The organism is Microbulbifer discodermiae, assembly GCF_040742695.1.
Lineage (GTDB): Bacteria > Pseudomonadota > Gammaproteobacteria > Pseudomonadales > Cellvibrionaceae > Microbulbifer.
The window spans coordinates 1-43,897 of record NZ_JBFLAB010000034.1; the positions used below are offsets into that span (position 1 = coordinate 1).

General features: G+C 58.1%; 42 protein-coding genes and 1 riboswitch. Of the genes, 20 read left to right on the plus strand and 22 right to left on the minus strand.

Features of this window, described 5'->3' with window-relative positions:
- Positions 1–189: 189 nt before the first annotated feature.
- A complete protein-coding gene (locus tag AB1S50_RS12575; RefSeq protein WP_367151109.1) occupies positions 190–1,059 on the plus strand; it encodes a lipase family protein in 870 nt (289 codons plus the stop codon).
- Between the two features lie 89 nt (positions 1,060–1,148).
- Here the strand turns inward: AB1S50_RS12575 and ahpF are convergent, their stop codons facing one another.
- Both ahpF and ahpC read right to left on the minus strand, forming a co-directional pair.
- On the minus strand, positions 1,149–2,756 hold the full coding sequence (gene ahpF, locus AB1S50_RS12580; RefSeq protein ID WP_367151110.1) for an alkyl hydroperoxide reductase subunit F: 1,608 nt from the start codon (positions 2,754–2,756) through the stop codon (positions 1,149–1,151).
- Between the two features lie 349 nt (positions 2,757–3,105).
- Positions 3,106–3,675, minus strand: coding sequence for an alkyl hydroperoxide reductase subunit C (ahpC, locus tag AB1S50_RS12585; protein ID WP_455363752.1), 570 nt, complete (start codon positions 3,673–3,675; stop codon positions 3,106–3,108).
- A gap of 191 nt (positions 3,676–3,866) precedes the next feature.
- Here ahpC and AB1S50_RS12590 point away from each other — a divergent pair, with 191 nt between their 5' ends.
- A complete protein-coding gene (locus AB1S50_RS12590; protein ID WP_367151112.1) occupies positions 3,867–4,502 on the plus strand; it encodes a CPBP family intramembrane glutamic endopeptidase in 636 nt (211 codons plus the stop codon).
- 413 nt (positions 4,503–4,915) lie between these two features.
- Here the strand turns inward: AB1S50_RS12590 and AB1S50_RS12595 are convergent, their stop codons facing one another.
- The 3 genes from AB1S50_RS12595 to AB1S50_RS12605 form a co-directional block, all read right to left on the minus strand.
- Positions 4,916–5,500 (minus strand): exopolysaccharide biosynthesis protein, encoded by a 585-nt coding sequence (locus AB1S50_RS12595; RefSeq protein ID WP_367151113.1) that lies wholly within the window; start codon positions 5,498–5,500, stop codon positions 4,916–4,918.
- Positions 5,501–5,918: 418 nt separating this feature from the next.
- The gene (locus AB1S50_RS12600; protein WP_367151114.1) at positions 5,919–6,779 is read right to left on the minus strand and encodes a hypothetical protein; all 861 of its coding nucleotides are present in this window, start codon (positions 6,777–6,779) and stop codon (positions 5,919–5,921) included.
- Positions 6,779–7,144 carry a hypothetical protein gene (locus AB1S50_RS12605; RefSeq protein ID WP_367151115.1) on the minus strand — a complete coding sequence of 122 codons (366 nt, stop codon included), beginning with the start codon at positions 7,142–7,144 and terminating at the stop codon, positions 6,779–6,781. Before AB1S50_RS12605 ends, AB1S50_RS12600 begins: the two co-directional genes overlap by 1 nt.
- A gap of 431 nt (positions 7,145–7,575) precedes the next feature.
- On the opposite strand from AB1S50_RS12605, the gene AB1S50_RS12610 reads away from it, so the two are divergent.
- A complete protein-coding gene (locus tag AB1S50_RS12610) occupies positions 7,576–8,955 on the plus strand; it encodes an SLC13 family permease (RefSeq protein ID WP_367151116.1) in 1,380 nt (459 codons plus the stop codon).
- Between the two features lie 56 nt (positions 8,956–9,011).
- Here AB1S50_RS12610 and AB1S50_RS12615 read toward each other — a convergent pair whose 3' ends face one another.
- The 5 genes from AB1S50_RS12615 to arsC form a co-directional block, all read right to left on the minus strand.
- The gene (locus AB1S50_RS12615; protein WP_367151117.1) at positions 9,012–9,728 is read right to left on the minus strand and encodes an RT0821/Lpp0805 family surface protein; all 717 of its coding nucleotides are present in this window, start codon (positions 9,726–9,728) and stop codon (positions 9,012–9,014) included.
- Between the two features lie 194 nt (positions 9,729–9,922).
- Positions 9,923–11,788, minus strand: coding sequence for a signal peptide peptidase SppA (gene sppA, locus AB1S50_RS12620; RefSeq protein WP_367151118.1), 1,866 nt, complete (start codon positions 11,786–11,788; stop codon positions 9,923–9,925).
- A 97-nt stretch (positions 11,789–11,885) separates the two neighbouring features.
- The gene (locus tag AB1S50_RS12625) at positions 11,886–12,233 is read right to left on the minus strand and encodes a DUF2069 domain-containing protein (RefSeq protein ID WP_367151119.1); all 348 of its coding nucleotides are present in this window, start codon (positions 12,231–12,233) and stop codon (positions 11,886–11,888) included.
- Positions 12,230–12,847, minus strand: coding sequence for an NAD(P)H:quinone oxidoreductase (wrbA, locus tag AB1S50_RS12630; RefSeq protein ID WP_367151120.1), 618 nt, complete (start codon positions 12,845–12,847; stop codon positions 12,230–12,232). The genes AB1S50_RS12625 and wrbA overlap by 4 nt, the downstream gene beginning before the upstream one ends.
- The gene (gene arsC / locus AB1S50_RS12635) at positions 12,844–13,188 is read right to left on the minus strand and encodes an arsenate reductase (glutaredoxin) (RefSeq protein WP_367151121.1); all 345 of its coding nucleotides are present in this window, start codon (positions 13,186–13,188) and stop codon (positions 12,844–12,846) included. Before arsC ends, wrbA begins: the two co-directional genes overlap by 4 nt.
- Before the next feature lie 111 nt (positions 13,189–13,299).
- Here arsC and AB1S50_RS12640 point away from each other — a divergent pair, with 111 nt between their 5' ends.
- The 7 genes from AB1S50_RS12640 (at position 13,300) to AB1S50_RS12670 (ending at position 19,604) form a co-directional block, all read left to right on the plus strand.
- Positions 13,300–14,655 (plus strand): YihY family inner membrane protein, encoded by a 1,356-nt coding sequence (locus tag AB1S50_RS12640; RefSeq protein ID WP_367151122.1) that lies wholly within the window; start codon positions 13,300–13,302, stop codon positions 14,653–14,655.
- Positions 14,618–15,067 carry a TlpA family protein disulfide reductase gene (locus AB1S50_RS12645; RefSeq protein ID WP_367151123.1) on the plus strand — a complete coding sequence of 150 codons (450 nt, stop codon included), beginning with the start codon at positions 14,618–14,620 and terminating at the stop codon, positions 15,065–15,067. Before AB1S50_RS12640 ends, AB1S50_RS12645 begins: the two co-directional genes overlap by 38 nt.
- Positions 15,068–15,108: 41 nt before the next feature.
- Entirely contained in the window at positions 15,109–16,479 is a 1,371-nt protein-coding gene (locus AB1S50_RS12650; protein ID WP_367151124.1) for an L-cystine transporter, read from the plus strand.
- A 108-nt stretch (positions 16,480–16,587) separates the two neighbouring features.
- A complete protein-coding gene (locus AB1S50_RS12655) occupies positions 16,588–17,127 on the plus strand; it encodes a glycine zipper 2TM domain-containing protein (protein ID WP_367151125.1) in 540 nt (179 codons plus the stop codon).
- 54 nt (positions 17,128–17,181) lie between these two features.
- Entirely contained in the window at positions 17,182–17,496 is a 315-nt protein-coding gene (locus AB1S50_RS12660) for a PepSY domain-containing protein (RefSeq protein ID WP_367151126.1), read from the plus strand.
- A gap of 42 nt (positions 17,497–17,538) precedes the next feature.
- The gene (locus AB1S50_RS12665; RefSeq protein ID WP_367151127.1) at positions 17,539–18,222 is read left to right on the plus strand and encodes a response regulator transcription factor; all 684 of its coding nucleotides are present in this window, start codon (positions 17,539–17,541) and stop codon (positions 18,220–18,222) included.
- Between the two features lie 14 nt (positions 18,223–18,236).
- Positions 18,237–19,604, plus strand: coding sequence for an ATP-binding protein (locus tag AB1S50_RS12670; protein WP_367151147.1), 1,368 nt, complete (start codon positions 18,237–18,239; stop codon positions 19,602–19,604).
- A gap of 24 nt (positions 19,605–19,628) precedes the next feature.
- Here the strand turns inward: AB1S50_RS12670 and AB1S50_RS12675 are convergent, their stop codons facing one another.
- The 3 genes from AB1S50_RS12675 to AB1S50_RS12685 form a co-directional block, all read right to left on the minus strand.
- Positions 19,629–20,708: an MJ1255/VC2487 family glycosyltransferase gene (locus tag AB1S50_RS12675; RefSeq protein WP_367151128.1), complete on the minus strand. Its 1,080-nt coding sequence runs from the start codon at positions 20,706–20,708 to the stop codon at positions 19,629–19,631.
- Entirely contained in the window at positions 20,705–21,235 is a 531-nt protein-coding gene (locus AB1S50_RS12680) for a phosphatase PAP2 family protein (protein WP_367151129.1), read from the minus strand. The genes AB1S50_RS12675 and AB1S50_RS12680 overlap by 4 nt, the downstream gene beginning before the upstream one ends.
- A gap of 324 nt (positions 21,236–21,559) precedes the next feature.
- Positions 21,560–24,163 carry a PKD domain-containing protein gene (locus tag AB1S50_RS12685; RefSeq protein WP_367151130.1) on the minus strand — a complete coding sequence of 868 codons (2,604 nt, stop codon included), beginning with the start codon at positions 24,161–24,163 and terminating at the stop codon, positions 21,560–21,562.
- 424 nt (positions 24,164–24,587) lie between these two features.
- On the opposite strand from AB1S50_RS12685, the gene AB1S50_RS12690 reads away from it, so the two are divergent.
- From AB1S50_RS12690 to AB1S50_RS12705, 4 genes are all read left to right on the plus strand, one after another.
- Entirely contained in the window at positions 24,588–25,175 is a 588-nt protein-coding gene (locus AB1S50_RS12690) for an aldehyde dehydrogenase family protein (protein WP_367151148.1), read from the plus strand.
- 162 nt (positions 25,176–25,337) lie between these two features.
- Complete coding sequence (locus tag AB1S50_RS12695; RefSeq protein ID WP_367151149.1) at positions 25,338–25,625, plus strand: aldehyde dehydrogenase family protein; 288 nt, start codon at positions 25,338–25,340, stop codon at positions 25,623–25,625.
- A gap of 98 nt (positions 25,626–25,723) precedes the next feature.
- Complete coding sequence (locus AB1S50_RS12700) at positions 25,724–27,178, plus strand: pyridoxal phosphate-dependent decarboxylase family protein (protein WP_367151131.1); 1,455 nt, start codon at positions 25,724–25,726, stop codon at positions 27,176–27,178.
- Between the two features lie 872 nt (positions 27,179–28,050).
- On the plus strand, positions 28,051–30,120 hold the full coding sequence (locus tag AB1S50_RS12705; RefSeq protein ID WP_367151132.1) for a M13 family metallopeptidase: 2,070 nt from the start codon (positions 28,051–28,053) through the stop codon (positions 30,118–30,120).
- 221 nt (positions 30,121–30,341) lie between these two features.
- Here the strand turns inward: AB1S50_RS12705 and AB1S50_RS12710 are convergent, their stop codons facing one another.
- Complete coding sequence (locus AB1S50_RS12710; RefSeq protein ID WP_367151133.1) at positions 30,342–31,409, minus strand: saccharopine dehydrogenase family protein; 1,068 nt, start codon at positions 31,407–31,409, stop codon at positions 30,342–30,344.
- Between the two features lie 175 nt (positions 31,410–31,584).
- Positions 31,585–31,935 carry a DUF3301 domain-containing protein gene (locus AB1S50_RS12715; protein ID WP_367151134.1) on the minus strand — a complete coding sequence of 117 codons (351 nt, stop codon included), beginning with the start codon at positions 31,933–31,935 and terminating at the stop codon, positions 31,585–31,587.
- Positions 31,936–32,569: 634 nt separating this feature from the next.
- Here AB1S50_RS12715 and AB1S50_RS12720 point away from each other — a divergent pair.
- Both AB1S50_RS12720 and AB1S50_RS12725 read left to right on the plus strand, forming a co-directional pair.
- Positions 32,570–33,196, plus strand: a complete 627-nt coding sequence (locus tag AB1S50_RS12720) for an RNA polymerase factor sigma-70 (RefSeq protein WP_367151135.1) — start codon at positions 32,570–32,572, stop codon at positions 33,194–33,196.
- 18 nt (positions 33,197–33,214) lie between these two features.
- The gene (locus AB1S50_RS12725; protein WP_367151136.1) at positions 33,215–33,481 is read left to right on the plus strand and encodes a zf-HC2 domain-containing protein; all 267 of its coding nucleotides are present in this window, start codon (positions 33,215–33,217) and stop codon (positions 33,479–33,481) included.
- A 52-nt stretch (positions 33,482–33,533) separates the two neighbouring features.
- On the opposite strand, the gene AB1S50_RS12730 is transcribed toward AB1S50_RS12725, so the two are convergent.
- From AB1S50_RS12730 to AB1S50_RS12755, 6 genes are all read right to left on the minus strand, one after another.
- Positions 33,534–33,809, minus strand: a complete 276-nt coding sequence (locus AB1S50_RS12730) for a GIY-YIG nuclease family protein (protein ID WP_367151137.1) — start codon at positions 33,807–33,809, stop codon at positions 33,534–33,536.
- Positions 33,810–33,888: 79 nt separating this feature from the next.
- Positions 33,889–34,914 (minus strand): L-threonine 3-dehydrogenase, encoded by a 1,026-nt coding sequence (gene tdh, locus AB1S50_RS12735; RefSeq protein ID WP_367151138.1) that lies wholly within the window; start codon positions 34,912–34,914, stop codon positions 33,889–33,891.
- Positions 34,915–35,001: 87 nt separating this feature from the next.
- Complete coding sequence (locus tag AB1S50_RS12740) at positions 35,002–36,201, minus strand: glycine C-acetyltransferase (RefSeq protein WP_367151139.1); 1,200 nt, start codon at positions 36,199–36,201, stop codon at positions 35,002–35,004.
- 106 nt (positions 36,202–36,307) lie between these two features.
- A complete protein-coding gene (locus AB1S50_RS12745; protein WP_367151140.1) occupies positions 36,308–36,523 on the minus strand; it encodes a hypothetical protein in 216 nt (71 codons plus the stop codon).
- Positions 36,524–36,579: 56 nt separating this feature from the next.
- Positions 36,580–36,696: riboswitch (SAM-I-IV-variant riboswitch) on the minus strand.
- 65 nt (positions 36,697–36,761) lie between these two features.
- Positions 36,762–38,195 carry an aldehyde dehydrogenase family protein gene (locus tag AB1S50_RS12750; protein ID WP_367151141.1) on the minus strand — a complete coding sequence of 478 codons (1,434 nt, stop codon included), beginning with the start codon at positions 38,193–38,195 and terminating at the stop codon, positions 36,762–36,764.
- 56 nt (positions 38,196–38,251) lie between these two features.
- Positions 38,252–39,859 (minus strand): 5-guanidino-2-oxopentanoate decarboxylase, encoded by a 1,608-nt coding sequence (locus AB1S50_RS12755; RefSeq protein ID WP_367151142.1) that lies wholly within the window; start codon positions 39,857–39,859, stop codon positions 38,252–38,254.
- A gap of 216 nt (positions 39,860–40,075) precedes the next feature.
- Here AB1S50_RS12755 and pdxH point away from each other — a divergent pair, with 216 nt between their 5' ends.
- The 4 genes from pdxH to AB1S50_RS12775 all read left to right on the plus strand — a co-directional run bounded on the left by pdxH (position 40,076) and on the right by AB1S50_RS12775 (position 43,648).
- Positions 40,076–40,714 carry a pyridoxamine 5'-phosphate oxidase gene (pdxH, locus tag AB1S50_RS12760; RefSeq protein WP_367151143.1) on the plus strand — a complete coding sequence of 213 codons (639 nt, stop codon included), beginning with the start codon at positions 40,076–40,078 and terminating at the stop codon, positions 40,712–40,714.
- Positions 40,715–40,943: 229 nt separating this feature from the next.
- Entirely contained in the window at positions 40,944–41,114 is a 171-nt protein-coding gene (locus AB1S50_RS12765) for a hypothetical protein (RefSeq protein WP_367151144.1), read from the plus strand.
- An 811-nt stretch (positions 41,115–41,925) separates the two neighbouring features.
- Positions 41,926–43,125, plus strand: coding sequence for a hypothetical protein (locus AB1S50_RS12770; protein WP_367151145.1), 1,200 nt, complete (start codon positions 41,926–41,928; stop codon positions 43,123–43,125).
- Positions 43,126–43,300: 175 nt separating this feature from the next.
- Positions 43,301–43,648, plus strand: coding sequence for a hypothetical protein (locus tag AB1S50_RS12775; RefSeq protein ID WP_367151146.1), 348 nt, complete (start codon positions 43,301–43,303; stop codon positions 43,646–43,648).
- 141 nt (positions 43,649–43,789) lie between these two features.
- On the opposite strand, the gene AB1S50_RS12780 is transcribed toward AB1S50_RS12775, so the two are convergent.
- On the minus strand, positions 43,790–43,897 hold a 108-nt coding region (locus AB1S50_RS12780; RefSeq protein WP_367149665.1), incomplete at its 5' end, for an IS3 family transposase.

Genomic DNA, 43,897 nt, shown 5'->3' on the forward strand with positions numbered 1-43,897 from the left:
GATTCCAACTGCACTGTTGTGAAAAGAGACTCCTGAAAAACATCCATACCGCGCACTGAACCAAAATCCTCTGTGGGTTATCGTTTTCCGTATTGTATCTAACCCAATGTTCTCAGGCGACAAAATCAACAGCCTGCTAGGCCGCTGGACAATCCGGGTTACAAGAGTCCACTGCCACCGCTGGTGATAGTGGCTTTCCGCGGTACCGAGAAAAGCTGGGCGGATGTAAAGACAGACCTGCGGTTTAATATGGTTCCACCGGGGGAGTATCTGCGCGGGGTAACCTGGCCGCGGGGCGCTGTGGCACATGCGGGTTTTACCGAGGGGCTGGCCAGTGTTGTGGCGGGGCTGGAGGAACACCTCAAGCCCTATGCGGCGCGGGATTACCCGATATTTTTTACCGGCCACTCTCTCGGCGGCGCCCTGGCGAACCTGGCCTGTCTCCATTTTGAGCAGCTCTTTCGCAGCGAGATCGGCTGCAACCCCATTGCGGCTTGCTACACCTTTGGTGCCCCCCGACTGGGCAATGCGGCGCTCATGGGCCTGTGCAAAACCCCGGTTTACCGCTATGTGAACGCCGCGGACCCGGTTCCCAAACTGCCGCCGGAGGCCTATTGGATCAAGTTCGGGATGAGCCTGCTCAAGGGAATGGGCGTGCTGTTCAGTTTCCCCCGGTGGGTTCACTGGATCCAGCGCAAGGTACTGGGGTTGAGAAGCTACTGCCACCAGGGCAGTGTGCGTTTCCTGCTACCGGTACCCGACACCAGTTCTGTGGAGGAGATGAGTGCACACCTGAAAACGGCGCCGTCGCTGGTGGCGAACCCGAGTACGGGATTTCAGGTGACCTCACTGTGGAGCTATGTGTTGCGGCGCAGGAAAATGCGTTTTGTCAAAGATCACAGTATCGAGAACTATATTATCAAGCTGCACTGGTGGACCAAGAGGCAAAACGCGGACCAGGGGGATACTGTGAGGCAGGCGGACACGCGCAAGAACTGGAGGGAGTTGAACCCTGTGGCGGCGGCCGAAGCAGTGGAAGGGGCTCCGGTAGAGCCCTAACCCGGCAACTTATTCAGTTGCCGGGTTAGGGCGCGTTGAAAAGGACCGGGAATGCCTTTTTCAACGCGGGTCAGTGGTCACACAGTGTGTCAGGCGTTGACTGCGGCCGGCAGGTCCGCTGTCTCCTCTACCCCGGTTTCCTCCGGGCCCTGCACCGACTGGCGTATCAGGTAATCGAAGGCACCCAGTGCGGCGGTGGCGCCGGCTCCCATGGAGATCACTATCTGCTTGTAGGGCACGGTGGTGGCATCGCCGGCGGCGTAGATACCGGGGGCTGAGGTGGCACCGCGCTCGTCGATAAGAATTTCCCCGCTGGGGCTCAGGGCCATATCGCTGTCCTGCAGCCATTCGGTGTTGGGAATCAGCCCTATCTGCACAAATACGCCGGCCAGTGGGAGATCGATACTGTCGCCGCTGACGCGGTTGGTGTAGCGCAGGCCGGTGACCTTGTTGCCGTCGCCGAGAATCTCGGTGGTCTGGGCGCTGGTGATAATCTCCAGGTTGCCCAGGGAGCGGGCCTTGCGCTGCAACACCTGGTCGGCCCTCAGGGTGTCGGCGAATTCGAGTACGGTGACCCGCTCGACGATACCGGCGAGATCGATGGCCGCTTCGATGCCGGAGTTGCCGCCGCCGATCACGGCGACGTGTCTGCCTTTGAAAAACGGGCCGTCACAGTGGGGGCAATAGGCAACACCCCGGGTGCGGTACTCGGCCTCCCCGGGCACGCCCAGCGCTCTCCACCGCGCACCGGGGGCCAGCACGAGGGCGCGGCTTGCGAGGCTGGCACCACTCTGCAGGTCCAATTGCAACTGTGCCTCGCGACGGATAGCCGTGGCTCTCTGTCCGCTGATAATGTCAACGCCATATTCCCTGACGTGTTGTTCCAGGCTGGCGGCGAGTTTGGGACCCTCGGTATAGGGTACGGAAATAAAGTTCTCTATGCCGACGGTATCCATCACCTGGCCGCCGAAGCGCTCCGCAACCAGTCCGGTGCGAATGCCTTTGCGCGCGGCGTAGATGGCGGCGGCGGCGCCGGCCGGGCCGCCGCCCACTACCAGCAGATCGTAGGGGGCGCGCTGGTTCAACTGCACCACGTTGCGCTGAGCCGCGCCCTGGTCCAGCTTGGCGACGATTTCCGCCAGGGACAGGCGCCCCTGGGCGAAATGCTCTCCGTTCAGGTAAACCGCGGGTACCGCCATGATATTGCGCTGTGTCACTTCGTCCTGAAACAGGGCGCCATCCACCATCTCGTGGGTGATGCGGGGGTTGAGGGTGGCCATGAGGTTCAGGGCCTGTACCACATCCGGGCAATTCTGGCAGGAGAGGGAGATATAGGTCGTAAAGTGGTAGTCGCCGTCCAACTGGCGGATTTGCTCCAGCAAATCCGGGTCCTCTTTGGGGGGGTGGCCGCCGGCCTGCAGTATGGCCAATACCAGAGAGGTGAATTCATGGCCCAGGGGAATGCCGGCAAAGCTGACCCGGGGCTGCTCTGCGCGCGGGGCTATAGCCATACTCGGCGTGCGCTCGCCAACCCCCGGCGCGATGCCGATCTTGGGGGAGAGGGCGGCGATTTCCCCGGCCAGCTGTTCCAGTTCCCGTGACTTGGGGCTCTTGTCACCGGACACACGAATTTCGATCGGATTGACAAGTTTTTGCAGATAGGTTTCCAGCTGCTGCTTCAGGGTTGCATCCAACATCTGTGTATCCTGTGTAAAATCGATGTTGTAAAAAAGCCCGCCCGAAGGCGGGCCAACAGGGTGGTGTGTTAGGGCCTGTTCACACTAACTGAGATAGCCCTGCTGCTTCAGGTTTTGTGACCTGCAAGGCAGGAATTGCGCAGTGTGGTGGGTCCACATAAGCAATTTCTAACGCCGCAGGGCGCGAAACCAGGGGCAGCCCTACGGGTTGTGCCGGAAAAGGCGCCACTCTTCGTTGCTCGTCGCTCATTTGGAACAACCAAACCGCGCTCCTCTTGCCTCGATTGGCACCTTTTCTGTCACAACAGGGCCAACTCCGTTAGTGTTAACAGGCCCTAGGGCCCTAAGCTCAGATCTTGCCAACCAGATCGAGGGACGGCGCCAGGGTTTCCTCGCCCTCTTTCCATTTTGCGGGGCAGACTTCACCCGGGTGCGCAGCTACGTATTGAGCGGCCTTGATCTTGCGCAGCAGGTCCTGGGCATCGCGGCCGATACCGCCAGCGGTGATTTCCACTATCTGGATGCGGCCGTCGGGATCGATGACGAAGGTGCCGCGGTCCGCAATGCCTTCCTCTTCAATCATCACGCCAAAGTTGCGGGTGATGGTGCCGGTGGGGTCACCGATCATCGGGAACTGCAGTTTGCCGATGGTTTCCGAGCTGTCGTGCCACGCCTTGTGGGTGAAGTGGGTATCGGTGGATACCGCGTAAATCTCCACACCCAGTTGCTGAAACTCTGCGTAGTTGTCCGCCAGGTCGCCGAGTTCGGTGGGGCAGACAAAAGTAAAGTCAGCGGGATAGAAGAAGACTACAGACCATTTGCCTTTCAGGTCGGCGTCGCTGACGTCGATGAAGTCTCCGGTCTGGTAGGCTTTGGCCCGAAAGGGTTTGATTTCGGACTGGATATAGCGGGACATGATTGCTCCTCGAGGTTGTTGGCTTGCCATCGCAAGTATTCATTTCGAGATTGATTCTATTGACTGCCCTGTATTAATAGAAATGATCAATATCTATAAGTTTGATAGTTTTTTATGATTAGTGCTCTTGAGCCAATAGCCCTTATCCGCTGCCCGGAACCCCCGGCGGCCGGGTCGCAAAAGGGGCCAGGCCGATGACGCGGGAAGAGGGAGGGGCGATAGCCGGGCCTCCACAGGCGCCGCAGCGATTGTTCGTTTTGCTGATGGGGTCACAACTGGCATTGCTGCTGCTGGCGGCGGCGGGCTTTTACCTGACTTCTCTACCGCTTCCCGAGGCCGGCACGTCGGTGCTCCGGGAGCTTGCGGTGGGGCTTGTGGGCGGGGGGCTGAGCTATCTGGCGGCGATGGCACTGACGCGCTCGGATACGGCGGTGGGGGCCACCCTGAGGCACCACTGCCGGCAGCTGAGCCGAGTGTTTTGCGGCTTTTCCTGGCCGCAGATTGTGTGCCTGGCCCTGGCGGCGGGTATCTGCGAGGAGCTGTTGTTTCGCGGCTTTTTACAAGGGTGGCTGGCAAGCCTCGGCGGGCCTGTTACGGGTATTGCGCTGGCGTCGCTGGTATTTGCACTGTTGCATGCGGTGTCGCCGATTTACTTTGCGGTAACGCTGGTTATGGGGCTCGCACTGGGGCTGACCTACTGGCTCAGCGGCGACCTGCTGGGCGTGATGTTGTGGCACTCTGTATACGATCTTGTGGCGATGGGGCTGTTGGCGAAATACCCTCACTGGCTGGGAGTACCGATGGGCCCAGGGCCTGTTGACACTAACTGAGTTGGCCCTGGCAGGCCGTAGAAAAAGTGTTTTTCAACAGCCTGCTGTCCCGAACAGGGAGGTTCGGGCCGCAAATCAAGCATGTAACTGCTTGATTTGTCGTGGAGGGTTTGCGGAAAGCCAGGGAGGGCTTTTTCAACAACCTGCTAGGGCCTGTTCACACTAACGGAGTTGGCCCTGTTGTGACAGAAAAGGTGCCAATCGAGGCAAGAGGAGCGCGGTTTGGTTGTTCCAAATGAGCGACGAGCAACGAAGAGTGGCGCCTTTTCCGGCACAACCCGAAGGGCTGCCCCTGGTTTCGCGCCCTGCGGCGTTAGAAGTTGCTTATGTGGACCCGCCACACTCCGCAATTCCTGCCTTGCAGGCCACAAAACCTGAAGCAGCAGGGCTATCTCAGTTAATGTGAACAGGCCCTAGGTAAGGCTGAGCACTATGCTGGCCAGGGCCAGGACTGTGAGGGCAATGGCGATGGCCGCAACCAGGCCATCGTGGGCGACCAGGGCCAGGCCAAAGGTTGTCAGGGCGATGCCGGCGATAGTGGCGGAGAGCGGCACCAATTCCATCACCGGCAGGGCCAGCGCTATGATCATGCAGATGAGTGCGATGACGTTGGTACCGGCGCGCCCGGTTAAAAATTGCAGCCGCGGTCGCAGCCAGCGATCGATAAATCCCGCCGGTTTTTGCAGCCAACCCAGGGCGCGCAGCATTTTTTGTTTGGACAGGGAGCGCCGCAACAGCCACTGTGGAAGCCAGAAGTGGTCGCGGCCCAGCAGCATCTGTACGGCCACCAGTGTGACCAGTACCGCCATGAGGGTGGGGATGCCGGGGATGCCGCTGAGGGGCGAAAACAGGATGATGCCAACCAGCAGCAACAGCGGCGCGAAAGAGCGGCGGCCGACCGCGCGCACAACCAGCGCCAGGGATACGCGCTTGCGGTGCTCGGCGGTATGCGAAATATGTTGCAGCAGCTGTTGCAGGCTGGTGAATTCAAATGGCATTTTCGTTACTCGTGGCTCATTGGGAACAACCAAACCGCGCTCCTCTTGCCTCGATTGGCGCTTTTTCTGTCACAACAGCCCCTACTCAGTTAGTGTAAACAGGCCCAGGGTTGTGCGGGAGAGACTTTGCGCAGAATTAATCCGGCAATTGAATAAGTTGCCGGGTCAATGGGGTAAAAGAATGTGCCACTACCGGTCGGAGGCCGGCGCAAGCTGTTGAAAAGCCAGCGATTCCGCGTGATTGCGCAGATCTTTAAAGGCGGCAGCCCAATAGATGGGGGATCAGCTGTCGAATTGCCGGCTAGCCAAATACAGATGGAGAGGCTGTGGCTGCTGGAGCCGCAGTGCAGGGATAGCGGTTGATTGTGAGATCGCTGCCGCGGCCAGCCTGCTGCTTTGCCAGCGGCGACAGCAATTGTCACCAGGTCTGCATTTGATAACCCAGCTGCACTATCCGGTCTCCCTCCCGGTCGAAGGGCAGGCTGCCCTTGCCGAAGGTCAGTGCCAGGTTGTTGGGCAGATACAGGGCGATGGTGGAATAGGTGTACTGGTCCAGGTCCGCATCGCGGATCTGCATCGGTGCGTCCATTTCCCGGTATTCGTTGTAGGTCAGTTCAACCTTTTTTACTGTGCTGGTGGGGGCCAGCCGCACTGAATATTCGATACGCATATGGACGCGGTCGAAGTCTTCCAGGGCATCGCCCAACAGCTGCTTGCGCTGTTCATCCCCGGACGGGTCCACGGAACCATAGGACAGCCTGAACACCAGGTCGTCTTTGGCCAGCAGGGTATTGGTATCCGCAAAGGCCATGGTGGCACCGTACACCGACTGGTTGTTGTCGAAACCCTCGTCCCCCTCCTCGCTGTAAAATGCGCCCACTTCATAGATGGCGGTTTCGCTCAGAAAGGACTGGACCTCTGCACCCAGATCCAGGGTGACATTGCTGAAATCCTGCGGGTTTTCGTCCACCAGCGCGACGCTGCCATTGGCCTCGAGTTTTGCCCGCGGCAACCACAACTGGGCCACGTCGTCTCCCCACTGGCGGTAATCACCGTTGATGCTGCGCTTATAGGTGTACTCCAGGGCGAGGCCGCTGATATTTTCCGGTGACGAATTTGTGACGTTCAGATCCACGGTCAGTCCTTTCAGCGGACTGAAGCGGGTTTCAGTTTCGGCTTCGGGGAGTACGGCGGTGTCAGTCTCGGTTTGGGCAACAGCGAGGGCGCCCGGCAGCGCGGATAAAAGAAGACCGCTGATCAATAGAAATCTTTTATCCATTATTCTGAGTCCCCGTTATAAAACGCAGCGTGCACCACACCGGCGATCGCCAGGAGCGTGGAGTCTTTGTTGGTAAATACTTCAGACAAACCCACAAAGGCTTGAGTATATTGCTGTCTGCTCAGCTTGCTGTCACTGAGGTACAGTTTGCGGAAGGCGTTCAGAAATGTCTTGGCATAGCTTTTGGCACGCAGCTCGGTTTCATGTCCAGTGCCAAAAAACAGCAGTAAATGGCCGATGGTGGCCGCCCCGGCATCGGCGAAGGGCAATCCGTCCTCGTCAAAAGCGTCAAACAGTTTGTCGTTTTCGAGAATGCGATAGGTGGCGATACAGGCCGGACTTTCCTGCCATGCTGTTAAGCTCATTGTCTCTCTCCCCGTTTCCATGAGATCTTTTGTTGGCATCCATAAACCGCAATGGACGCGGAATTAAAACATCAAACCATTGCGGCTGCAAAACCGCATTGAAGCCTAAGATATCGAGAGAATTTTTATTTTTTGCGCGACTCTGGGGGAAAGCCATATCGCGCCCATGTCGATGGGTCCGGTTAAAATTGGAACGCTTTTTTAGTGTCACAAGGGCACTCCACTCAGCGGCTTTCTGTTTGGGCCGAAATTCAATCGCGTCGCTGCTTGATGGGTGGTGCAGGCCTTGTGGTCATGCGTCGCCAGCCCGGGCTGAAAAAATCGGGGGAGGCTTTTTCAGCAACCGGTTGGCTGGCTGGAGCCGGAGCGGGTAAATGTGTTCCAATAAACAGGATCTTCCCGCTCTGTGACAACCTGACAAAAATAACACTATGGCAATCTCTCGAAAGCACTTTATCGTTTTGGGGCCGGTACTGGCGGTAATTTTCTATGGCTTGCTGGGCCACCTGGGGATGCCCTACCTGCCGGCAGTTACCGCCGCCATCACACTGCTGACGGTGATCTGGTGGGTGACGGAGGCGCTGCCCATACCGGCCACTTCGCTGGTGCCTTTTGTATTGCTGCCACTGTTCGGCGTGGCGGACCACAAGCTGGTGGCCTCGGCGCTGGGCAGCCATGTCATTCTGCTGCTAATGGGCGCCTTTATGCTGTCGAAGGCGCTGGAGAACAGCGGTGCCCACGAGCGGCTGGCGCTCTATATGCTGAAACTGGTGGGGGTATCCAGTGGCCGGCGGCTGGTGCTGGGATTTATGCTCGCCTCGGGGCTGCTGAGCATGTGGATTTCCAATACTGCCACCACCCTGATGATGCTGCCTATCGCCCTGGCGATTCTGTCGCGGGTGGACAATCACCGCCTGACGGTGGCGCTGATTTTGGGTATCGCCTACGCGGCCAGTCTGGGGGGCGTGGGCACGCCCATCGGCACTCCCCCCAATGTGATTTTTATGGGTATTTACGAGGAGGTCACCGGGCGCGAGTTCAGCTTTGTGAACTGGCTTGGCATAGGCCTGCCGGTGGTGCTGGTAACGCTGCCGCTGATGGCGCTGTGGCTGACCCGCAGTATCCGCCTGGACAAATCCATCGAGCCGCCGCAGGTGGGGGACTGGCGGCCGGAGGAGCGCCGTACCCTGGCGGTGTTTGCGCTCGCTATCCTGTGCTGGGTTACCCGCAAGGAACCCTTCGGTGGCTGGAGCGGCCTGTTCGGCGTCGAGGGCGCCGGCGACGGCACCGTGGCCCTGGGTGCGGTGGTGCTGATGTTTATGGTGCCCAATGGCCGCGGCGGCCGATTGCTGGACTGGCAGAGTGCCGAGCGTGTGCCCTGGGGAATGTTGCTGTTATTTGCTGGTGGTATCGCTATCGCCAAGGGGTTCCAGGCCTCGGGTCTGAGCGACATGATGGGTGCTGGCCTGGCATTCCTTACCGCCATGCCCCTGTGGCTGATGCTGGTGCTGTTGTGCCTTTCGGTCACTTTTCTGACGGAGATCACCAGCAATACCGCTACCGCGACACTGCTGATGCCGATTCTCGCGGTAGCCGCCGAGTCCGCGGGTCTGGATCCGATGGTGCTGATGATTCCCGCCGCCATGTGCGCCAGTTGCGCCTTTATGCTGCCGGTGGCCACGGCGCCCAACGCCATTGCCTACGGCACCGGCAAGGTGAAAATTCAGGAGATGGTCAGGGAGGGCGCGGTGCTCAGTGTGCTGGCGTCGCTGATCATCGCGGCGATGAGCTGGTTGTTGCTGACTAACTGAGCAGGCGCTGTTGTGACAGCGCCAATGGGGACACCGGTCGAAGTGCCCCCGCGGGATCAGAGTGACTGGACCCAGGTACCGTCCGCGCGCCGGCAGGCGGAGCCGCGGGTTGACTGGCTTTCGCCGCGGCTGCTGACCTCTGCGGTAAAGGAGCGGCAGTAGTGGTCGCCCCGCTGTTCCACGGCGCCGGGGGTTACCACATACTGGGCGCCGCCCTGGGTGTCATCCCAGGTGATGCGCTCACCCTCGGGCGCGAATTCCAGTGCCTGGGCAACACAGGCCTGATTGCGGGCATCCATCCTGCGGCCGATTTCCCCGCCGATCAATACGCCGGCGATGGCGCCGCCAATGGTGGCTGCGGTTTTGCCGCGGCCATCGCCCACCTGGTGCCCCAGCACGCCGCCGATGAGACCGCCCAGCACACTGGCCACCTTGTCGCTGTTGCAGCGGGTCGCGCTGGGTCGCGGGGCGGGCTGCCACTCGGGGCGGTACTCCGGCTCGGGCCCATGGCGATCGAACCAGGGGGGCAGCACTACCACCTGGACAGGGGCCTGACGGCCGCCCCTGCACTTGCGCTTTTCCTCATAGTCGCCGTTGCTTTTCCACTCCCGCTTGACCTCGCAATTGCCGTCCCAATACTTTTCCTCCCGTGTGGACACGGAGTGCTTGTGTTTCTTTTTCCAGCCCCTGCCTTCGGGCGGTTCCGCCACCAGCGTCGCTGAGAAACCGCAACAGAAGAGGATGAGAGAGGCGAAAGTGGTGAGTTTTGTCATGCTGTGCTCGGATTTTTCTAGCGGACCGGTAGGGGGGATTTGACGGCGCCGGGTCGGATTCGGCGCGAACAGTGGCGCGCATATTAACACGCGTCACAACCGGTAGTGGCGCGAATCCGGCAGGTTGGGATGTGCTTCACCGGTCGGGTGAGACACCGTAAGCGGTTGCGGGCAACCGCTTACGGCGGGTGGGGTCAGGGGGCTACACAGACCAGGCAGCGGACATAGAGGGCGCGGGGATCGCGGTAGCTCTGCAGCTCGGCGATGGGCGCCAGGGCCGGCTCCAGGCTGCTGATCCAGGCCGCCAGTGGCAGGTTGGCCCGGACGCGCGCTGCCATCTGCGCGTCCACACCGTCCGCCAGGGCGCGCACCAGGCGTTCGCTCGGGGTCAGCGGACGCTGTATCTCCACCAGCTGGTAGTCCTCCAGTTCGGCTAACTTCGCCGCCGCGGCGACGGCTTCGTTGAGGTTACCCAGGTCGTCCACCAGCCCGAGCTTCTGCGCCGCGCGCCCGGTCCAGACCTGGCCCTGGGCGATCTTGTCCACTTCCTCGGGGGTGCTGCCGCGGGATTCGGCCACCAGTCGCAGGAACTGGGCATAGGTATGCTCGACCCCCTGTTGCAGCACGCTGGCGGCCGCTTCCGGCAGGGCGCGGTCGATGCGCATGGCGCCCGCCAAGTCGGAGGTGCCGACACCGTCGTTGTAGATGCCCAGGTACTCGAGGGAATCCTCAATGGTGGGGAAGGCGCCAAAAACACCGATGGAGCCGGTAATTGTGGAGGGCGAGGCCCAGATCTGGTCGCCCCCGGTGGCAATCCAGTAGCCGCCGGACGCCGTCACACTGCCCATGGAAATCACCACCGGGATACCCGCCTGGCGGGTGGCCAGCAGTTCCTGGCGGATCGCCTCGGAGGCGAAAGCGGAGCCGCCGCCACTGTCGATACGCAGCACCAGGGCTTTTACCTCTTTCTCACGGGCCGTGGCGATCAGTTTGCCCAGGGAGGTGCTGCCGATCTGTCCCGCCGGGGCCTCGCCGTCAATGATGGTCCCGGATGCGGAGATCAGGGCGATTTTCGGGGTTTTGCCGGTGGGGTTGGGGATATGGGTGAGCTTTTGGTTGCGCAGGTAGGGGAGGGCATCCACCGACAGATAGCTCTGCTTGTCGTCGCTGAGCCCGATTTCCTCCTGCAGCTTCTTGACCACCACCCGGCGGCTGGCCAGCTGGTCCACCAGCTTGTTGCCCAGGGCCGCTTCTGCCCAACTGCCTTGGTGCTCGGCCAACTGCTGCGGCAGTTCGTCGATAAAGCTATCGATGGCGTCCGGCGGCAGGTCGCGCAGCCCGGTCACCTGTTCCGTATATTCCGTCCAGAGTTCGTGCAGCCAGCGCTGATTGTTTTCCCGCGAGGCCGGGGACATGTCGTCGCGGGTGTAGGGCTCTATGTAGTCCTTGTAGTCGCCCACGCGGAAAACATGGAAGTTGATCTTCAGCTTGTCCAGCGCGCTCTTGAAATAATTGCGGTAGGCGCCAAAGCCGGTCAGCAGCACCGACCCCATAGGATTGAGGTAGATTTCGTCGGCGTGGCTGGCGAGGAAGTATTGCGCCTGGGTGAAATTATCACCCACCGCATAGATGGGTTTGCCGGATGTCTTGAAGCGCTGCAGGGCTTCGCCGATTTCCTCCAGTTTGCTGAGGCTGCCACCCACCAGATAATCCAGTTCCAGCACCACGGAAGAGATGCGCTTGTCCTTGGCGGCGTAATCGATAGCGTCGACCAGATCCTTCACGCGGGTTTCCACCGGCGCGCGCGATCCCTCCAGCAGGCCCGGCAGGCCGCCGGTGGATGAAAGCTCATCGACCAGGAACCCGGCGGGCGCCAGCCGCAGGGCCGCGCCCTGGGGAATGGTGAGCCGCTCTTCCTTGCCCACGATCAGGACGACGATAAACAGCAGTATCAACAGGAATAACACATTGGCGACCAGGTGTCGCAGCCAGGTGATGATGGCGCCGATAGCGCTGAAAAAGCGGCGGATAAGCCCCTTGCGATGGACTGATTCTGTCAAACCTCAATACTCCTCATTGCTTTGGCGGGCGGATGCCCGCCAACACTGCCCCAGAGGGCCTGTGCCGTTGCGGTTTGTGCCGCGGGGACCGGCTGTATTACTGGCTGGGCTGCCAGCGGCTGGTCATCATGGCGCTGAAAAACAGGGTAAGGCTTAGGGCCAGGAGAGCGCCATGCTGCCAGTCGCGCCCAGGCATCACTACGTCGACGGTGCTGGCGCAGATGTAGATCAACAGGATGAAACACAGCCACAGGTAGCTTCTCCGGCGCCGCTGGATCAGCCCCGGCAGCACCAGCAGCAGCGGCACTGTCTGCAGTATCCAAAGGCCCACGGAGCCACTTGGAAGCGCCAGGTTCCACACTGCGAACAGCAGTATCATGCCCAGGTAGCAGGCCCAGTTGAGGGACTGCGCAAAGCGCAGTTTTGCGCCGCTGGAACCGCTCACTGCGGCTCACCCAGTTGGCGTGCCAGTTTGCCGACGCGCGCGCCCAGGGCCCGGCACAGGGACTTCTCCTCGTCACTCAGGTCGCCGCCGCCGGTCCCGGACCAGTGGGAGGCACCGTAGGGGGTGCCGCCGGTTTTGGTGTGCATCAGCTCGGCTTCCGAGTAGGGAATCCCGGCGATCAGCATGCCGTGGTGCAGCAGGGGCAGCATCATGGAAATCAGGGTGCTCTCCTGGCCGCCGTGCAGGCTGCCGGTGGAAGTAAAGACGGCGGCGGGTTTTCCCGCCAGGCTGCCGTCCAGCCACATATCTCCAGTTTGGTCGAGAAAATGGCGCAGCGGTGCCGCCATATTGCCAAAACGGGTCGGGCTGCCCAGCAGCAGGCCGGCGCAGTGGCGCAGTTCGTCGGTGTGGCAATAGGGGGCGCCGGCATCCGGTACAGGCGGCAGGCTGGCCTCGGTATCCGCGGACACCGGCGGCACAGTGCGCAGGCGCGCCGGGATACCGGCGGACTCCACCCCCCACGCCAGTTCGGTGGCCATTTTGGCGGTGGAGCCGGTGCGGCTGTAGTAGAGGACGAGAATATAGGGGGCGGAGTCCTGGCTCTTTTCCTTCACAGCAGTTCCAGCACTTTTTCCGGGGGCCGTGCCACTACCGCTTTGTCGCCATTGACGACGATGGGACGCTGGATCAGCCGGGGATGCTGCGCCATGGCATCGATCAGCTGCGCCTCGCTGAGGTCGGCTTCCCCCAGTTGCAGCGCCTTATACTCCCCCTCACCGGTGCGCAACAGGTCTCGGGCAGTGATACCCAGTTGGCGCAGCAGTTCTGCCAGGGTTGTGGCGGACGGCGGCGTTTCCAGGTAGAGGACTGTGTTCGGTTCAATGCCACGATCCTGCAGCAGCTGCATGGTTTGGCGGGATTTTGAACAGCGCGGGTTATGGTAAATCGTCCACATTGGCACAGGATCCTGTTAAGGTTTGGCGTATTCTAACAGGCTGACCAGATCCGTCCTATGTTGTAACAGGACCTTTAGAGCGGCCGGACAATCTAAAGAGTGGAATTCACCATGACGGAACTGGTGCATCGCTGGCGTCGCTTTCTCACTTCCCTGTGGGTGTTGTTCAACGATAAAAACTGCCGCCAGAACGCCGCGGCGCTCACCTATATGACGCTGTTCGCCATTGTGCCGTTGGTGACGGTCAGCTACGCGATGCTGTCTCTGTTTCCGGATTTCGCTGGTCTGGAAAAGCGCCTGCAGGAACAGATTTTTACCCACTTTGTGCCTGAGAGCGGCCGCGAAGTGCAGGAGTACATCAGCAGCTTCTCCTCCCAGGCGCAGCGGCTCACCGGTGCCGGTATTGCGATCCTGCTGGTGACTTCCGGCTTTATGCTGCGCAATATCGAAGCCACTTTTAACGCTATCTGGGATATTCCCCGGGGCCGCAAAGGTGTCTCCAGTTTCCTGTTGTACTGGGCGGTTTTGAGCCTGGGCCCTATTCTGCTGGGCGCCGGTCTGGCGGCCACCACTTATCTGATGTCGCAGCGCTTTTTCCTGTCCGAAAGCGATACTCTGGGGGTGGTGCCGATAATTTTGAGCTGGTTGCCGGGGGTTTTCACCACTCTCGCATTTACTCTTTTGTTTATTGCGGTCCCAAATTGTCGGGTGCGGTTTCGCTACGGTCTGGTGGGGGGGGTGATCACCGCCTTTGCGTTTGAGGTGGCGAAAAATCTGTTTGGGTTGGTGGTGGCGCGCAGTTCCGTGCAGGCCATCTACGGCGCCTTTGCGTTTGTGCCCCTGTTTCTACTTTGGATTTACCTCATCTGGATCATAGTCCTGGCGGGCTGTGTACTGGTGCGAACCCTGTCGGTCTATCACGCCGCGGCACAGGGGCGCCAATACACGGATATTGCCGCTGCGCTGGTACTCTTGTGGGAACTGTTCAAACGATACCAGCAGGGATTGTCGCTCAGGGAGCAGGATATATCCCGCGCGGGCATCAAGCCCTTCCAGTGGGCGCGCATTCGCCAAACCCTCGAAAAACACAAGCTGCTGGCACAGACGGAACGCGGCGACTATCTGATGCAGCGGGATCTGGATTCGGTTACGGTGATGCAGTTGGTGGACTGGCTCAATCCGGCGGCGATACCCAGTTACCGGCACGGCGAACTCGGCAGCCAGCCCTGGTACCGGGAGGTGGAGCAGAAGTTTACCGATACGCAGGAATTCGCCGCCCAGCAACTGGAGTTCAGCCTCGGCGCGCTGTTTCGCGCGACCCTGGAAAGGGAAGAGGCGGCGAAGGCAAGTGGCGGTAAGGCACAGCGGGGAAATAATGAAGCTGAAAGTAGTAAAGCCAACACTAAATCCGGCAGCGATTCTGTGGGCGGTGTTTCTGTTATCGGTCGCCGGAATAAGCGGGTGTAACCGGGGCGGCGACGGGCTGCAGACAATCGGCGGCGAGCCCGTTCCCACCAGCGGTCGGGTACTGCTGGTGAATTACTGGGCGGAGTGGTGCAAGCCCTGTCGCGAGGAGATTCCGGAACTCAACCACTTCGCCCGCGAGACGGATGGGGTGCAGGTGGTCGGGGTCAATTACGATCAGTTGCCCGCGGAGACTGTCGCGCGGCAGGCGCGGCAGCTGGGTATCGAGTTTCCCCTGCTGGCCGACGACCCGGCGTGGAGATGGGACCGCCCCCGGCCCAGTGTGCTGCCGAGCACTTTGATTATCGGTCCCGACGGCCGCTGGCGTGTAACATTGGTGGGGCCACAGACGACGGATACCCTGCGCGAGGCGGTGGCGGTGCTGCTGGGGCAGGACGCCGACGCGGTGGAATGACGACTGGAATAACCGCCCTGTGCGGATCGGGATAAACAATCATGCAAATGAGTACACTGTTGCTGCTCGGACTGTTTTTGTTGCTGCTGTGGTCTCTGAATCGCTGGCACCGCAGTCGCGAATCACTGGCCCCGGCCGTCTTCGCGGGGCTGGTACTGGGCGCTGTCTACGCCGGCTTTTTGCAGCTGGCGCGCCAGTGGGCGGCGGCACCGGCACAGGAGGTACTGGCCTGGGTCGACCTGCTCGGCGACGGCTACGTGAACCTGCTGCACCTGCTGGTGATGCCGCTGGTGCTGGTGTCCATCCTCGGTGCGGTTGTCCGGATCAGCAGCACCCGCTCCCTGGGCAAGATCAGCCTGTCGGTCCTGGCGGTACTGCTGGGTACTACCGCCATAGCGGCGTTGGTGGGGGTGTTGATGGCGCAGCTGTTCGGCCTCACCGCCAGCGGTCTGGTGGAGGGCGCCCGCGAGGTTGCGCGGGCAGAAGTGCTGGACCAGCGCCTTGGGCGGGTGGAGGGACTGTCCATCCCGGCGATGCTGCTGTCGTTTATCCCCAAGAATATTTTTTACGATTTGACCGGTGCCCGTGACACTTCCGTAATCGCGGTGGTTGTATTTGCCATTTTGCTGGGGCTGGCGGCACTGGCGGTGCGCCGAGACAACCCGGAGCAGGGTGCGCTGATCGAACAGTTTGTCGGTGTCGCCCAGAGCTGGATCATGAAGCTGGTGCGCCTGGTGATGGCGTTTACACCCTACGGGGTTATGGCTCTGGTGGCGGGTCTGGTGGCCAGGTCCAGCTGGGCGGACATACTCAATCTGTTCAGCTTTGTGTTGGCCTCATTTGTGGCCATAGCGCTGATGTTTGTGGTCCACGGGCTCCTGCTGATGGCGAATGGCGTGTCCCCGCGGCGCTATTTCGCCAAGGTCTGGCCGGTACTGGTATTCGCGTTCAGCTCGCGCTCCAGTGCGGCGACCATTCCCCTCAATGTGGAAACGCAGATCGGCGGCCTGGGCAACGCCCCGGCGATCGCCAATTTTTCCGCGTCTTTTGGCGCGACCATCGGCCAGAACGGTTGCGCCGGTATCTACCCCGCCATGCTGGCGGTCATGGTGGCGGTGCCCATGGGCATCAATGTCCTGGATCCCCTCTGGCTGACCACCCTGGTGGCGGTGGTGGTGATCAGCTCCTTCGGTATCGCCGGTGTTGGCGGGGGCGCCACATTTGCCGCTCTGGTGGTATTGCCGGCCATGGGGCTGCCGGTGACCATTGCCGCGCTGCTGATTTCGGTGGAACCGCTGATCGATATGGCGCGCACGGCCCTCAACGTCAACGGCGCCATGACTGCGGGTACCCTCACCCAGCGCTGGTTGGGCGACACATCGGCGGCGGCACCGGAGCTGGCGCGCCCCTGATCCCCCTGTTGCAGTGACCCCCGGGCCGCCACCGGCTATCGGGTTCAGCCTCGATTCAGCGACGCGGTACTAGAGTGCTCCCATCATTGCCAGATGGGAGTTTGAGTCATGACGTCGTATAAGCACATTTTGTTTGCCGCGCTGGTGGCCGGCCTGGTGGGTGTCAGCAGCGGGGTAAGGGCTGGCGGCTACCATTCCAGTGGCTATTCCGGTGGGGATTACGATTTTGCTCGGGTGGTGGACGTGGCGCCGGTGTATACGGACGTCCAGGTGCGGACCCCGCGCACCCAGTGTTGGGATGAGCAGGTGGCCTACCCGGGGCGGGCCAATCCCGCGGGCACGCTTCTCGGTGGTCTGATCGGCGCGGCGGTGGGCAATCAATTGGATCACCGCAGTCGCGGCCGCAAGGCGCGCACTGTCGCCGGCGCCGCGGTGGGTGCGGCCATAGGGCACAGCGTCAGCAGTCAGCGCCACTCCCGCTATGTCACCGAGCAGCGCTGCCGGACTGTGGACGAATTCACCACCCGCCGCGAGCTGGTCGGATACGATGTGCGCTACGACTACAATGGCCGGCAGTATTTGACTCGCACGGAACGGCATCCGGGCGATAGAATCAGGGTCCGCGTCGATGTGTCTCCGGCCTGGTAGTTGGGGGCACTGTGAATAGGGGCGCGTCTAACCGGTGTTTACAGGAGCGAAACAGTGAAATTTCCCGGCGTCTGGCTGTCCCCGTACCTGGCGGCGGCTGTGCTCGCGGGCCTGGTGGCCCCGCCTTTACAGGCGCGTACGGTCGACTACAGCGGTATACAGGAAGCGCTGTTTACCCTGGTGCAGCAATCGGGAGTCTCCCGCAGTGAGGCAGCGGAGATCGTCAAGCGTCGATATGGCGGCAAGATTCTGGCCATATCGGTAGTCAAAAGAGATGGTCGCCGCATGTATCGGGTCAAGGGGCTTTCGGATCAAAGTCAGGTCTATGTGGTCTATGTGGACAAGAAGACCGGCCGGATTTCATCCTGAGCCGCGGACCAGGGTTAGAGCTGAATCAGCGGGGGAATTGCCATGCGCGCATTGCTAGTGGAAGACGAGGAGTTGTTGCGCCTGCAGCTGGCGGACTCCCTGCGCACTGCCGGCTATACGGTGGACGAAGCGCCGGACGGACGGGAGGCCCTGTATCTGGGGCGCGAATACTCCTACGACGTGGGGGTGATGGATCTGGGCCTGCCGGAAATAGATGGCATCCAGGTTATTCAGACCCTGCGGGACGAAGATAAACACTTTCCCATCCTGATTCTCACCGCCCGGGGGCACTGGCAGGAGCGTGTCGCCGGACTCGAAGCGGGCGGCGATGATTACCTGGTGAAGCCTTTTCACACCGAAGAGTTGCTGGCCCGCCTGAACGCACTGGTGCGCCGCTCCGCGGGATTTTCCTCGCCCACTATCAAGGCCGGGTCCATTGCCCTGGATACCAGCGCCCAGCGGGTGACGGTGGACGGTGCAGAGCTGGAACTGACTTCGTTCGAGTACAAGGTGCTCGAATACCTGATGCTGCACCCGGACCAGGTGGTTTCGAAAACCGTGTTGACGGAGCATATCTACGAGCAGGACTGCGACCGGGACAGCAATGTGATCGAGGTTTTTATCGGCCGGCTGCGCAGGAAGTTCGACGCGGTGGCGCAGCTGAAGCCGATCGAGACATTGCGCGGGCGCGGCTATCGATTTGTCGCGCCGGATGAATCCCGCTAGACGGTCCCTTGTCCGTGCGCGCTAGTTGGCTCAATTCCCTCAAGGGGCGTCTGTCTCTGGTCACCGCGGCGGTGCTGGTGATCTTCGTACTGTTTATTTCCGGTGCGCTGGAGCACGCCTATCGCATATCGCTGGCGGAGGCGAAACAGCGCGAGCTGCAACTGCATGTCTACACCCTGCTGGCGGTGGCGGAACCGGATGGGGAGCGGCTCTATTTTCCCCCGGTACTGCCGGAGCAGCGCTTCAACCAGCCGGATTCCGGCCTGATCGGTATGGTGATTGATGGGAGCGGCAAACTCATCTGGCGTTCGGCGTCGGCCATATCACCCCGCCAGATACAACTCCGCCCACTGCCCCAGGGGGACCAGGCCTTCACCCAGATTGTCATGCCCGACGCCGCCGAAGGCGACGCGGAGGGACGGCGCTATTCCAGTTTTCGCCAGGGCGTCGCCTGGGGGCTGGACAACCAGCAGCAGTTTACCTTTGCGGTATTGGAGGACGCCGCACCCCTGCGCGCCCAGGTTGCACAATTCCGCTCCACGCTTTGGCGCTGGCTGGGGTTCGGTGCCGTGCTGCTGGTGCTGGTGCAGTGGCTGGTGTTGCGCTGGGGTCTGGCGCCACTGAATACAGTCGCCCGGGCGCTGCAGAAAATGCAGCGCGGTGGCAGCGATACGCTACAGGGCAATTTCCCGCGGGAATTGCAACCCCTCACCGACAACCTCAATCTGCTGATAGAGAATGAACGCCGCCAGCGGGAGAAAACCCGCAACACCCTCGCGGATCTGGCTCACAGTATGAAAACGCCACTGGCGGTACTCAAGGGATTGAATTTCTCCGCCGACCCGCGCACTGCCTACAACAATCTCATTGAACAGGTGCAGCGCATGGACGCTATTGTCAGCTACCAGTTGCAGCGCGCCGTGGCAACTACTCCCAAGTCGATTCTGCGCGGTGTCGAAGTGGCGCCGCTGGCGCAAAAGATTGTTGCAGCGCTGGAAAAGGTCTACCGGGAGACACCTGCCGAGGTCAGTTTGCACTGCCCGGAAGACACCCTGTTTTACGGTGATGAAGGCGATTTGATGGAGCTGTTGGGCAACCTGCTGGACAACGCCTACAAATACGGCGCCGGGCGCATCGAGGCCGCCATCAAAAATCACGACAGTGATCGGGGACTGCACATCAGCGTTGCGGATAACGGCCCCGGTATCAGCGAAGACCAGTGGCGCAAAGTGACCCAGCGGGGTGTGCGTGCGGACGAGCGACAGCCGGGGCAGGGCATAGGTCTCGCGATTGTGATCGACATAGTGCACAGCTATGGCGGCGATATCGCCGTGGCGCCGTCGGCGATGGGGGGCGCGGAGATCTCCATCGACCTCAAATAAGCCGGCGCGTCCGCAGCGCAAATCTCACAGGCCCCGGTCCGCCGCCACCTGCAGCGCGGCGTTGCCCCGTTCGCTCCCACCGGGTGCCACCTGTCGCCAGAGACTGTCCGCCAGCGACTGCACCGGCACTTTGCGACCCTCGGCCAGCCAGAGGGCGATACTGGCGGCCACATCCGGCCACTGGATACACACGCCGGTGGGATCGGTGGCCAGCCAGCTGCCGATACTGTCGGCATCCAGGTTTTTCACCACCTGTGCCAGCTGCAGCATCGAGAGCGCCCGGGCGTTGGCTTCCTGTTCGAACTGTCCCGCCAGGGGGCGGCTGAGGATGGGTTTACCCTGTGCCAGTGTCTCCGCGATCAGCTCGAAGCCGCTGTTGCAGATGACCGCCTGCGCGGAGGCCAGGTCCCGTTGGAAACCGTCCACCGAGGGTGGCCGCAGAAGCAGATTCTGTGCCGCGGCGAGGTCGGTGGGCGCACCGTAGAGAATAAACCGCTGGGGTAGTTTGGCCAGTTCCCGCAACAGGGTTTCGTGGTGCTCGAACGGCAGGTAGACGAGGATATGATCACCGTCGCTTGCGTCCCCGCTGTGGGTTTGGGCAATGGGCGGCAGAATAGGGTTGCCGAAGTGATACCAGTGGTTGCCGAGGCCGGTCTTTGTGGGTGCGAACAGCCGCAGTATGGCGCGGGCCAGCCAGTTGTGGCGCGGCGCCGGTATTGGATAGGCAAAGGCGTACTGGTGCCCCAGGCCGAGGCTGTCTCTGCGGCGATACCTGGCCGCCCAGGCGGACACAGGTTCGAAATCGCTGATCACCAGATCGAAGTTGCGCACCGGCAGCGCGCGGATGTCCCTGAACAGCTGACCGGGGCGCAGTTGCCTGACGGTCGCCAACTGGTCGATCCTGCCCCTGCGGTGCACAAAAGTCAGCCCTTCACGCCACCAGAAGTCCCCAAACGCGTCCATGCTGAACAGTTTGTCGCGGGGGCGGCCAGTAAACAGCCATTGCACGTCCAGGTGCGGGTGGTTTTGCAGCGCCTTGGCCATGGCCCGGGCACGGGAAATATGTCCATTGCCCGTACCCTGTACCCCATAGAGTATTTTCACAGCACAACGCCGCCCAGCGCCAGGCCGACACCTGTGCCCAGCGCCGCACCGGCACACACATCGGTGGGGAAATGTACGCCCAGGCCCACCCGCGAGGTGCCCACGCCCGCGGCCCAGCAGTAGCCCAGGGCGCACAGGGGGCTCAATAGCTGGGATAACAGGGTGACGAACAGGAAGGCGCCGGAGGTGTGGCCGGAAGGCAGGCTGAAACGGTCACTCGCGACAATGATCGAGCGCATGCCGGGAATCGCCTGCGGCGGGCGCAGCCGCCGGGTGGTGTTTTTGATGGTCCAGTAGAGGGACCGCTCCACGGCGAAGGCGGCGCCGCAGATGTATAAAAACTTGATCGCAGCGGCGGTGCCGCTGACCAGTGCCACCGCCAGGGGCGAGAGCAGGTACAGCCAACCGTCCGCGGACCTGGACAGCCACAGATAGCTTTTACAGGATGCGGGTCTCGAAGCGCGCTGCACCATACGCAGGGCCAGTGACACGTCGAAACTTTTGATAGTGACGGCTAGGTTTCGCATGGGGGCCAACTTAGGCGGCACAGATTGCGCAGTGTTGACAGATTTATGTCAGGAAAATGAAATTTGGAGGGGTGGGCTCCGGGAGCCTCTGATACATTGATTACTGACCCAGAGAAGCCTGTGGCACCGCTTGGGGAAGGTCAGGGCGGGCTGTCTTGAGGGGCCAACACTGTTCAATTGATGCCACAAGCCCTGGGTACGGGCTTGCCGGCCGCAAATCACGCGTTACAGGCCTGATTTGCGGCCCCAACCTTCCTGCCCATACAGCAGGTGCTGGCACACCTTTTTCCGCAGCCTATTGGCTACCGGGTCGGGCGTAGAGCTTTACTCTTCATCTATAACTTCCCAATGGGTTCCATTGAATTCATAGGCCCGATCTTCCCCTGTTGTAATTACCTCTCTCAGCCCGTCATGGTAGATAGAAGACGAGAAGGTGGCCTTATGAGTAAAACTCACTATTTTACCTTTTTGGACGTTGTCACTTGGCAGATAAAACTCACCAGCCCAGGCGCCATCCGCTGTGCTGACGTAAATAATATCGTACTCGGAAAGCAAGCCTGCAATATTTTCATTAAATTTGCCCAGCGCTAACTTCGTGTTTATTTCAACTGTGAAATCCAGTGCGACGGTTGACATTTGCGGCGATTTATCCGTAAAAAATGACAGGTACACGCCAGCCACTGGTGTGTCTAAAAATTTTAGTTTTATTTGATTAGTATTATTTTGGGTAACTTCGATGCGCAGGTCATCCGTTGATAAAAGCCTTAAACTTAATTGCTCAACATCAAAGTTATCGCTGTAAAGCTCAAAAATATACTGATCGCTGGTTTTATCGTAACGCCCCATTGTAACGATGTCGGACGGAATATACCGGGTTCCGATATTAACCAGATAGTCATCGACTACTTTTTTACCAAACAAATCATCGATTCCATTTGCGGATGGCCATCCGTCCGCATGGCCAAATCCATGATTATGATAATACTCATGTATTAACGCCTGCCAACCCTCTATCTGCTTACTGTAGGTTCCCGTTGCCATATAACCCATCAGTGTGGGATGCATCCAGATGACGTGACTGTTCTCTGACATGGAGGTTGCAATAAAGCTTAACGCTGATGCGGTCGCCAAACCCCATACATCGTTATCAATCCACAAGTCGGTATTTACAGCAGATACTGACTTGGCAAAATAAGTATCTATTGCATAGTTTTCAGCGGTATCGCCATAATTTTTACAGGTGGAATTATCATTGCAAATAAGCTTTAGGTGTTCAGTCACTTTATTTAAACTTTCCGGAGAGTTCATCATAAAGCGATCATAAATTTGAGCTTTTTCAGAGTTCGAGCGCTCCACGTCATTCAAATAACGCGAATTGGAAGTCTGAGCGTGTATCCTTTGTGCCTGATAGTTAATGACTGAATTCGATATTGATTCAGAGTTGATAACTGTGGCACCAGTCCATTCAGTGGCAATATTTGCCTTTGAGTAAGCCGGCAGTGAAGGTTCCAAGGTTACCTTGAATACATTGTTATTCAATGCCAGATTTAATTTATTTAAAGTATAAGGCGTATTATTTGTCAGCGTATTGTCTGTTATGGAAATGTTGCTTAAGTCGACTTTTGCAGGCTTGTTGAGTTCAAGTATATCGCTTAATAATACTTGTGAGGATCTGGCTGGCTTGGTTTGTGTTTTATCCAGTTTGATTCTAATTAACCTGTTGTTTTGGTATTCTACAGTTTCGCCTTGCTGGTTGGTCTCCTGTTTTATCCGATAGTCAAATTGTGTGCTGGCATCTTTTGCCCAAATTCGGTTTCTATAGCTGGATTGAAGCGGTGCAATAAGATTTGTGTCTGCTCTTTTTTCACCGATCTTGACAGTATCCGTCATGCCGTTAACACATTTTCCAAGTTGATAAGGCCACTGGTAATTCAGTAACCAACCCGCTGGAATGCTGCATTCAAAATCAAGTGAATCTGAAGGATTATTTATCTGAACGATAAACACGGTATTTTCTTCTAGCGCATTTTTCGTGTTTATTTGGCCAATATCATATTGGTAAGCGCTGTCACCTCCCAACGCTTCTGGCTTTAAAGTCACAGTCACGCGGTCCGCAGCTGTCTCTACTCCATCGCTTACCTTTACTTCAAAGATATACTGGGCCTCGGTTTCCAAGCTCACAACGGAAAAATAAGGAAGCGCAGTCATACTATTGTGGAGTAAAACCTGGGGGCCTGAAATCTGTGTCCAGTGATAAGTCAGGTTATCGCCGTCTGGATCTGTTGAAGCCGATGCATTTAGACTGATATTTTGCTGCGGTAACTGAATGGTGAAGTCAGCGCCTGCATTGGCTACCGGCGCATGATTGTCAGCTACAGATGCCCGGGCATTAATGATGATACTTCTACTCGCTGTGGATGTGCCATCCGATACAGCTACTTCAAAGATAAAACTTGTATCTTCGGATAGGCTTGGAAGGTCAATGGTTGCTTTTGCCTGACCTGCATTCGCTATAGGTAGCGTCAGGCCTTGTATTTGGGTCCATTGATACGTTAAGGCATCTGACTGTTCATCATAAGAGCCACTGGCATCAAGGGTAACTGCTGTAGGCGTTTGTACAGTTATTTTAGGTGCCAACACTACAATAGGTGCTGTATTGACCGTAGTATCTTCACCTCCACATTCCACTGCATTCAACTCAATCAGTAACCATGCCTCTTGACCCCAGTTAGGGTCAGCTACCGATGTTGGAGCGTCCGGCGACGGTTTGTCAGAGGAGCCGGCCCACCATTTGGCTTCGTATAAGTTGCCATCAAGGCAGACTTGATCGCCCCCTGAGTAACTTTTACTCTGCCATTCCTCGGCGGAGAAGGCTAAGCCCGGCAGAAATATCGATCCCGCCAGGAAAATTCTTATTAGAGCTCTCATGTGTATAGATCCTTTGTATTTATTAGTAGCGCGTAATTTTTAATCTGCTAGTAAAGTATAAAAAATATTTATATTTACAACTGCCTATCAAGTCTCAGAATATTTGTGCCAATTTATCAAGCCGCAGATAAATTGATTCCTCCTGGAGCTGGTATATAAAAGGCTCGCCGGGATTTTATCTGCCCCGGCTGGTGGTGCTTGTGCGCTGACTCTCTATCGAAAATCAACCGGTTACACGTATGGTTTGCAGTCCGGGTATTTTTGTTTGGGATAGCAACCTGTTGGCGAAAATTTTTTCATTAATTTTCTGGGGAAATGTCCATGATCCGATAGTAAAATGAATTGCGTAGTTACTGCGTACTGGTTATGGAGCCCCTGATTAATTCGGTGCAACCTCAGGCTCCGCTGTATTGGCGATCGGGAAATCGGCCTGGCCATGTCCGGGGACAAACGCTTCCCGCTGGTTTCCGCCACCGGTTCCACCGCCATGGGGCGCAGCGTGGGGCAGACGGTCGGAGCCCGCCTGGGGCGCTCGTTGCTGGAGCTTGGGGGGAGCAACGCCATGATCGTGTCTGAGACGGCCGACCTCGAACTGGCACTTCGTGCCATCGTGTTTTCTGCGGTAGGTACCGCAGGCCAGCGTTGTACCAGTTTGCGCCGCGTCATTGCCCATGAATCTGTCGTTGAGCGGCTGCTGGAACGGTTGCCCAGGGCTTACCAGTCACTGCCTGTCGGTGACCCATCAGCAACTGGATCTCTGGTTGGATCTCTGGTTGGATCTCTGATCGACCAGGCCAGCTTTGAGCGCATGCAGGCAACGCTCAGGGCGGCAGTGGCCCAGGGCAGTGAAATTCTGTATGGCGGCGAGTGGATTCACGAGCAGGTGCCCGATGGTGGCTACTATGTGCGCCCTGAGATTGTGCGCATTGCGCACGATGCAGTAATCGTACAGGCGGAGACCTTTGCGCCGGCCCTTTATGTCATGACCTACCGTGATCTAGCAGGCGGTTGAAATTCGAAGAATTTCGACGCCTGGTACCGGAATATGGATGTTCCGGCAAAATCGGCGACACCTAGGTCGTTGATTTTGAGAGAAAAGTGAAAATCACATTTTTCGCTTTTCGTGTTTTGAAAACGGCAGGATGCCTTTTTCAACAACCTGCTAGGGGAAGCCATAGACATTCAAAACGGTGTCCCGCAGGGCCTGTCTTCGGCGATTTTCACAGAGAGTATGCGCGAAGCGGAGTTGTTCCTGTCATCGGCGGGTTCTGACTGCGGCATAGCGAACGTGAATATCGGTACTGCCGGGGCGGAAATCGGCGGTGCCTTTGGGGGCGAAAAGGATACCGGTGGCGGACCTGAATCCGGTTCTGACGCCTGGAAACACTATATGCGCCGCACCACCAATACCATCAGCTATGGTGGTGAATTACTCCTGGCTCAGGGAATCGTTTTTGAATAAGGTGTGATAACGTCGGGTGCCTGTTACCTATTCCAGTGGCAATCTCTGGCAGCGGGCCACTGAATGAAGATGTATTCGCCTTGAGGCCGCGGTGATTTATGACTAGATGCAAAATAAAATCCCATAATGAGCGTTACTACCCCGCTGACACCCTTGGACTGGAAGCCGAAGAGATGCGGCGACTTGGCCACAAAGTGGTGGATCTGGTTGTCGACCGCCTGGTGCACAGGCATGTTGAAGATGCCGTGCTTACGGGTTCGTCTGCCGACTTGATGGCGGCCCTTGGCGCTCCCTTGCCGGACGGGCCGATGGATCCGGACGAGTCACTGGCATTGCTCGCCGAAGTCGCTTTGCAGCATCAACAAAGAGGCGACCACCCCCGTTATTTTGCCAGGGTGCCCGGCCCCAGCTCGTTTGCCGCGATTCTCGGTGAATGGCTGGGGACCGGATTCAACACCATCGCCGCGTCCTGGGCCGGCGGTTCGGGTCCGGCGACACTTGAGCTCATCGTTATTGAATGGTTGCGGCAGTTAATGGGCTTTCCCGAAGGAAGCGAAGGTATCCTTGTCAGCGGCGGGTCCCACGCCAGCCTGACGGCTTTTTCCGTGGCCCGCTCGGTTTGCGGCAAGGGCGTCGTTTACCTGACCGACCAAACGCACTCGTCACTGGTCCGCAACCTGAAAGAAATGGGGTGGTCGGAGCAGCATATCCGCGTGCTGGAGAGTGACGAGAATTACAAGATGTCGATGGAGCGCCTGACGCGCGCCATCGGGGAAGACAGGGCTGCAGGCAGACGTCTTTCGATGGTCATTGGAACCGCCGGCACCACCAACGCGGGAACTGTCGACCCACTGCATGAAATCGCGGATATGTGTCACCGGGAAGATCTGTGGTTTCATATCGATGGCGCCTACGGGGGGCCGGCCGCCATTACCCAAAAGGGGCGTCAGTACCTATCCGGGATCGAGCGGGCCGATTCACTGGTCCTCGATCCCCATAAATGGCTGTTTCAACCCTATGACGTTGGCTGTGTTCTGGTTCGTCGCCCCGGCGCACTGGAGCGTTGTTTCAATATGAATCCGGAGTATCTGAAGGATGTTGAAGCCGGCGCAGGTGAAGTGGATTTTCGAAACCGCAGTTTGGAGCTTACACGTCGGTCACGCGCGGTAAAGCTCTGGATGAGTTTGCGCACTTATGGTGTCGGGCGGTTTCGGGCGGCGATTGATCACGGCATCAAACTGGCAGAATTTGCCGAAACCCATTTGCGCTCCAGGCCGGCTACCTGGGAGGTGGTCACGCCTGCCCAAATCGGCGTTGTCTGTTTCTCCCTTAAAAATACCAACCCCCGGCAGCATGCCGCCAGGGCAAAGGCCTTGTCGGAAACCGGTTACGCCTGCGTATCCTCCACCAGTCTCAAAGGCCGCAGTGTGCTTCGGCTTTGCACAATCAACCCACTGACGACCGAGGATGATATTGTGGGCACCATTGACCGCCTGGAGAAAGCCTGCACGGAAAAGTCGTCCAGGGCCACGGCGCCACGCCGGAGCGAATAGAGCCTCAAATGCCAGTCGCTTCCGGCCCTGGCGGTCAGCACCCAGTGTGTCCTCGAAAAAATACCCGGCCTCTCGGCCACCGCCCCCAGCGTCTTGTGTAGCTCTACCGCAACGGATCGATCCTGCCCCTGCTCGAAGCGGCACAGGGTGGCAGTACTGGTGAGTGTCTTCATATGCCACAGGGCGCGAGACCAGTGGCATCCTTTCGGGTTGTACGGGAAAAGGCGCCACTCTTGTTGCTCGTCGCTTATTTTGGGGCAACCAAATCTCACTCCTCGAGCTTCGATTGGCACCTGAGCAACAGAATAGCAGTCGATGGCTACTGGGAGCTGAACGGGTATTTGTGCTCCATTCCAGACCCCAAGCCAGTCTTGAACGCATCCTGAGCGTCCCGGAGATATATACGGCGTGTTTGTGCTCAATCCATACTTTGATGTGCTTGAGCGCCTTGTCCAGCACCTCGCAGAAGCCTGACGGGCTTGCGCCGAGACGATTGAGGAGAACGTCGTCAACCGAATCAAGCCAGTCGACGCCTGAGCGAATTGCGCAAGCGTAGTTTGGAGGAGACTATTCCTCTTACAGCTAAGCAGCTAAAACTGGATGCTCTTCAGAAATAGATGGATATAGTGGCGGCGAAGGCACTACAGAGAGCCGAAGCTGCTTTTTAGATGCTGACTGGGAGCAATTGGCGATGCCCCAATCGGGCATTGGTGGTGGCGAAAACATGCCTATCCTGCTTTAGATCTCAAATATGATATTCATCGCATAGCAATACCCACTAGCCGCACGGCCATATCTCATCCTGGCTGGTGGGCATATTATCTGTGTGGTGTATAACATCTGCACAAAATTTAAGCAGTAGAGGTTCTTTCATGCACAAGTTTCTTTTTCCTCTTGCTATTGCCGGCATCATGGCCGGCTGCTCCAAGTTAGAGGCCGCTGATACCAGCGCCCGAATGGCGGACAATACCAAGAGCGCTGCGGTACAGCAGGCAAGCCTCGGGTCCGGTATCGACCTCGGGGCCATGGACACCAGTGTGCGCCCCCAGGACGACTTCTTTGCCTATGTGAACGGCAGCTGGATGGACAACACTGAGATCCCCGCGGACAAGTCTCTTTGGGGTGGTTTCAGCATCTTGCGTGACCAGAGTATCGAACGGGTTAACACCTTGATCGTGGAGGCGAGCGAAAAGGGCAACAGTGCCGACGACCGGCAGATTGGTGCCCTGTACAACAGCTTTATGGACGAAAAGCAAATTGAAGCGGCAGGGCTCGGGGCGCTGACCGTGGAGTTGAAAAAGATCGATGATATCGACAGTCGCAAGGATCTGACCGATTACTTCGCCTATGCCGATACTGTGGGCTACAACGTTCCACTCGCGGTGTTTATCAACCAGGGTTTCGAAGATGTGGAGAATTACATAGCCTTTTTTTGGCAGAGTGGCCTGGGCCTGCCGGATCGCAACTACTATTTTGACGACTCCGAAAAAGGCCAAAAATTACAACAGGCCTATATGGACTATCTGGTGAAGGTGCAGGATATCGCCGGCCTCAAGGATTCCAGTGCATTCGCCGACAAAATTTACGCACTGGAAAAAAGCCTGGCGAAACACCAGCGCACTCGTGTCGATAACCGCGACCCGGAAAAGTACTTCAACAAGAAACCCACAGCCGAACTGGCCAACCTGATGCCGGCCGTCGATTGGCACAGCTACCTGTCCAAGGCGATGCTGGACAAAGCCGACTATGTTGCGGTGGGCCAGCCGGAATATCTGCAGGCAGCCAGCAAGATTATCAACGATACTGATATGGACACCTGGCGCCGCTACCTAAAGGTCAAGGTTCTGACCGCCATGGCCCCCTACATGAATTCAGAGCTGGCTCAAGCCCACTTCGATTTCTACAGCACTACCCTGCGCGGCACCAAGGAAATGGAGCCGCGCTGGAAGCGTGCGGTGCAGTTCGTCAATGGTTCCGTGGGCGAACTGGTGGGCAAACGGTATGTGGAAAAGTACTTTCCACCCGAGGCCAAGGCGCGCATGGTGGAACTGGTGGATAACCTCCTGGCGGCTTACCGGGATTCCATTGAAGAGCTGACCTGGATGAGCGAAGAGACCAAGCACCAGGCGTTGGACAAACTGGCTAACTTCACCACCAAGATCGGCTATCCGGACAAATGGCGCGACTACAGCGGCCTGAAAGTCAGTGCCAATGACCTGGCTGGCAATGTACTGGCGGCGAACCTGTTCGAAACCCAGTATGAACGCGGCAAACTGGGCCAGCCAATCAACCGGGGCGCATGGGAGATGTCACCACAGACCGTCAATGCCTATTACAATCCGACGATGAACGAGATTGTCTTCCCGGCCGCCATACTGCAGCCACCTTTCTTTAACATGCAGGCGGACGATGCGGTCAATTACGGGGCTATCGGCGGGGTAATCGGCCACGAGATAGGCCATGGTTTCGATGATAAGGGTAGCAAGTTTGACGGCAAAGGCTCTTTGAACAATTGGTGGACCGACTCCGACCGGGACAACTTCGAGCATCTGACCGGCAAACTGGTGGCTCAGTACAATAGCTTCGAGCCTCTCGAAGGAAAACACATCAACGGTGAACTGACACTGGGCGAAAATATCGGCGACCTGTCCGGTCTCGACATTGCCTACAAGGCCTACAAGATGTCCCTTCATGGTAAGAAGGCGCCGGTGATTGATGGCTTTACCGGCGACCAGCGCCTGTTTATGGGCTGGGCACAGGTCTGGCGTAGCAAGATTCGGGACGAAACATTGAGCGAGCGCCTGACAACCGATCCTCATTCACCGGCAAAATACCGAGTTCAGGGCGTGCTGCCGAATATCTCGGCATTCTACACCGCCTTTGACGTCAAGAAGGGGGATGGCATGTACCTGCCAAAAGAGGAGCGCGTGGTCATCTGGTAAGCAGCCCGGTGCACCCAAATCCAACAAACCCCGCATTTTGCGGGGCTTTTTTTGTCCGATTGCCGTCCGTTGATACGAAGATCTTGTCAGAGGTGACGCTATCTACTTCTGTGGCAACGATATCGGTTGGGGCATCAGTCTCAGCTCCAGCGTTAAGCCTGACGACCAAAATGTCTAGTATTTAGTGCCCGCTGTTGAAAGCTATTTTGAAATACTACCGGTCAATCGATACTGAACTTGATCTGGCTGGAGCCGGGCAGCTTCTCCACCAGCTGGGAGCCGCAGAGTTTGGCTGGAGTGAAATAGCCGCCCTCACCCCGATAGTCCAGCAGAAACTCCATCACCGCCAGGGAACCGCTCACGGTGACGTCATAGCCGTTGGCAGTTACCAGGCGGCCGATACGGCGCTCGCCCCGGCGGTCGTTGCGGATCTCCCCCCATACCCAGGTTTGTTGTTCGGCCCGCGCCGCCTCATCGGGGCCCGTCACCGACTTGTCCACTTTACCCTTCAGCCACTTCTGCACCCACTGTGTGCGCAGCAGCCAGCGGAAGCGGTTCAGCCGTCGCAGCTTCCCGGCGCGGCGCGGGCTCATGGGAATGTATACCTCGATATTGCGGATGCCGGTGGTGTAATAGGCGGTGGCCACGTCCCCCCAAGGAATGGCCACGGCGAACTTGTCCCCGCGGCCGAAATTGATTGTCCGTGTCAGCTCGCCGTGGTCGATGATTTTAACCTCCCCGTTGCTGCGCACTGCGCCCCCCACACCCAGGCTCTCTATGGAGGTTTTGGCGGTACCGCGACTGAGGGCCGAGTCCGAATCGAAGCCCAGCGTCAGATGGGTGGCGGTAGCCATTTCCCCTTGTAGCGCAGCGGCCAGGCAGTCGGTGGGAATGACGTCAAAGCCGGTGCCCGGGCACAGCACTATGCCCGCTGCCCTGGCTTCGTCGTGCAGTGCGTGGGCCCGCTGGAACACCGACATCTCGCCGGTGATGTCCTGGTAGTGGGTGCCCGCCGCGATGCAGGCCCGCAGCATGGGTTCCGCGGTGCTGGAGAAGGGGCCGGCGCAGTGGATCAGCACATCGACGTCCCGCAGCACACGTTCCAGTGTCTCCGTATCGTCGAGACTGACGGCCACCGCCGACAGTTGCAACTCCTCCGCCAGCGGGCGCAGTTTTTCTGCGCTGCGCCCCGCCAGGATCGGCTGATGGCCGCGCGCCGCCGCCGCGCGCGCGATGAGGGCACCGGTATAACCGTTGGCACCGTAGATCATTATTTTTTTACTGTTCAACGGGAATCCTTAGCTAGTCGGGTCAGAGGGGTGAATTGGGTGACGCAACACTAAAGGCGGCATCGGCGGCTAGTCAAATCCGGGCAATATTTCCCGGAGCCGCCCGTCATTGGTGATCCACAGTTGACACAAAATTCATCCATCGGTGGTGGAGTGCCCCATGCGCCGCCGGCCTTCAGACCATCTGGTGCGGGGACAGCTGCATCTGGGTGATCCGCCGGCCGTGCAGAACCGCCACCCCGGAGTAGCGGCGCTCGCCGGTGGAGGCGAATTCGAACTCATAGCTGCGTTGCAGGCGCAGCTGCCCGCGGCTGTCGCGCTTCAGGCGCGTGCGCACCAGTGCCACTGTGTCGTCCAGCAACTGCACGCCCAGCCGCGCACAGTGACTGGTGGCGGCCTGCCGCACCTGTTCCTTGGCCGCCATTCCGGCCCAGAGATACCAGCCGCCCAGCGCGAACAGGAATACCCACAGGAGATCGTTCAGAGAGAGATACATGGCCACTTGCTGGTTGTGATGGTCGCGCAAGGATAACACGACCGGGGCCAGCCGCCCGGTTCTGCAGTGGTTCCGTTGTGCGGTTGCCGTTGGGGCCGGATATTGCCTCTGAAGGGCAGGCCGGAGCGAGACCCGGAACCCGCCTCTTTGCCCCGGTCACTCTCGACCCCGATTGGTGCGTGTCGAGCGCTGGAGGAGTACCAGATAGCCCCCTATAATGCCGCCGGAGACCTTCCGAGACTTTGCGACTGTGTGTGACCAATTGGTCAGTTTATACCCGATCAGTGGATTGGCGACACGGCCGGCAAAACCTCCCCGGGGTGACCCCGCAGCATCTCCGAAACCACATCAACCAGGTGGTCGAAAGCTTTTTTGCACCTCGCCGGTCCAAAAGGCTGTGTTGTATCTGGCAGGGGCAATACAAGCTCAGTGGATTCGGGGAATGGTCGCCCGATTCGGGGTCTTCACTTTCACCGGAGTGGCGCTAAAGGTGTCGCTGAGGTATTACAGAATTAATCAAAAGTTCCCGAGGGTAATAAAACCCCAAGCCCGAACGACTGAGGATTAGGAGCCAGGACCCGCGCAGGTCACGGTACTCCCCTCAAAGCGTTCAGGGAAATTAGATCCCGGCCAGCAGGCCGGTTACCTGATGCAGGAGAGACCCGTGAAACTAGAAGCGGCGCAGGGCGACAGTAGTGGCACAGCGGACGCGAACACCGCCTCACTGACAGACCCCAAGTATCTGGAGGAACTGCGGGCGCAAATGCAGCATTTCGCCACCTTGCAGCTGGCGGACTCGCATCTGGCCGAGGATGCGGTGCAGGAGGCCCTGATGGGTGCGCTGAAGAGCGCGCGCTCCTTTGGCGGTCGCGCGGCCCTCAAGACCTGGGTATTCGCAATCCTCAAAAACAAGATTGCAGACCTGTTGCGCCAGCGGAGCCGCTATATAGACGCCGACAGCCTGTTGCGCACTGACGCCGAGGACGGCGGCTTCGAGGAGCTGTTCGACCAGCGGGGCCACTGGCGGCCGGAGGAGCGTCCGCTCAAATGGGCGGATCCGCATTCCGCCGTCGATGACCGGGATTTTTGGAGTGTCTTCGAGACATGCCTCAATCATCTGCCCGGGCGACAGGCGAGGATATTTATGATGCGGGAGTTTATCGAGCTGGAGAGCAGGGAAATCTGCGCAGCGGCGGACATCACCGTAAGCAATTTGAACGTCACTCTGCACCGGGCGCGGCTGCGTCTGCGGGAGTGTCTGGAAAACAACTGGTTTGCCGAGCGGGCCTAAAGCGATTCAAGGAAAATCATGAAAAGTTGCCGTGAAGTTACCCGGCTGCTGTCGGAAGCACAGGAGCGACCGCTGGATCTCTCTGAACGCGCCAGCGTCAAATTGCATTTGATGATATGTCGTGGTTGCCGCAACTTTTCCAGCCAGATGGACAACCTGCGCACCATCGCCCGGGCCTATGTCAGCGGCAAGCGGGATGCGGCGGAGGGTGATGCCGAAAAAACCGATGGAGAGCGGGATAAAGATGCCGGCAAATCTGGTGAGGAGCGGGATAAGGGCGAATAGCCGCGCCATCATCATCCAGGGCCAACTCATTGAGTGTGGACAGGCCCTAAATCTATTCCGGGGTCGGCAGTGTGCGCCGGCCTTCGATCAATTCTTCCTTCCAGCTTCTGGGCCACTTCTTCAGCCTGGCTTCCAGTCGTAATGCCAAGGATTTATCCGCCACCCTGCAGTGGAACTCCAGTGTCAGGGGGCCGCGCCCCCGCAGCGCTTTGGCTCCGCGCACGCTGCCATTCCGGTGTTCCGCCAGACGGCGTTCCACATCGGTGGTGATACCCGTATAGAGTGTGCCCCGCCCGGTGCGGAGCATATAGACAAACCAGTCGTTCAACCGCTGCGGCCCCTGCAGATAATATTATTTTCTGTGCTGGATTAATCCCGCCGCTGATCGGGTCGCCCGGTAAATGGTATCAGCCCCAGTTCAGGACCACTTTACCGGATTCACCCGATGCCATGATATCGAAACCCTGCTGGAAGTCGTCGATATCGAAGTGGTGCGTGATAATAGGGGTCAGGTCCAGGCCCGACTGGATCAGGCTCGCCATCTTGTACCAGGTTTCAAACATCTCGCGGCCGTAGATACCCTTCAGCACCAGGCCCTTGAAAATCACCTGGTTCCAATCGATCGCCATGTCGTTGGCGGGAATGCCGAGCATGGCGATTTTCCCACCGTGATTCATCGCCGTGAGCATATCCCGAAACGCTTCCGCCACACCGGACATCTCCAGCCCCACGTCGAAGCCCTCGGTCATGCCAATTTCCCCCATCACATCCGGCAGCTTCTCCCGGCTGACATTGACGGTGCGGGTGGCGCCCATTTTTTTTGCCAGATCCAGCCGGTAATCGTTGATGTCGGTAATGACCACATGTCGCGCGCCCACATGCCGTGCCACCGCTGCCGCCATCACGCCGATAGGGCCGGCGCCGGTGATCAGCACATCCTCGCCCACTAGGTCGAACGACAGGGCCGTGTGCACCGCGTTGCCGAAGGGATCGAAAATGGAGGCGATATCATCGGGGATATTGTCCGGGATCTTAAATGCGTTCATCGCCGGGATCACCAGGTACTCCGCGAAAGCCCCCTGGCGGTTGACGCCGACGCCGTAGGTGTTGCGGCACAGGTGGCGGCGGCCGGCGCGGCAATTGCGGCAGTGGCCACAGGTGATATGCCCCTCACCGGAAACCCGGTCGCCGATATCGAAACCAACCACTTCCTCGCCCAGGCCAACCACCTCGCCCACATATTCGTGGCCCACCACCATGGGGACGGGAATGGTGTTCTGGGACCACTGGTCCCAGTGATAGATATGCATATCCGTACCGCAGATGGCGGTCTTGCGAATCTTGATCAGCAGATCATTGTGGCCCGGCTGCGGTATTTCCACATCGGTCATCCAGATGCCGGGAGTGGATTTCAACTTGGACAGTGCTTTCATGGTGTAGGTGATTCCTGCTTGCGGCCCCCGGCTTGGGGGCCCACGGAGCGCCGCGGCCGGGGAGGCCGCACCGCGAGCATTGCTCGGTTAAACAATTCCCAGTTCTGTGCCCACCGCGGTAAAGGCGTCGATACAGCGGTCCAGTTGTTCCCTGGTGTGGGCGGCGGACATCTGGGTGCGGATGCGCGCCTGGCCCTGGGGCACCACCGGATAGAAAAACCCGACCACATAAATGTCGCGCGCCAGCATCTGGTCGGCAATCTTTTGCGCCAGGGCGGCATCGCCGACCATTACCGGGATAATCGGGTGATCCGCGCCCGCCAGGGTGAAACCGGCCTCGGTCATACGGCTGCGAAAATAGGCGGAATTCTCCCGCAACCTGTCCCGCAGTTCGCCGCCCTCAACCAGCAGGTCGAGGACTTTCAGCGAGGCGGCCACAATCGCCGGCGCCACCGAATTGGAAAACAGGTAGGGTCGCGAGCGCTGGCGAAGCAGCTCGATGATTTCCCGCCGCCCGGAAGTAAAACCGCCGGAGGCGCCACCCAGGGCCTTGCCCAGGGTGCCGGTGATGATATCCACCCGGTCGACCACATCGCAGTACTCGTGGGTACCGCGCCCGTGCTCGCCGAGAAAGCCCACCGCGTGGGAGTCGTCCACCATCACCAGGGCGTCGTACTTGTCGGCGAGGTCGCAAATGGATTTCAGGTTGGCGATGACGCCGTCCATGGAGAAGACGCCATCGGTGGCGATCAGTTTGGTCCGCGCCCCTGCGGCATCCGCCTTCTGCAGCTGGGTTTCCAGGTCCGCCATATCATTGTTGGCGTAGCGGAAACGCTTTGCCTTGCACAGGCGCACCCCGTCGATGATGGACGCATGGTTGAGGGCGTCCGAGATAATCGCATCCTCCGGGCCGAGCAGTGTTTCGAACAGGCCGCCGTTGGCGTCGAAACAGGAGGTGTAGAGAATAGTGTCGTCGGTGCGCAGAAAATCCGACAGGCGCGATTCCAGCGCCTTGTGAATATCCTGGGTGCCGCAGATAAAGCGCACCGAGGCCATGCCGAAGCCGTATTGGTCGAGGCCCTCTTTGGCGGCCTGGATCAGGTCCGGGTGATTGGCCAGGCCCAGATAGTTGTTGGCACAGAAGTTGAGAACCTGGGTGTCATTGTTGACCTGGATTTCGGCTGCCTGCTGCGAAGTGATAATGCGCTCGCGTTTGTACAGGCCATCCGCCTCTATTTGCTGCAATTGGTTGCGCAGGTGCTGGAAGAAATGCTCGGACTTGGACATGGTATTGTTATCGGCTCCTCAAACGGTCAACGGTGACGCTGGTTCCAGTGGGTCCGGGCCGGGTTGGCGCCGGCCGAATCCAGTTCTGCAGCGCCCGCCGCCCCTGTCAGCGGGCCAGCTCGCAGGCTTTGTGGGCCGTGACTGGCTGCTCACTGGCGCGGCAATGGGTGGCGAATTCTAACGCGTCTTCGGCGCTGTCGAACAGCAGTTGCCACAGCAGTTGCCTGTCGCTCCGTCGCACGGCGCGCACAGCGGTGCGGCGGCGCTTGCTGGTGATCTGGATTTCGACAATTTGCGAGCAGGGTGGCGCTGGTTCTGACATGGTCCCTCCAAAAGACTAACTTGAAGGGCTGACGCGGAAGCGGTGCAAATAAATTCGCGATCCGGTTGGATTGCTCTCTCGAGCCCCATCTCTCCCGCAGTTCGCGGTGAGAAAACCACCTTGCCCCGGTCGGCAGGTTGGCGTTGGCGTCAGCCACTCTCTTGATGTGGGAGTAAAGATAGCGGCAGGGGGGAGGCCAGTCAACAGCGCCACGCCGGCCCGGCGTGGCGCGGCAGACTTACGCCGGCAACTGTACGGATTTCAGCTCGACAAACTCGTCCAGACCCGCCTCGCCGAACTCGCGCCCGTTGCCGGAGCGCTTGTAGCCGCCGAACGGCGCATCGTAATTGAACTCGCCGCCGTTCACGAAGCAGAGACCCGCCTCGATGCGCTTCACCACTGGTAGCGCAGACTCCACATCCCCGGCCCAGACGCCGCTGGAGAGGCCGTATTCGGTGTCGTTGGCAATAGCGACCGCCTCGTCCATGTCCCGGTAGGGAATCAGGCAGGTGACCGGGCCGAAGATCTCCTCCCGGGCGATGGCCATATCGTTGCTGACATCCGCGAACACCGTCGGTTTGACGTAAAACCCTTGCTCCAGGCCCTCCGGCCGCTCGGCGCCCCCGGTGACCAGGCGCGCCCCCTCGCTGACACCCTGCTGGATATAATCCACCACGATTTGCCGCTGGCGCGCGGAGGACAGGGGACCCATAAACGCATCCGGGCCGGTACCCAAAGTGATTTCTTCCGCCACCTGCTTCGCGATTCCCACCGCTTCCTCGTAGCGCTGCGCCGGCACCAGCATACGGGTCAGTGCAGTACAGGTCTGGCCGCTGTTGATAAACACATCCTCGCAGCCCCAGCGCACGGCCGCCTCCAGGTCCGCGTCCGGGGTAATGATCAGCGGCGACTTGCCCCCCAGTTCCTGACAGACCCGTTTTACCGTGGGCGCCGCCGCCCTGGCCACTTCCACTCCCGCGCGGGTGGAACCGGTGAAGGAGACCATATCGATATCCGGGTGCGCGGACAGTGCGGCACCCACAACCGTGCCGGGGCCGGGCACCAGGTTGAATACTCCGGCCGGCAGGCCAGCGGCGTCGATGATCTCCGCCATGATGTAGTCCTGCAGCGGCGTCATCTCAGACGGCTTGGCCACCATGGTGCAACCGGCGGCCAGTGCCGGCGCCACCTTGCCCACAAACTGGTGCAGCGGATAGTTCCAGGGGGTGATAAAGCCGCATACCCCCACAGGCTCCCGCATCACTATGGAGTGGCCGGCCTTCTCGGTTTGCTCCATCACCCCGGTGCGCTGGGCGTAGTAGCGCACCGCGTAGATGGGCCCGTCGATATGCAGCCACTCGGTGATATGGGCCGGGCATCCCAGGGTTTGCGAGACCGCCTGGATCAGGTCGGCCTTGCGCGCCTCCATACCATCGGCGATGGCATTGAGATAGGCGGCGCGCTCCGCGGCGCTGGTGGTGCGCCACTGGCGAAAGGCGCTTTTTGCCGCCGCTACCGCCAGGTCCACATCCTCCGCGGAACTCTGCACCACCTGGCAGATCTCCTCCTCGGTGGCGGGATTGATGACCCCGTGCAGAGTGCCGCCGCGGGAGTCCTGCCAGCGGCCGTCGACGTATAGCTTGTCAGTCTTCAGTGTGCTCCAGTCTGTCATAAGGCATTCCACTTCTGCTTTGGCAATTTGTTGAAAAAAGGCTTTTTCGCAACCTTTTAGAAGTCCGCAGTGATTTCTATCAGCGTGGGGGTGTCCCGCTGCAGTGCCTCGGCCACTGCCGCCCCCAGTTGCTGCGGCTGGTCGATCTTGCATCCGGCGGCGCCAAAGGACTGCGCCAGCGCAACGAAGTCCGGTGTGCGCAGATTGACCCCTTCCTGCGCTACCTGCGCCGCGTCCATAAAATCGCGAATCTCGCCGTAGCCGGAATTGTTCCACACCAGGATCGGCAGTGACAGCCGTTGCTCCACCGCCGCCGCCAGCTCGCCCAGGGTAAACATCAGGCCCCCGTCGCCGATCAGTGCCACCACCGGCCTGGAATCCGCCAGCCTGGCCCCTATGGAGGCCGGTAGGGCGAAACCGAGGGTGCCGTAGCCGGTGGTACAGGTGATATGGCTGCGGGGCTGGTACAGCGGCAGGGCGTGGTTGGTGTTGTAGGCCAACTGGGTGGAGTCGGTCACCAGGATCGCGTCCTCCGGCAGTGCTGCGCGTAATGCTTCCACCCAGGGGAAACGGGCCTCCGAGCCGGGCCACCACTCGCTGCGGCATTTCTCCAGCAGCAGTGCCACCTGTCGCGCTGTGGCCTCCCGCGCGGCTGCGTCGCCATCCGGCAGCGCCCGGTCCAGCTGCTGCAACACCTGGGCGGCGTCCGCGCAGATGGCCAGGTCCGGGTTGCAGTTGCCCGCCAGCTGTGCCGGATCGATATCCACCCGGATCAGCCGGCCCTTGAACCCGTAGCCCCCCCGCACCAAGTTGCGGTCGGTTTCAGCCAGCTCGGTGGCCACTGCCAGCACCACATCGGCGTTTTCCACCCGCTCCCGCACCACATCGAAACTCAGGTTGGCGCCGCCGCACAGTGGGTGGCGCTCGTTCACGACACCCTTTGCTGCAAGCGACAGAAATACCGGCGCCGCCAGCTTTTCCGCCAGGCGGCTTGCCGCCTCGCCCGCTTCCTGGGCGCCACCGCCCAGCAGAATCACCGGCCGCTCGGCATCTTTCAGCCATTGGCTGGCCTTTTCCACGGCGGTATCGCTGGCCGCTGCCGGCAGCGCCAGCGGGCTGGCGCGATAGTCTTGTAGCTGGCCCCGCATGGGGGCGGCGAACAGGTCGATGGGAATTTCGATATGCACCGGGCCCGGCCGACCGGCACTGAACAGCTGGAATGCCCGCGCCAGGGCTTCCGGCAGTTGCCCCACATCCGTCAGCGAGTGCTGCCAGACACAGAAACCGCGGGTGACGTCGCTCTGGCGCGGCAGCTCGTGCAGCCGGCCGCCGCCCATGCCCAGGTCCGCGCGGCGGTTGACCGCGGAAATGACCAGCATGGGAATCGAATCGGAGTAGGCCTGAGCCATGGCCGTGGCGGCGTTGGTGAGCCCGGGCCCGGTGATCAAAAAGCACACCCCCGGCTTGCCGCTGGCGCGGGCGTAGCCGTCCGCCATAAAGGCAGCGCCCTGTTCGTGGCGCGGCGTGATGTGGATCAGGCCGCTGCCGGGCAGCCCCCGGTACAGTTCGATAGTGTGGACACCGGGGATGCCAAAGACTTTTTCTACCTGGTACTCGCGCAGCAGGCGCATCAGTACCTGGGCACAGGTGGGCGCGGATGACATGACCGTCTTATTCCTCATTGTGAGTTTGGAGCCGAGCCTAGCGGTCGCCGCAGGGCTTCGCAAGCGGCCGCAGAGTCTGCTTGTGCGGCGCCGGATTCACTGGGAAATTGAGAATCATCGGCTCCGTACAAGGAAAACTTGCGCCGCCGATGGCGACTGGGAAAAAGCCCGGGAGCCGGTAAACTTAACCCCAATGGCAGTAAGGATCAGTAAATCATGGACATCGAGCATTGGCGTCGGGAGTATCTTCTCGGAGGATTGAGCCGCGAGGATCTAAAAGACAACCCCGTCCAGCAATTCGAGCAGTGGTTGGGGGAAGTCGCGGCCACCAATCTTTCCGACCCCAGTTGTATGTCGCTGGCCACCGTCGGTGCCGACGGACGCCCGTCCCAGCGGATAGTGCTGCTGAAAGGCTACGACGCCGACGGCTTCGCCTTCTATACCAACCTCGACAGTCACAAGGCCAGGGATATTGCCGCCAACCCCCAGGTCTGCCTCTTGTTTCCATGGCAGGCGGTGGAGCGCCAGGTGATTGTCCAGGGGCGCGCCGAACCTCTGACCCGCACCGAGTCCGCCACCTACTTTGCCAAGCGTCCCCGGGACAGTCAGCTGGCCGCCTGGGCTTCCCACCAGAGTGCCGCGGTGGAATCCCGGCAGCGGCTGGAGGAAAAATTCGACCAGGCCAAACAGCGTTACGCCGGCGGCGAAGTGCCGCTTCCGGATCACTGGGGTGGCTACCGGGTAGTGCACGAGACCGTCGAATTCTGGCAGGGGCGGGCCAACCGCCTGCACGACCGCTTTGTCTACCGCCGGCAAACGGGGGATGACTGGGTCATCGAACGACTGGCGCCCTGAGTCACAGTGTGATGGATCGACGTCAAATCGTCGCCGCCTGGAGTGCGTGCGGATTTAGCTGGCTGTTGAAAAAGTCTATTTCAACAGCCAGCTGTCCCGAACAGGGATGTTCGGGGCGCAAATCAAGCGTGTAACTGCTTGATTTGTCGTGGAGGGTTTGCGGACATGCGCCGCAAACCCGGGTTGGGAAAGCCAGGGAAGGCTTTCCCAACAACCTGTTAGTTGCGACTTGTGGGAGGATCCCCCCGGCCAGTGCTGGGAGGACTTTTCCCATCCGGTCGATGAGTTGCTGCAACTGGTGGAGGGGCGGATTCAACTGGAGATCGATGGGCGCCTGCCCCCTCCCCGCTATCGGCGAGAAAGTATTGATCCCGGCCGGTGCCCGCCATTCCGTGCGTAATATCGGTGATGCCACAGCGCGCTGGCTTTATGGTTACCGGGAGTCAGCCCGATTCGGCAGAATCGAAACAATATATCGCGTTTTCGTTGCCAATACGCTCATGATATCTATTAAAGAACTGAGAAACAAAAATTTTAATTGAAGTGTAATAGCATCGATTATTACAGTGATCGTTGTCCGCACTATGAGCAAATGTTTGGACTGTTATCGAACCTACCAGTTATTGGAGAATAGCATACGCTCTAGTCAGTGAGGATGTGTTGTTGGGCCCCGGTATTGGGCGTTAGCGGGTCTTTAACAATTCTTTGTCTATACAATCGGGATTTCCCAACGAAAAGTGTGAACTATTAATGTAGGGGCGTGGAGCGATCAAATGTGTCGAAACTTTCTACATTTTCGTCGTTTTTCGTCTCTAGTGAGGTCAATTCGACCAATCTAACCGAATATTTCCACCCGATGCCATAGCACAAGTGTTTAATTTCTGTGACGACAGCCGGGGTTGCCCCAAGAGTGCCTTCTTCGTTATGTGGAAATTCACTAGCGAGCAGGGCGCAAAGAGGCGATGCAAATTATTGGCCAGTGTTTTGCATCGAGCCTTAAGCTTGAAGGCGAATTACCCTTACACTTAATTTAGTATGAAATTAAAGAAATAAGAACTGTATCAAATATTTTAAGCTAAAAAAAATTAGTGGTTGACCATCTTTATCTTAAAATAATATAAGCTCTTCGTCAGCAGGAAAAATGCTAAGGAACCTCTGATTAAAATCTTCAGCATGGATTGATTTAATTCTCTATAGTCTGGAAATTGAACATGAACATAAAATATAAGATTAAATTAATGCCCCTAAGTTTATTGTTTATTAGCAATTATGTTTTTTCTAGTGGTCCACCAGAGATTCCATTTCAAACTTTATTTTTAGAAGGAGAGTATACTGATATTTATCCAAACAGCCGAATTTATGCCAACGGTAGAATGCAGGCCGAAGTGGATATTTATTATCAATTAAGCGATGGTTACACTTTTGTTGATGCAGATCTTAAAGAATTGTACAGTGGATTATCGTTCGCAAATACAGTGGTTTCCGATGGCTACAATGGATATATTAAAGATGTTCGATTGGGCCCTGGAACTCCTGCCTTCACATCATTGTTAGGGCCAAGTCAAACATCCTTAGCTCTCACGACTCAGATTTCTAGAAAGTACCTTTCATCATCATCATTAGGCATTGTACAGGTATGTGTTGAAGCACAAGCACGTAACAACAGTACAAATGAAATTGTCACACAAAGTACTTGTGATAATACTACAAATAATGGCTCGATTTCCATAGAAAAAATCAGTCCAATAAATTTTTCTCTATCAAATTTTACAAGGAGCGTCTACGATCGTGGTTTTACTGAAGATTGGAATATTCACGCCATAACATATAGACCTCAGGAGTTTACCCTACGAAGAGTATGGGATGACAATGGAATAGTAATATCAGACGAACAACTTAACCGCCACGGGATTAATTACGCTCCATATAGACTTTTAGCTAGTTACCAGCCGGATCCAGAACAAACGCCTCCATTTGGAGATGTCAATGGTTCTAGTTCGCTTTATTGGATTTCGAATGCAGCAACCCATCAATTGGAATTTCCATATGTTGATCTATATGATTATTATCCCGATCTTGGCGGAGAAAGCTATAAAAAACATTCAATTGGTTTTGCTTTTAATACCAATGAAAGCATAACCTTTGTAGCAACATATGGAGGAGTATTATCAGCATTTTTAGTGCCCGGCGGCATTTTTCCTACATATTCATCCCGCGATGTTGCTAATATGGGATTTTATTACCCTGGAGTAACAACTCCAGACTTCTGGATGGATATAGAACCTGGAGGAAAAAGGGTTAACTTTGAAGATAACTTCGGCAATCGTGGATATTTTTCTTTTGCGAGGCGTGATATTGGTGATTACTTTGGACCTGGTTATTATAGTTTAGACGTCCATACCTCTCGATAAAAGAAATTCAATAGGTTGGAAGAAAAAGCACAGATGCTACCGCAGCCTGAATTCGATTCCAACCTATTGATAGCAGATTGTTATTTTTAACGTTAGCTTCCCCTATAAGTAGACAGTTTCAAACTTGGCGCATTCTGACAAACTATGATTAGGAGGCCGAAAATAGGAAGTTAAAATGAAACCTTTATTTGCAAATACCTTCAAAAACTTTTTTTTGTCGCTTCCTTTTCTAATAAGTTTCAATGCATATTCGATTGATAGTGCTCAGCTTAGCGATATTAGTGAACAGAGTGGTTCCTCTCTATTAGAAACTGATGTGATTCTTTCGGAGGAGATGGACAGAATAAACACAGCTATTCATGCAGTAAGGACTAATCCAGATTTGCTCGAAACCGATAAATTGTTTCGCTTACACATGATGATGAGTCAATATGCTGCTATTTCTCAGGCCAGAACTGCTGTAATAAATACACATAATAAAGTCTTAGCGGCTCAGATGACTATTGGCAGTGGTCCTGAGTAAATTAAGCAAAGTATCTCCAATATAGTAATTGATACCTAATCAGACAAGGACCGTTGTTTTTAATGGTCCTTTGTCACGGTTTCAAGTAATAATTGCAATTTATAGATTTGGGGTGTCCTGACAATACTGGACAGTCCCGCTTTAAGCCGCTTTGGCTGATTCCCAATACTTCTTGGCGAATTCAGTTGGGGCCAAGTTGCCAAGCCGTGAGTGGCGACGTTGGCGGTTATAAAAAATCTCGATGTACTC

What these genes read in the sequence shown, in the direction of transcription:
- ahpF (WP_367151110.1), bottom strand. Translation starts at nt 2,756, where the DNA reads ATGTTGGATGCAACCCTGAAGCAGCAGCTGGAAACCTATCTGCAAAAA.
- AB1S50_RS12590 (WP_367151112.1), top strand. Translation starts at nt 3,867, where the DNA reads ATGACGCGGGAAGAGGGAGGGGCGATAGCCGGGCCTCCACAGGCGCCG.
- AB1S50_RS12595 (WP_367151113.1), bottom strand. Translation starts at nt 5,500, where the DNA reads ATGCCATTTGAATTCACCAGCCTGCAACAGCTGCTGCAACATATTTCG.
- AB1S50_RS12600 (WP_367151114.1), bottom strand. Translation starts at nt 6,779, where the DNA reads ATGGATAAAAGATTTCTATTGATCAGCGGTCTTCTTTTATCCGCGCTG.
- AB1S50_RS12605 (WP_367151115.1), bottom strand. Translation starts at nt 7,144, where the DNA reads ATGAGCTTAACAGCATGGCAGGAAAGTCCGGCCTGTATCGCCACCTAT.
- AB1S50_RS12610 (WP_367151116.1), top strand. Translation starts at nt 7,576, where the DNA reads ATGGCAATCTCTCGAAAGCACTTTATCGTTTTGGGGCCGGTACTGGCG.
- AB1S50_RS12615 (WP_367151117.1), bottom strand. Translation starts at nt 9,728, where the DNA reads ATGACAAAACTCACCACTTTCGCCTCTCTCATCCTCTTCTGTTGCGGT.
- arsC (WP_367151121.1), bottom strand. Translation starts at nt 13,188, where the DNA reads ATGTGGACGATTTACCATAACCCGCGCTGTTCAAAATCCCGCCAAACC.
- AB1S50_RS12640 (WP_367151122.1), top strand. Translation starts at nt 13,300, where the DNA reads ATGACGGAACTGGTGCATCGCTGGCGTCGCTTTCTCACTTCCCTGTGG.
- AB1S50_RS12650 (WP_367151124.1), top strand. Translation starts at nt 15,109, where the DNA reads ATGCAAATGAGTACACTGTTGCTGCTCGGACTGTTTTTGTTGCTGCTG.
- AB1S50_RS12655 (WP_367151125.1), top strand. Translation starts at nt 16,588, where the DNA reads ATGACGTCGTATAAGCACATTTTGTTTGCCGCGCTGGTGGCCGGCCTG.
- AB1S50_RS12665 (WP_367151127.1), top strand. Translation starts at nt 17,539, where the DNA reads ATGCGCGCATTGCTAGTGGAAGACGAGGAGTTGTTGCGCCTGCAGCTG.
- AB1S50_RS12680 (WP_367151129.1), bottom strand. Translation starts at nt 21,235, where the DNA reads ATGCGAAACCTAGCCGTCACTATCAAAAGTTTCGACGTGTCACTGGCC.
- AB1S50_RS12685 (WP_367151130.1), bottom strand. Translation starts at nt 24,163, where the DNA reads ATGAGAGCTCTAATAAGAATTTTCCTGGCGGGATCGATATTTCTGCCG.
- AB1S50_RS12700 (WP_367151131.1), top strand. Translation starts at nt 25,724, where the DNA reads ATGACTAGATGCAAAATAAAATCCCATAATGAGCGTTACTACCCCGCT.
- AB1S50_RS12705 (WP_367151132.1), top strand. Translation starts at nt 28,051, where the DNA reads ATGCACAAGTTTCTTTTTCCTCTTGCTATTGCCGGCATCATGGCCGGC.
- AB1S50_RS12725 (WP_367151136.1), top strand. Translation starts at nt 33,215, where the DNA reads ATGAAAAGTTGCCGTGAAGTTACCCGGCTGCTGTCGGAAGCACAGGAG.
- tdh (WP_367151138.1), bottom strand. Translation starts at nt 34,914, where the DNA reads ATGAAAGCACTGTCCAAGTTGAAATCCACTCCCGGCATCTGGATGACC.
- AB1S50_RS12740 (WP_367151139.1), bottom strand. Translation starts at nt 36,201, where the DNA reads ATGTCCAAGTCCGAGCATTTCTTCCAGCACCTGCGCAACCAATTGCAG.
- AB1S50_RS12745 (WP_367151140.1), bottom strand. Translation starts at nt 36,523, where the DNA reads ATGTCAGAACCAGCGCCACCCTGCTCGCAAATTGTCGAAATCCAGATC.
- AB1S50_RS12750 (WP_367151141.1), bottom strand. Translation starts at nt 38,195, where the DNA reads ATGACAGACTGGAGCACACTGAAGACTGACAAGCTATACGTCGACGGC.
- AB1S50_RS12755 (WP_367151142.1), bottom strand. Translation starts at nt 39,859, where the DNA reads ATGTCATCCGCGCCCACCTGTGCCCAGGTACTGATGCGCCTGCTGCGC.
- pdxH (WP_367151143.1), top strand. Translation starts at nt 40,076, where the DNA reads ATGGACATCGAGCATTGGCGTCGGGAGTATCTTCTCGGAGGATTGAGC.
- AB1S50_RS12770 (WP_367151145.1), top strand. Translation starts at nt 41,926, where the DNA reads ATGAACATAAAATATAAGATTAAATTAATGCCCCTAAGTTTATTGTTT.
- AB1S50_RS12775 (WP_367151146.1), top strand. Translation starts at nt 43,301, where the DNA reads ATGAAACCTTTATTTGCAAATACCTTCAAAAACTTTTTTTTGTCGCTT.